Genomic DNA, 57,671 nt, shown 5'->3' with positions numbered 1-57,671 from the left:
TCCCATAAAACAGTGCTTTCTTTCGTTGACCTTTCGGTAATTTTTTTACCAATATTGCCAAAACAAGGGCGTTATCGGCAGAGAGTAACCCTTCAAGAATAACAAGTGTTCCTATAACTCCCCAGCTGGCAGGATTAGAAAATACTTTTTCTAGAGCTTCTAGTGAAAAAAATGAACTATAGCTATTGATCATTTCCTGTAGAAATCCCATTTCTTCTCCCTTTCCTACGCTTTTTTACACTCAAAATCTTTAATCATAGTTTTTGTCGTGCATTCTTATATAAATGTATGTACAACCTTTAAAATAATGAACCAAAACATACCTACCCTAGCAAGATAGTTTCGTTTCCGTTTGGTTATCAAAGGCATATATTAACTGTTCAAAACTTCGTCAAAACATTTCAAACAAAGTGTGAACTTATCACTATGCCCATGTTGTTTATCAAGAAAACGTAATATAGTGTAATCATAAAGAACAAACAAATCTTGAAGGGTGGAATCATTCATGTTTAATAAATTTTTAAGAGAAAATAAAATTGCAGCGGCTATTCTTACAGTCTTACGTTTATACCTCGGTTACTCTTGGTTTACAGCAGGTTATGGAAAATTAACTAGCGGCGGCTTCGATGCGGCAGGCTTCTTAAAAGGAGCGATCGCAAACCCTGTAAAAGGTCCGGACGGCGCGGTTGTATTTGGCTGGTATGTAGACTTCTTGAAACACTTTGCACTACCAAACGTAGATGTCTTCAATGTTCTTGTACCTTGGGGAGAAACTTTAATTGGCTTAGGCTTAATCTTAGGTTGCTTAACAACTACTGCCATGTTCTTTGGTTTAGTGATGAACTTCAGCTTCTTTTTAGCAGGAACAGTATCTCATAACCCTAGAGACATCTTCTTAGGATTTATCATCTTAACAGCTGGTTACAATGCAGGAAGAATCGGTTTAGACCGTTGGGTCGTTCCTTTCTTCAAAAAAATGAGCAAAAAAGGTACAGAGCACGAAAAAGCAAAAGTAACGGCATAAATTTAAGCTAATCAAAAAGACGATTCGGACTCGAATCGTCTTTTTCCATGTCTGGCACTGTGTAAATTATAGAAGTCCTTTGCGAAACTCAAATACAAAACTATGAATTATCGGTTTTTATGGTTGAATTTATTTTTTCGGCATTCTCGAAAGTTTAATGAAAACTCCCAAACCTGCGAAGAAAAAGCCAAGGCAAAGCAAACTCCCGGGACTGCCCCAGACAATATCGCTAATCATAAAAAATCGCCCCCTATGATTTGTAAATACTGTACTATTTTACCATATTTTTTGAATAATTTGGCTTTTTCTAGCTAATTTAACTGGGACCTACTTACGAACCTTATTAGAAGCAGCAACCTGGCTAAAGCCAACCTTTAATGGCACATGCAAATGTATTTTGTTCAATGTATTTACCTATGTGTCCTTTACGGGCTCGAATAAATTACATACACTAAAATAATTCATCAGTTTAGGAGTGGAAAAAATGTCATCTACTTTAGTTACGAATGTTCGAACAGCTTTGGGTTATACGGTACAAGCCATTCGATTTGCCGATAGTGCCTTAATCCTTTTCCTGGAACTATCCGCTTTTCCGTTGCCGCCAAACCCAATTAAAGTTCAATTCTACCAAGATGTCGTCGATCATCTTACAGAAGCATATCTTGCCATGAAGGCATTACCGTTCGATACTTATTTCCCAAGCGACCCTGTTTTTCCAAATACACCAATCGTTCCTCAAAGTGAAGATAACCAACACCTAATAAACCTATCTGACAACCGAATCTCGCTTGCATTAGACAAAATTGAACTTACCATTAATTATCTGGACCAAGCGATCGAGCAAATTGAAGAAAATGAAGCACTACATGGGCAGCTTTTCTTCATAAGATTTAGTTTATTAGCAGCTAGAGACGCACTAGTTTCAGGTTTAAATGAACCTGATTTTTCCGTCGGATAGATGTTTTCCCTCAAAAAAAACGTCTCCGCTAATAGCAGAAACGCTCTCTGTAGTTTTTTTAGTTTTTGTTATTAGCTGCAGTTTTGAAAATGAGTGCAGCTTCGCAATCAAACCCACTAGAGTGAATTTGTTTCCAGTCGAAATCCTTCGATGACTACATCTTCATCTACTTCCAACAATAGGCACCGTTTACCTTCGTATGTAATATATTTTAAATTTTTCAGCTCTTTTGGGTTGATGGATACGTCAGCTACCCTTGTACTAATTTTTATGGATTTAGGAACTAAACTGCTCGCTTTGAATTCATGATTCTCATCATCAATAACAGCTTTAAAGGCATGTTCCACTTTGGCGGTCTCAACATTTTCAACCCCGCTTACCGTTAAAATGCGTTCGATGTCGCGATGATCTAACTTAGGTGATTCACTTTCCTCATTTTCTATATTCTCCTGTATCACCTTATCGATTTCCTCATAGACATTAGCAATGACCCTGGAATCTACTTGATCTCCTACCACTTCCTTTACGATCAATTCGAAGATGTCCTTGTCTTCCTGTGCAGTAATGATCACTTCACAATTGAGGACTTCTTCAATAAAGGTTCCATCTGGTTGATTCGCTTTTCCGGCACAATAGAGAATATTGTTCACATCTGAAGCATTGTCATTGAAAGCAGGAAATAGAAATCCCGACAAAGGTGAATCCACATTAATAATCGGATCAACGATATGATAGGATTTAAATTCTTTCTCGATATAATCAAACATTAAGGCTTTTTTGGGCTGATCAGTTTTATTCAGACTGCTAAGGATAAACTTGCTGGAATAAACCTCATCATCCCCGCCTTCTTCAGAATCTGGATTCCGTTTCCGGGCCGCCTTTTTGTATTCCCCGCGGATAAATGTGACCACTGTATCAAATTCATATGCTGCATGCGTAAACATTTTCTCGACGATTTGGAGCATGTTTTCTTTCCAATCTTCCGATACGTCGGCTTGTAGGCCTTCGAAGAGGATCGTTTGTGTGCTGTCTTCCACATCACGCCTAAATTTCAGCTCAAATAGTTTGGTGTCTAGATTACCTGTCAAAACTTTTTTAAAGTTTGCCAAAAACAATTCTTGTGTTTCCAATTCTAACATTTGAAATGGTTGACTGACTTGATGGTAAATCTCACCTGATTCTTTCTTGACATAAACATTGAAGATTTCTTGAATTTGCATAAGATGATTGTCTAATTTAAATTGCTTCCGGATATTAGCGATGTCTTTTTTGTTCATTTGTGTCATCTCCCATTTCTGATTATACTGTTTAGAAAATAAAATAGTAATACAGAAATTAACTCTCATTATATTTTTGCAAACTCAATAAGGTCACCGCGTTGTCTAATAAACGATGTATTCTTATTTCTTTAAATGGTAAGGAACAGTAGTGATAATAACGTTTCTCCGAAACAGTAAGGAGGCACGAATCAGTAAACTTGATTGATTATGAAGAATATTGTGCCAGCCTTTCTTAGGAATAAATTGTGGAATGATTACTGTAACTCGGTAGTTCGCTTCACTAGCTTTATGTTCAATAGTATCAACAAATTTGGTAAGGGGATTAATGATACTTCTGTAATGCGAGTGAAGCGTCACCAGTCTTACATCTGGTTGCCACTTCTTCCATTTTTCTTCAAAGTTCTTCTCATCATCTCTTTCAAAAGAGACATATACTGCAATAATTTGATTTTGAGAAAGTGATTTAGCATAGTTTATCGAATTCGCTACCACATTCGTCATTCCAGCAACAGGAACAATTAGTACATTCCCTTCAATAGGCAGCAGAGGTTCACAAGTAGTGAGCCTAAGTTGGTCACCAACTGCTTCATAATGCTTTCTAATTCGGTAGAAAACAAAAAGAATAATAGGTAAAAAAACTATTACCGGCCATACTTGGCTGAATTTAGTTAAAAAGAACATCATAGTAACAATGAAGCTAATCATTGCCCCGATTGTATTTATTATTAGTTTTGGAAGCCATCCTTGAGGTTTCTCACGGATCCATTTAACGATCATTCCCGTTTGGGACAAGGTAAATGGAATAAACACTCCAATTGCATAAAGCGGGATTAGATGCTCTGTTTCAGCTTGAAAAGCAATAATTAAAATGATGGAAGTGACTGCAAGTATGATAATGCCATTTGAGTACCCCAATCTGTCTCCTCTTATAAGAAACATCCGCGGAATAAACTTATCTTTCGCAAGATTAACTGCCAGTAATGGGAAAGCAGAATAACCAGTGTTTGCAGCAAGGATTAAAATTAATGCTGTCGTTCCTTGAATAAAAAAGTACATGAAATTTCTTCCGAAAGTTTCCTCAGCAATCTGTGATACAACCGTTACCTCTGCCCTTGGAGTAATCCCATAATAGTAGGCTAAATAAATAATTCCTGAAAATAATATCGCCAGTAATGCACCCATCATCATTAATGTTTTGGAAGCATTATTAGGTGCGGGATCTTTGAAGTTAGGAATCGCATTGGATATAGCTTCAACCCCGGTTAAAGCAGAACTTCCCGAAGCAAACGCCCTTAATAGAATAAACAAACTTATTCCGGTAACAGGTGTACCAATTTTGGGATGCAGTTCAGGTGAAACTCCTCCTGTTAGAATATTATAAATACCCACGCCAATTAGAATGAACAACGCAAATACGAATAAGTACACGGGGTAGGCTAAAATGGATGCAGACTCCGTTACTCCTCTTAAGTTTAAAATTGTAATCAAAATGACGAATACTATCGCAATTTCGACGTTAAATTTATGTAAGGTCGGAAAGGCAGATGTTATAGCGTCAGTACCAGCAGACACACTTACAGCAACAGTTAGTATGTAGTCTACCAATAGAGAGCCTCCAGCTATTAAGCCGGGATTTACACCTAAGTTATTTTTTGAAACCACATATGCTCCCCCACCATGAGGGTACGCAAAGATGATTTGCCTATAAGACAGGATGAGAGCTGTTAAAAGTATTAATACACCAACTGCGATAGGAATTGAATACCAAAATGCTGCTGCACCTATTGTAAATAAAACTATCAGTATTTGTTCAGGTCCATATGCCACCGACGATAGAGCATCAGATGAAAGGATAGCTAATGCCTTGGTTTTGTTAAGTTTCTGTTCTCCTAATTCATTGGATTTCAAAGGTCGTCCAATTAAGAACCTTTTTAATGCTGAAATCATTAGTACTCACCACCTAATAGTTTAGTGTTTTAAAATTACCCTTTTCATTGTAAATTCCTCAAAAGTAAACGATATAAACGTAAATAAAAAAAAGTGCCTACAAGTCATAGTAAATAGACCTGTAGACACGTCATTTTTCTTGTGTCACAAGCTCCACCTTCCTTCTCATATAACGCTTACGAGGTTAGCTGTCGGATTCGGACCTTTGAGTAGCCCTACCTTGAAAGGATTCACCCCATGGATTAAATAACAACCCACAAAAATGGTTCCCCCGTACCAAATGGTTTAAGCGGCTTAAGAATTTGGAAACTGTGATAATAATACTCCTGTAAATAGCAAAAGTAAATGAAAATTATGTAAATGATTAAAACTATAGGTCAGTGGCAATGTTAGTAATAAACTTATTAGTCAATCCTAGTTGAATATTCTAAAATCCAACATGGAAAAGAGGAAATATATGTCCAAAGAAAATAGTCCTTTTTTATCGGATGACTTTTTAGACGAATTAGCAAAAGAGATTAACAAACAATTTGAAGGCCCTATAACGGAACAATTTGTTGAACCTACCAACAATGAAAGTGTTTAAATTGTATGCTAAGGTATTTTTTATTAATGAATCTTAAACCGCATTGAAGCGGTTTTTTTATCCTCTGCTTACTACACTAGCTGCCATTAGCTCAATGAGTAGTTTGTATGTATTTAATATTCACGGAGAAAATATAAAGGATAGAACTAATCCCTCATTAATTTGCTTAATGATAAAATTAGAGGTGCATAATGAAGAAACCAAAGCTGCTATTAATATTACTGTTGGTTCTACCCTGGCTTTCATTCCCTATATTAGGTCGGAGAACAATAATTAGATTTTTACCCGCCACTATTTTTATTAGTGTAATCTCAAAAATATTATACGCGATAGGTAAAAAGCGTAGGTGGTGGTCGTTTTATACAAAAGTAAATCCTATAATAAGCGGTGACACTGCATTTGTATTTGGTCCTTTTTTTCTTTCAGCACTCTGGATTCTTAAATTGACGTACGGTAGATTTCCTTTGTTTCTAATAGTAAATATCATAGTTCATATTTTATTTGATGTTTGGGGATTAAAACTTTTAAAACAAACACGAATAGTTAAATTAGTTAAATTAAATCCATTCCAGCATTTTTTGTTCCTTCAATTTAGAGCCTTGCTTTTATATAGTGTACAATTATTGATTGAGAAAATAAGAAAACATAAAAACCCTTTATTGAATAAAATCAGTCAATAAGGGTCTTTTTTTGCCACCTTCTTCTTCAACTATCCCGTTCGTTAATAAAACATCTATTAATTTTCGAATGTACTTCAGTAAAAAACAAAGGTGAAAAGGTAAAAATCTTCCCCTACCCAAAGAGGGAAGATGATGATAATTATTTCTTTATATATTGAAGCATAGCAAGTTGCCCTAATTTTTCTACTTTCGTTAATGTGTAGTTTTGAGTAATATCATCTCCGGTATAGAGGGAGATGCCCTTACCTAAAATAATCGGTGCAATGGCCAGTTGGAATTCATCAATTAAATTTTCTTTAAAAAATTCACGAGCTAAGTTTCCTCCACCAATTAACCATATATCCTTACCGGGCTTTTGTTTTATATTTTTAATGAACGTTTTGACCTCTTCATTAATAAATGTAGCGTATTCATCTGATCCACTAACAGATTTAGAAAATACATAATTTTTATAATCACTATAAGGATAGTCGATATCAAATCCACGAACGACATCATAAGTTCCTTTTCCCATTACAACCGTGTCAATTCTTTCAAGGAGTGATTTGTAGCCGGAATCTCCTTCTACTTCTGTTGATTCTAACCATTCTAATGTACCATCATCATTTGCAATATAACCATCAATAGATGTACCAATGTATAAAATAATGTTACGCTGTTTTTTCATTTGAATCTCCTTTACCTTGTTTCAGATGATCAAATCAGTATACTAATTAATTACGACAAAACCTGCTATTTTATTAAAATAAGAAGAATGCATGTCAAAAATATAAAGACTTTTAAGCATCTTAATGTAAATAAATATGTTATGTAACTTACACACCGAAAGTTTAAGTACAATTTTCACAAACTGGATAGTTTAATCTTTTATATCACAAACTAATTCAAAAAAGGAAGGATAATATGAATTCAGATTTATATGTGACGCTCATACTGTGGTTACTATTACCTTTCCTTCTTTGGAAACTTATCCCACGAAATCGACTTCGAGAAGCTATTGCTACCCTTTTGTTTTTTCAGATGTTAACTTGGTTGATTAGCATCTTCCTTACATATTTTGGATTTCTTGAACCTCCCTTTAGACTTTTCAAACATGCAACAAAAATCAATTGGACGATGGAATATTTAGTATTTCCTTTTTTTGCTGTTCTGTTTCAACTTAAATTTCCAAAAAATGAACTCTTTCTAAGACGTGTTTTCCATTATTTGAGTGGTGGAATTTTATGCGGAAGCAAATCGTCGAATTTATAAGCTTCGATCAGAATCCTTTAAGGCATTAAACATTTGGTTGGAACAGTATCGTGAAATATGGGAAGAAAAACTCGACAGCTTAGAACTTTATCTGAAGGAGCTACAAAATAAAAAACAATAATTGAAGGAAGAAAATGGTTACAAAAACCGAAATCATCCGTAGTTTCAACGCTCCTAGTGAGCTTGTATTTAAGGCATTTACCGAATCAGAACATCTGCAGAACTGGTGGGGCCCAAAAGGATGGGCTTTTGATATTTCTAAGTTTGAGCTTCGCCGGAATGGTGTCTTCCATTACAGCCAGACATCTCCAGAAGGTAATGTAATGTGGGTCAAATTTGTTTATCATGAAGTAAATGCTCCAGAGAAACTCGTTTACACCTCTTTCTTTTCTGATGAAAAGGGTAACATCGTACGAGCTCCTTTTAACGATAACTGGCCATTGGAAATTCTCAATACTTTTACATTCACCGAGCATGAAGGTAAAACAATACTTACGATGATTGGGGCTCCTGTATCCCCAACTGAAGAGGAAATGAAAACTTATGAGGAGTCACAAGAAATGGTTCAGGAGGGCTTTTCAGGAACCTTCGATCATCTGGCTGATTATCTCTCAAATATTTCAGAAAACTGATACATAGGTCTTTGACGAACAAAAGAACAATGAGAACACTGTGAACACTGTTAATAGCAGGGTTCTCAGTGTTTTTGGTAATTAAATTCAAAGATTCATACCCCCTGATACTTTCACTAACCTGCTTCTAAAATCCCCTCTCCTTCTTCAATACCTTGCTCTTTCATTTCCTTGTTGTAAAACTCAATCACTTTATTATACTAATCTGCCAATCCGTGAGAAATTTTTCTTAAGAATGCCCTAGGTGTATTTTTCATCACACCTTTTCTTCCCTACCGGATGTAAAATCAGAATGAATATATCTATGCAAAAGGAGGTTTTTGAATCAGCGGAGGTTAGAAGGACGATAAATGAAAGTTGATTAACATTCCTTTATAAAAACTTCCGGCAGTTTAGCAGTGTAGGAATCATACATATGTATCTAACCAAAAAACTTAGGAGGAAAATCAATTGTTCAACTTATTTATTTTCGTATTAATTGCAATTACATTGGTCTTGTTAAGTATCTTTGTTGATGGCCTGATGAGGTTACATAAGGAAGAAAAAGAAGCTGAAAAAAATAATGTCCGCGACGGAATGGAAGGTTATTTAGATCAAACCTTTGGATTTGGTTTTGTAAAAATATTTAAAACAATACACGATGCCGATGGTAATGTAAGATATTTGGTTTATTTGCCACAAAACGAGTGGTTCAAGGCACCTCAATACAAATGGTATGAAGTGTATGCGACCAAGAGCGGCTTTCAACATAATGAAATCATACGATAAAAAAATGGCTTGGAGTTTTCCTCCAAGCCATTTTTCCATTATTCACGCGATCCTATTTAACATTTTCGATAATGGTAGCTACACCTTGTCCTCCACCGACACATAACGTAGCTAGACCGTAGCGATTTTCTCTTTTCTTTAATTCATGGATTAAAGTAACCAAAATTCTCGCACCACTCGCACCGATTGGATGACCAAGAGCAATGGCCCCACCATTAACATTTAATTTTTCTTTATTGAATTGAAGCTCGCGATCTACTGCAATTGATTGTGCAGCAAATGCTTCGTTTGCTTCAATTAATTCAATGTCTTCTAATGATAAAGAAGCAGTTTTTAGTGCTTTTTTTACAGCTGGAACTGGACCGATTCCCATAATACTTGGATCCACACCTGCAGTAGCATTCGCTTTAATCGTAACTAAAGGTGTTACTCCTAATTCGTCTGCCTTTTTACGGCTCATCACAACAAATGCTGCCGCACCATCGTTAATTCCTGAAGCATTAGCAGCAGTAACAGTTCCATCCTTTTTAAATGCAGGACGAAGCTTACCTAATCCCTCTACTGTCGTTCCAAATCGTGGGAATTCATCTTGGCTGTATACTGTCACTTGTCCCTTACGCCCCGATACCTCTACAGGGACAATTTCATCAGCAAAACGATTAGATTCAATCGCTGCTTGAGCCTTTTGCTGACTCCACGCGGCAAACTCATCTTGTTCTGCACGTGAAATTTCATACTTCTCAGCAAGATTTTCCGCTGTTACACCCATGTGGTAGTTATTTTCCGCACATGTTAATCCATCCTGAAGCATGCTGTCTATAATTTTCTGATCGCCCATCTTAAATCCATTTCGTCCGCCTTTTAACAAATATGGTGCTTGACTCATATTTTCCATTCCACCAGCAATGACTACTTCTGCCTCCCCAGCAAGAATCGCTTGGGTAGCTAGGTGAACCGCTTTTAATCCTGAGCCACAAAGCATGTTAATCGTCATAGCTGTTGCCTCTTGAGGAATACCTACAGCAAGGGCAGCTTGTCTTGCCGGATTTTGACCTGCTCCTGCTTGTAATACATTCCCCATGATCACTTCATCCACATCATTAGCAGTAATTCCAGCTCTTTCAATGGCTGCTTTTATGACAGTGGAACCTAACTGAATGGCTGAAACATTTTCAAAACTTCCTAAAAAACTTCCAATTGGTGTTCTGACTGCACTTACAATGACAACTTCATTTACTGACATTAAGATCTCCTCCAAGTAATTTATGTATTCAAATATTAATCCCCCACAAATATTACTACATTTCGCAGAACTTTTCGTGACAAACTATTCGACAAATTCAGAGTTTTTTCTCTTTTGGTATTAATAATTAATTAGCTAAGCGCTTAGTTATTCACCTTATCAAACATGCAAATTGTCTACTCATGACAATGAAATAGCTGTATATAAATAAGAATCAACTATGCTTCCAAACAGCGAGAAGCTTTTTGATGGACTTCGTAGGAATATGACGGATTTTGTAGAAAAGTTTTTATTGTTTGTATTTTAATATAATTATAGGAATTATCGTAAAAATAAAACATGCATGAGTCTCAACTCGCAACCCATGCATGGAACTGAATTAAATATGAGTAGTACATCTTTTATATCACTAAGCCGCCATCCACGCTTAATATCGTTCCGTTTATATAATTGGCCGTATCTGAAGCCAAGAATAAATACGCTGCAGCAATATCCTCCGGTTTGCCTAACTTCCTAAGCGGAGTCTTTTCCTTCATGTATTGAAGCACCTTATCTGGAACTGCTGCAGTCATACCCGTTTCAATGAAGCCCGGGGCAACGGCATTGACTCGGATCCCCTTTGGTCCAAATTCTTTCGCCCAGCTTTTCGTTAGTCCAATCACACCTGCCTTTGTAGCAGCATAATTGGTTTGACCAATATTACCGTATAAACCAACGACAGATGATGCATTAAGAATAACTCCTGATCCCTGCTTTAACATAATCGGTGCGACAGCTTTCGTGCATTTAAAAACACCTGACAGGTTTACAGCAATGACCCTTTCCCAAGCGGATTCATCCATTTTTGTCAGAAAGCCATCAAGTGTGATCCCAGCATTGTTTATTAGGACATCAATTCTGTTATGCCTATCTACTGTTGACTGAACCATCTCTTCGATCTGCTTACTGTCTGTGACATCCACTTTAAAAAACGCTAACCTTTCATTATTTAATTCCTCTAATGCTGTTTTACCTGCCGACTCATCATAATCACATATGACGACACTTGCACCCTCTTGAAGAAATTGTTTTGCGGTTTCTTTGCCGATTCCCTGTGCTCCACCTGTAATTAACACCACTTTTTCATTATAGCCCAATAATATCACCTCGTTTTTTCTTTTCAGATTAGACAGTTGGCTACAACATCATCACTTGGCAAATGAGTTTAGAATCCCAAAATAAAAGTGTCAATACAACTAAGCATTGGAAACAGCAACAAGCCATTTTTATCCATATTATGATTGTTTCCCCTGTTTTATCACTCCTTTTAATTTCATGTGAAATTCGCAAAAAAATGAGAAATTTGTCGGAAAATGAAGAATTATTTTTAGATAATTTTCAATCTTTAATCTTTTAAAATTTCAATTATGTTAGTATGATGAATAGGTCAACAAAAGTATTCAAGGAGGAATAAAAATGAGTCAAGACTTTAATTTTTATGATGTTTGGAAGGATTTGTATTCACAATCCAGTAAGTTTTTCGATGAGAAAATAAGCCAGGATTTCCCTTCCCAAGGAATGGGTCAGGTTTTAGAAATGAATCTTCAATTTAAAAAAATGATCGATGAATCGACATTAAAGTATTTAGAATTTATAAATGTTCCAAGTCGAAATGATATTGCCGACATCTCTTCACTAATTGTTAATGTAGATGCTAAAGTAGATGATCTTGAAGAGAAATTGGAAGAAAAATTTGATAACCAAGACCAGGAATCATTGAAGACAGAATTGTCGAATTTAAAAAAGGATATGAAGAATTTAGATAATAAAATAAACCAAATCCTAACTTTATTAAAAGTGCCGGAAATTAAGAAATAGAATTACGTTACATACTTGCAAAAGTAAAACTTAGTAATTTAGTAAACTAACAACTACACAATCGGGAGTGGAAAACACATGACAGGATTAAAAGATAAAGTTGCAATAGTAACAGGTGGCAGCAGAGGTATTGGAGCAGCGATTGCATTGGAACTAGCTAAAAATGGCGCGAAAGTTGTCATTAACTATAATGTCCGCAAAGAACTAGCAGATAGAGTAGTCGCAGAAATCAATGAATTTGGCGGAGAAGCTTATGCAGTTCAAGCAGACGTCTCTGAAAGTAATGAAGCAACCTACCTAGTACAAGAAACAATCAATCATTATGGCAAATTAGATATCCTTATTAATAATGCAGGAATTACAAGAGATAGCACGTTCAAAAAGTTAAATGAAGAAGATTGGAGAAAGGTTATCGATGTTAATCTAAACAGTGTTTACAACAATACATCAGCCGCCCTCCCTTACCTTATGGATTCAGAAGCTGGCCGCATTATTAACATTTCATCAATCATCGGGCAAGCAGGCGGATTTGGTCAAACCAACTATGCTGCAGCAAAAGCAGGTCTAATTGGCTACACTAAATCATTGGCTCTTGAACTTGCAAGAAGCAAGGTTACCGTTAATGCGATTTGCCCTGGATTTATTGGAACTGAAATGGTTCAAGCTATTCCTGAAAAAGTTCTTGCAGGAATCGTTGAAAAAGTACCACAAAAACGCTTAGGTAAACCAGAAGAAATCGCTCGTGGAGTAGTTTTCTTATGTAAAGATGGCGACTATATTACTGGTCAGCAATTAAATATTAACGGTGGACTTTACATGTAATTGTCATGAAGGTACAAACTTCTCTATATATTATTAGAGTAAATAATTTAAGTAAGGAGTGAACTGTCATTAGCGTTCTTATACCAAAAGAATTGAATACGATACTTGATTATACCCCTCAAGAGTATAAAGACATGTATCAGCGTGTACAACGCGCAACTCAAGTATTAACGACAGATGCCGAACCGGAAGTAGCCCCTACACCGAAAGAAGTTGTTTGGACTAGAAATAAAACGAAGCTTTATCGGTATATTTCTGATCATCCAAAAAAACATAAAGTTCCACTTCTTTTTGTTTATGCTTTGATTAATAAACCCTATATTTTAGATTTAACAAAGGGTGGCAGTTTAATAGAGTTCTTGGTTGGACGAGGTTTTGATGTCTATCTTCTTGACTGGGGTACACCAGGTTACGAAGATAGAAATATGAAACTTGATGATTATGTTATGGACTATATTCCACGTGCTGTCCGTAAAGTTTTGCGTAAATCTAATGCAGATGAAGTATCGATTCTTGGTTACTGCATGGGCGGGACGATTACATCAATGTTTGCGGCTTTGCACCCTGAATTACCTATTCGGAATCTTATCTTTATGACAAGTCCGTTTGATTTTGAAAATAGCAGCACATATGGCGAGATGCTTGATGAACGATATTTTGATATTGATAAAGTAGTAGATACCCTTGGTTGTATTCCACCGGAAATGATTGACTATGGAAACAAAATGATTAATCCAATGGGAACCAATTTTGGACCATTTATTAGCCTTGTTGAGCGTGCTGACAATGAGAATTTCATCAAGAGCTTTAAACTACTGCAAAAATGGTTAAACGACGGAATCTTATTCCCTGGTGAGGCCTACCGTCAGTGGATTAGAGATTTTTATCAAAAGAACAAACTGATCAACGGCGAAATGGTTATTCGCGGACAAAAGGTCAAACTAGAAAATATCACGGCCAATGTGCTCAATTTAGCTGGGAAAAATGACCTCATTGCCCCACCCCATCAAGTGGAGGCATTGATGAATGCGATCTCAAGTGAGGATAAGGAATTTAAAGTTTTACCTGTTGGTCATACTTCCATTACTTATGGCAGTCAAGCAACAAAAATTACGTATCCAACCATTGCAGAATGGTTAGTAAAACGATCCAACTAATCAAAGAGAAAGTCTAATCAGTGAGGTATTTCTTTTACATCAGTGGAGTGTCCCGAAACATTTGGGGCACTCATTTTTGTTATTTCTAGAAGTTCACACTTTTACGAGGAAAACAAGTTGTTAGTAGTGGTAAAGTTAATTATATTTAATTTTCAGATAATAAGCAAGTGGTAACAGGATAAAAACTTCTCTGAAATGCGCTAATTATTTTGCATTAGTCTCCTCCACTAGTTACCGTTGCACCGATTTTTCACCCTGCACGGGCATTAGTCGCTTTCACTGGTTACCGTGGAACTGATTTTTCTCCCTTCACGAGCACCATTCACTTCCTATAAGTTGCTTTCCTTAACGAAAAAAATACCACAGTACCTCGGACTGTGGTAAAAAGTTATAGCCTAATACTCTAATAAAAAATTAGTCTTCTTCAAACCCAGAAAACCCAATAGATGCAGCAGAAAGCGCTTGGTCCCATTCTTGCTTTTGTTGTTTGTGCTGGAGTGATTTTAGGTCCGCACAGAGTTTCTTCACATCCACTTGCTGCTCATAATGCCATTCAAGGGCAATTGATGTATACAATTCATTGAGCTGCGCATAGGAGAAATCTTTTGTTGAATCAACGACTTGCTGAATCTCTTCGTCTGAAAGAATTCGAGCAATTTTTTTATTTATTAAATACTGATAACGAAGTTCCTTCGTCGGTACATGAATCTCATAAGCTCGGTCAAACCTGCCAGAGCGGTTCATTAGGGCAGGATCAATCTTTTCAGGATAATTTGTCGTCCCAATGATGAAGATCCCTTCCTTCGAAGTGGCACCGTCTAAAATATTTAGGAGTACGGACCTGACGCTTGCCGGCATGGAATCTATATCTTCAATGACAAGTACCAATGGGGTCAATTTTAAAACAGACGTAAAGACCTCTTTAATCGTATAGCTCGATGTAAATTCTGTAATCTGCCAATAAGCGACTGGAGCATTAATACTGCTAGCAATCGATTTCACAAGTGTAGTTTTTCCATTACCAGGTTTTCCGTAAAGGAGAATCCCCCGTTTGTATGGTATATCATACGTTTTGAAAAACTGGCCGCTTTCCAAAAAGAATTCATCAATCGAGCGGTAGATTTCCCTTTTTAAAGAATCCTCTAAAAATACATCTTCTCTTCTAACCAACGTTGTAATACTATCAATCTCTGTTTCTACGCCATCTTCTGTATCCGTAAAAACAGTCACATAGTTTTTAATATAATCTCTTTTTCTTTTGAGAACATATTTCAGAAATTCAACTAAGCAAGCATCATTTTTGGCAAAGATAAAGTCACGCGTCATTTCTCCATCACTTTGAAAAATAACCAATCTTGCCAGCGCAACCTGATAATTAGAATAGTAAAAAAGACTGTTCGTAATCCGTGGTTTAACGATGAGCTCCATCGCTTTATCGGTATGGTTAGAGGAGATGGTCTTTGTCTCCCCTTCTTTATAAATATGACAAATCAATTGAACTTCCAGAGACTCCTCTTTCAAATCTTCCTCAAGGATGTCCCAAATCTCATTTGAAGTATCTTCATCTGAGTTCATATGAAAGTCGATGCCCACTTCATCCATAAGCTTTTCCTGAAGTGAAGAAACAACTTTCCCATAATCATAATAATATGGCAATGCCTTACGATCTATCATATTTGTGTCAAACAGAACATTATTTTTCATCTAGTTCTCCTTAGGATTAGTCATTTCCTATATATCTATCATAATAGCATTTTTATCTTTCAATAGGTTAAGCAAATTTTGTTATTATGCTTCGTTTGTCCTCTATCCATTTAACCCCCCCCATCAAAATAATAAATGTTTAGGTGGAGACAAATGTAAAAATTTTATATACAATTCAGTTATTACATATCAGGGGGAGAAACATGTTAGCAGCAATGATACACGGAATGATCTTAGCTTTCGGCTTAATCCTGCCGTTAGGAGTCCAAAATGTTTTTGTGTTTAATCAAGGGGCAAGTCAACCCAAATTCGTGAGAGCTCTGCCAGTCATTATTACCGCAGCCATTTGTGATACTTTGCTTATTTCAATATCTGTCATCGGAGTGTCGGTAATTGTACTTGATTCCTATTGGATAAAAACACTACTTTATGTGATTGGTAGTTTATTTTTACTCTACATGGGTTTTGTTGTATGGAAGGCAAAACCCCAAAATGTACAGGAAGCAGGATTATCTTTTTCACCCAAAAAACAAATATCTTTTGCAATATCCGTGTCTTTACTAAACCCACATGCCATTTTGGATACCGTTGGGGTAATCGGAACAAGTTCCGTTAAATATATAGGCTCGGAGAAAGTAGCCTTTGCTGTTGCCTGTATACTAGTTTCGTGGATATGGTTTGCAGGATTGGGGATAACCGGTAGATTACTAGGAAAAATAGATAAATCGGGAATTTATCTAACTGTATTAAATAAAGTTTCAGCTATCGTCATGTGGGGCACAGCTATATATATTTGCTCTTCCCTTTTTTAATCAGTTCCAACCCTAATTAAACTAGAATACGAAAAGCAAATGAAGTGGTAAAAAAAACCGCCAATGTAAGCGGTTTGAATACTTATTCAAGATCGTTTACATTTTTTTCAATACTTCTTAAATAGATTGGGTATGACATTAGAAATAATTTTTAGTGGATCGCTTGAACTTTGGGTTAAACAAAGCATTATTCCACCTTCAAGAGAAGCTGTCATCATGAGAGCAATTGAATGAGCAGTTTCTTGGGGAAACCCCTCTGCTACTAACTTAGTCGAATAAATCCTTTGCATTTTAGAGTAAAGGTCCAAACAGACATTTCGGGCTGGGTCACTTAGAGAACCCATTTCGCTAACGATGCTGGTAAATGTAGCAGCAGCAATGGTACCCTCTCGTTCAAAGTCAGCTACTAATTTATCTATCATGGCATGTGTGGCTTCTTGAGTAGTTGGATAATGGTTGAAAAAAAATTCAATACTCGTAGTAATGGTTTCATTTATTGACTGAAGGCAAGTAATTAATAATTCTTCTTTTCCATTTGGAAAATGATGATAAAAAGAACCTTTTGAAATATTGCATGCATTTAAAATTTCGGTAATTCCTACACCCTTATATCCTTTTTGCTGGAAAAGCGATTTCGATATGTCGATTATTTGTAATTTTGTATCCATATCTGTTAAAAAACTCCTTTATGCCGAATCGTTAATAATAACTATAACAATAAAGTTTTCCATCTTTCAAGAAGAAATGTTGTTGCAATAATATCTCCAAACCCCTTTCTTCATTTCCTTATTAATTTTCCCTTGTAATTCAAGATAATCTAGAGTGCCAATAATTTCAGACATAATATTGAAAAACTGCTTTTCATACTTTTCTTTATATCGTATTTGGGCAATTCCACTTGCAGTTGAAATTCCTGTTTTAATAATGTTTATATATTTATTGGCTTTTTCATCAATCTCTATTATTCTTTCTTTCAATAAATCATGAGGATTTTCTATGATCATCCCGTGACCTGGAAAAACGTGGTCTACATCTAATAATAAACATTTCTCTAGTGACTTCTTTTGTTGTACCACGGATTTATTACGGGTTCCATCATAATCTGGTTCAATGAAAGCAATACTTGGTATATTTCCAATTAATAAATCGCCAGCAAACAGCCACTTACACTCTTTATGATAAAAGGCGACCTGATCAGGAGCGTGCCCTGGAATATCCAAAATATCGAAGCCCAAAAGCTGGTTATTGGCGATTACTTGGATTTCACTATCGATTTTTTTATTCTCACCTAGAATAATAGGATTATGTAAATCAGCTACTTGTTTCTCACCAATTTCCCCACATCCCATCTCTTGGTATAGCTTTCTGAAAAACTCAACCCTCATTTTCATATATTCTTTGTCTCTATTAAGTACAAGTTTGGCATAAGGATGGGCGTAAACAGGAATGGAATGGGTGGATACAATTCGGTTGACTAAGCCAATATGATCTGTATGATGATGCGTTAGTAAAATTCCTGTGATATCTGTTAGTGCGTAATCATGATCCTTTAAGGTCTTTTGTAAGGAATTCCAGCAACTATCCGTGTTCAATCCGGCATCAATTAACGTTAAGGAATTCTCCTGTTTAACTAAGAAAAAGTTAAAACTCTTCAATTTATTGGAAGCCGGAACTAAACAAGGAAATACTTCCCTATTGTTTTTTATAAACAACGAATCTCCCTCCTTATATCTCAAGATAGTAAATTTTTGAAAAAAACTTGTATCTTTGGTATAACAATTTATACTATAACAATAGGAAGATTATGAAAACTTATTTAAAATGTTAGTAGGTTTTCATAATGACAGGAAATTCAGAAGCGAGTACAAGCCTCCACACAATGCATCTAGAGTATTCGACTTTCTTGAATTGAAGGAGGACAAAAAATGCAGGACAAAAAACATACGATTGATCGCAACTCTGGGATTCCTATTTATAAACAAATCAAGCAAATCTTAATTGAGGAGCTCCAGATTTCAGTAGCGACGGATCGACCCTTCAGTACGGAGCAGGAGCTTGTTCAGCGCTTCCACGTAAGTCGGGCACCTGTACGCCAGGCATTAAAGGAGCTCACCAATGAGGGATATGTGTACCGGGAGCGCGCCAAGGGTACCTTCCCTGTTCATGGGTTACCCGTTCGCCCTCCAGGTCTTGAATTAGGCGGGCTGGTCGACTACTTTCGCAAACAAGGCATGGAGGTTACCTCGCAAGTCTTGGACGTCGCGCGCGTCCAGCCCCCGAAGAATCAGTGTTCCTTACTAGGCGCAGGTCCAAACAACGAGGTATTGCATATTTCTCGTCTGATCTGGTTCCAAGAGAAGCCGCTGGTATGGACGCAGACCTACCTTGAAGTCCCAGAAGATTTCCACCCAGACGCTCGGGAACTCGAGGAGGTTGGGAATGTCTTCTTGCTCCTCGAACGCGAATTAGGGATCTCCTTGTCCCGTGGTGAACATCAAATTTGGGCAACAAGCGCAAGCCTTGAGGAGGCCCAGATCCTGGGTGTTACACCAGGGGATCCGATCCTTGTAATCGAGACAACGATGTACACACGTAATGACCTCCTTATTGGCTGGAGAAAAGCTGTTCACAGGGCCGAAGAATACAAGTACGCCTTCAATGTCAATCGATAAACATTAAAAATCGCTCATTCATTATTAACCGACTTTATATTCAATTATTTGATTAATTTTCCTATAATACAACTTAGCCCGCGTCTTTCTATAAGAGGCGGGCTAAGTTGTTACTTACAAACTAAAACTATTTTGGATTAATTACAAGACCATCCTCCGCGGCTATAATTTCCCCTTTAAAACCTGCATCTGAAAATACTTTTGTAATACTTTCCATATCTTCCTTACCCAAACCAAGATGGGTTAAGACAACTTTTTTCACTCGTGAATCTGTCGCCATTTTAGCAAGATCTTCTGTAGTAGCATGAGATTGCTTTAAGCTCTTCTTTAAATTTTCCCGTGCTTGTTCGGGGACGAATGAAAAATCACTAGTCAACATTCCATCGATCACTAGAATATCTGCATTCTTTGCAAATGGTGCAAATTTATCAGTATATGTTAAATCACCTGATACAACTACACTTTTTCCCTTTGCATCAAAACGATAGGCATAGATTGGAATTGTATGTGGGACAGGGATTGAAGTAATTTTAACACCATCGAGTTTAAATTTATAATTATCCTTAGTTAAATCTTTAATATTCACATTTGTTAAAAGTCCATCTTTTGGCCAGCCCAAACTAGCACGATACTCTAAATCTGTCTTAAAAAAATTAACAGTAGTATCATAAAGTTCTTGGACTTGAGGTCCGATTAAATTAAGGGAACGCCTTCCTGTAGGTCCTTGCCAACCATCAATAAAGAAGGTCCAAAAGCCTCCATTATGATCAACATGTTGATGGGTAAACAACATATTTGTAATTCTTTCTGCAGGCAGACCAATCTTTAATAGTGTGCTTGTTGTATTTTCGCCACTGTCAACTAAGAAAAATTTATCCTTAAATTGAACTAATGTACTTGGTGCTCCGCGGCCAATCTCAGTTTTTGGATTACCTGATCCAACTGTCACGACTCGAAAACCATCAGGGGCTGTTTCAAATAGAGACTGTTTTTCATTACTGGAACTAGTTTTAGAACCACCACTTTTATTTTGTTGAGGTTTTTTATCAGCTAAAGCTGATTCACTAGTACCACAGCCACTAATTAACATAATCATTAATAAAAGAAAGAATAAAAGTTTTCGGGTCATTTATTTAAATCTCCTTCGATAAATTAAGTCTTTTATGAAAACAAACAATAGATTTATCAAACTAAAACTAAATTTGGACACTACTTTTGATTTCTGGTCCGTTGGTTGATTGTACTTTTGCTGGTGCTGTTTCTTTGAAGAAGAATGAGAAAATTAATGCCACTACAGCCGCACCTGCAGCTACGAATAATGGTGTTTGAATACCATAAATGTCTGCTAATGCACCGTTCACCATCGGATTTAAGAATCCACCGATTAACTCACCAATACCGATGGTTAAACCGATGGCCAGACCTGAGTATTGTAATGGAACAGACTCAACCGGAATAACTGACATCGACATCCCAATAACACCTGAGCCAGCCGAACCAATGAATAAAAGCAGCATCATTAATGGAATGGAATCCACGAAAACGATAGCTAATGGGATGAGAATCAACAACAAGCCAGAAACTATAGAAGCTGGTTTACGTCCAGTACGCTCTGAAATGGTTGGGATTAAGAAACCAAAGATTGCATATCCAACTCCGAAGGAAGCCATGACGAAACTCATGGTTGTTTCAGATAAACCTTTTGCTTTGACTAAATAGGTTGGCCCAAAAATTTGGAATGCCATAAGTGTAGTCATAACTAAACTGAAAACAACAACTGATAACCAAATATTACGGTGTTTAAGAACATCTTTCACTTTCACTTTTTCTGTCGATTTTGTAACATGCATAGAATGGAATTTCGCAGGGTCTGGATTTTTAACGGATTTGAGGATGACAAAACTTAAAATAAGCCCTGGAATAATCGTTAAATAGAAGGCGGTGTGCCAGTCAAAATTTGTTGCTAATGCAACGATTACTATAGGCGCTAAAATACTGCCGAATAATGCGTTACTAGTGTTCATGGTGAAACCTAAGTTAAATCCTTTACGACGCTCCGAAGATTCCATTGCTAAAATTGATTGTGTCTGGGGAATCAGTGGACCTTCTACAATACCCATTAATAGACGCAGGACGAATAACATCGCAAATGATTGTGCTAAACCATGCGCTAATGAAATAACTGAGAATGCGAGTACTAAAATGGATAACATTGATTTCTTACTCTTAACTTTATCTGAAATGAATCCACCTAATGGACCAGATACGGACCAAGTTAGTGCAAGAGCTGCCCCAAGTAAACCTAATTGCGTATAGTTTAGTCCTAAATCTGCAGAAATCATTGGGAATAGGTAATTAATTGCTAAGCGGTCGAAGAAGACAAATCCGATGGTGAAGAAGACGATAACCACTAACTTATTTTCATAAGTCCAAAACTTTTTATTTTTCATAAAATTAAACACCCCTTTTAAAAATTAACTATAGTTCTGAATATTGTGAATATTTTTGACAATTCTATTCCATTCACCCTAATGCTTAGATTTCCGGTCATACTATTAATCAGTCCATTTTCACCCCCTTAAGGCAAGGTACAACAGAGTTTAAAGACTTACAAGCTAAAAAGGAAGTGATCAAACGCTTTTGCCTTTGGACCTGTCGCGATGACCACTTCCTAGAAATGCTTGTTAACCTATCAATATCCTCTACTTAGACTTTAAAAAATCCGCTGTATGTTGATAAATGTCTTTATACTCTTCAAGATGAGTGAATTTACCTAAGAACCCATGTGTAGCGCCTTCATATCGTTTTGTTTCAACAGGGACACCACATTTTTTTAAATTCTTCGCAAATAGTTCCCCTTCATCTCTCATTGGATCATATTCGGCTGTAATGACTAGTGCGGCTGGAAGGTCTTCTAAACTTGCTTCTCGAATGGGTGAAACAAGCGGATGATTCGTATCAACATCTCCAATTAAATAGAAGGAATTATATTCCGCTAATTGATCACTTTCTACGAAATAGCCCTTTCCATTTTCCACCTGTGATGGGTAACGAAATTCACTAACATCAAGGTCCAAGGATGGATAATAAAGTACTTGCTTTGTAATGGCAAATTCCTTTTTGTCACGGGCCATGAGTGAGACAGCCGCAACTAAGTTACCGCCCGCACTATCACCTGCAAGAGCGAGATTCTCGCCATCCCATTGCAATTCTTCCTTATGTTCTGCTGCCCATTTTGTTACGTTATAGCAATCTTCTAATGGTGCTGGAAATGGGTGTTCAGGAGCAAGACGGTAACCTACCGAAATGACTTTGTAACCGGATTCCATGCAAATCGGGCGAACAATTTCATCATGACTTTCTAAATTTCCCGAGAAAAATGCGCCACCGTGGAAATACATGAGAATTGGATAAGAATCTGCTTCCTTCGGTGTATAAATTCTTACTGGGATATCAGCTTCAGCAGTCGGAATAGTTCTTTCTTCAACAGAATAAACTTGGACACGTTGTTCAACCGGTAAAATCGGTGCATCAAACATTTTTCTATGTTCTTCTGGTATAATTTTTGGTTTAGAATCGGATGATGGAATAAAATCCAATATTTTTTTTATCTCGGGATGTACAGGCATCTATTATCCTCCTTATTTACTCTTACTCTGAAACATTCTCAAGGAATTCTTTTTCAGGGAAAGCCGTTTCTTCCTTGTCACTATGGAACTGGCGAGATAAATTTTGAAATAAAGTTCCAAGTGGTTTTCTTAGAGACTCATATTTTTGTAGGGCACTTTCAACGCTGTCAGCTTCAAGTAAACATTCAGCCATTACCCCTGCATCTTGGATTGCCATGTTTGCACCTTGACCTTGGTTATGAAGCATAGAATGTGCAGCATCCCCAAGCAGGGCGATACAATTATTTGTCCACTGTTCGACAGGATCGATATCGTATAGTGCCCGAACATCAAAGTTATTGATATTTGCAGCAATCTTCTGAAGGTTAGGATGGAAATTCTTTAATTGGTTGAGCATATCTTCTTTCGGTACGTTCGGTCTGCCGGAGCGGTCTTGGTGTGGAACGGTAATATCAACTGAAACTTGTTTCCGATATTTTAACGGCAGTAAATAGTAATTGACTTTATCATCACAGAAAATTCTCAATGTATCTTCAGAAGCTAAACCATAGGTTTCATCCTCACTCACAAGAGCCCTATAAGCATGGTAACCGTGGAAAACCGGCTCAGCTTGACTGAAAAATAGCGAACGGGTAAGGGAACGAATACCATCGGCAGCAATAACTAAATCGGCTTCGACTTTGACACCATTTTCAAACTCAATTTCTGCATAATCTTCATGGCGAACGATATTTTTACATTTGTGATTCAAATGGATGAACTCAGAAGGTATGGCATTAATTAACGTGTCTAAACAGTCTGCACGATGAATTAATCTCGCCCATCTTTCATTTGGGTCATCTGTTAGCGCAGGCCATTTTTCCTCAAGTACTACTTCTGCTTTATCTGTAAGGATTTCCATTAAAACACTTTTATGGGTTACTCTTTCAATTTCATCCAAAAGCCCCCATTTCTTGAAATAACGGATCGATGGCGGACGCAAACCGATACCTGCCCCTACCTCAGTTATAGCTGATGCTTGCTCATAGACGTCGACATTGAATCCCGCATGCCGTAAAGCCACCGCCGTTGCTGCCCCGCCAATTCCACTACCGATAATAGCAATTCTTAAAGACTCTGATTTCATATACCTTTCCTCCTAAGCTATTAATTTGATCTCTACACCTAATATTTTCGAAGTCCACTTTATCCCTTGATCGCGAATGGAGCCAACTAGTCCTCCTAACTCTAACCCTGTAAGTCGTACGGGGGGTACCTGAACGGGGAAGGTCCCCTTCGCCCGCTCTCCGATGAGCTGCGATCAATGGCAGTTTTTTTTGCTAGCTTAATCATTGATGTGCAGAGTCTCTTCTTGCAAAATACTGTTCGCATGATTCTTAAGCGGAGCTGCCGTGCGTTCCTGCAGGTACTCAAACGTAACGCCCGGAGCGAGTTCTTGGACGACAAGCCCGTCATCTGTCACGTCAATCACCGCAAGGTCTGTATAGATACGATCTACACAGCGAGGCGCAGTCAATGGATACGTACATTCTTCCACGATTTTCGGCGTTCCCTTACTCGTATGCTGCATACAGAGGAAGATACGCTTGCTCCCAACTGTCAAATCCATGGCTCCTCCAACACGTCCAAGGGTTGTGTTAGGAAGCTTCCAACTAGCAAGATCACCGTACATCGAGACTTGGAATGCACCAAGTACTGCGGCATCAAGGTGACCGCCACGGATCATGGCAAAAGAGTCTGATTGTGAGAAGAAGCTCCCACCCGGCTTTAATGTGATTGGTTCCTTACCTGCATTTACAAGATCCATATCTTCTTCACCTGGTTCAGGTTTTGGCCCCAGCCCAAGAAGACCATTCTCACTATGGAGAATAATTTCTCTCCCTTCAGGAATCACATCGGCCACAAGAGTAGGAATACCAATACCTAGATTTACAAACCATCCATCTTCTAAGTCTTGTGCTACTCGAGTAGCTAACTCGATCTTTGACCATCCAACCTTCTGTTGATCTTTACTCATTTACTAACACCCTCCCTTCACGTTGCGGCTCTAATTGAACTAAACGATGTACGAATACGCTCGGTGTGACAATGATCTCTGGATCAATTTCTCCGACTTCGACGATTTCATCTACTTCGGCAATGGTTATTCTTGCGGCTGTCGCCATTACCGGGTTAAAATTGCGCTGCGTCTTATTGTATACAAGATTCCCCCAGCGATCTGCTCGATGTCCCTTGATGAAAGCATAGTCACCTGTGATGGCTTGCTCTAAGAGATGCAAACGATCATTGAACTCACGTGTTTCTTTGCCTTCTCCGAGTTCAGTATGCGCTGCCGTCGGTGTATAAAAGGCGGGAATGCCGGCACCGCCTGCACGGATACGCTCAGCTAACGTTCCTTGCGGGACGATTTCTAACTCGATCGTGCCGTTCTGCAGACGCTCAATCAGCTCGTCAGCGTGTGGACCGACAGGAAAAGAACAGATAATTCTTCGAACTTGATTGTTGCTGATCAGTGCGGCAACACCATCGCTTACTGCGCCAATATTATTTGATACAACCGTCAGATTCTTCGCACCTTGTTCAACTAAAGCAGCCACAAGATGGGACGGTAGTCCGCTTCCCCCAAATCCTCCAACAAGCAACGTTGCTCCATCCTTAATATCCGCAACAGCTTTTGCTGCATTTTCAAACTTCTTCTGTATCATTTAGAATTTCCTCCTCTCATTTAATCTTTTTACCATTAAGTTCTTCTTTATAAGCATGCATCGTCACAAAGAACGCACAAGGTAAGTTCCGTGGATCCCCTGTATAGCCAATTTCCTCAGCAACCTGGCCAAATGGTCCATACAGTTCATGCTGTTCAGCTGAAAGTTCATTCGTCAAATGGCGCCGCATGACATCACTCAATTGGGCATCCCGATCAAGACTTGCTTGTAACACAGCTGCAACCTGTTCACCCTCAAGTTGTGCATTTTGCATATCGCCATTACTATTGCGGAATGGATGACCTAAGTACAATCGTATAGGACGAACTTCTTCTATCAAGCGTTGTACACTTTTGCGATATAGTGATGAGTCTTCAATCGTAGGTAAGCCGCTTGCACCCCCATACATTTGAATGGCATCTGCTGCAAACGCCCAGTCCAGCCCATCCAATACAAAGGTTACAGAACCAATGGAATGTCCTGGAGTTTCAATCACTTTTAAAGTGATATCGCCGCCTAAATGGATCGAATCACCATCAACTACTTCAGAGTATGGTTCAATATTGCCGCCAATATCAGTTTTTAACATGTTGATATGTTTTTCTTGGATGGCGGGATCGGTGATGTATTTTCCTTGTAGTGCCTTGTAATCAACGATATGTTCATTCTTATCACGCAATAGTCGAGCTTCTTTTTTTGGAATAACTACTTTTGCCTGTCGTCCTGTTTTTTCCCATACTTCATATGCACCACCGAGATGATCCACATGACCATGTGTCAGTAAAATCCAGCGAATATCTTCAATCCTGATCCCATGTTCAGCTAAGGTTGGTTCAATGTCTTGCCTCGCCGAAACATTTACACCGGTATCAATAATGGCTGGTTCTGGCCCATCCAGATAATATGCAAATGCAGAAATGGGACCAAATTTACATTCAATCGGGATAACACGAACTGCATTTGCCATGTTGTTCACTCCTACAATCTAGTAATTTAGTACACTATTTATTTGTAACATCAAATTGTTTAGGAATTACTGGTAAAACTATACGTGATGGATGATCGGCATCACGATAGATTTTGTGTGTTGTTGCACGACCGCTTGGTAAGTGATAGCTATCCGGCGGCAATAATTTTGCATCTTCACCATCAAGTGGTTCGTTACATGCAAGTTCTAATTCAATCCGATTTCCCGTTTTAATTAAGAAGGAGAAAGGATATAAGCGAATTGCATACTCGTTGATTTCACCAGGTGTAACTGGTACGACGCGATTATGCGGGTGCCATGGCTCACCATATGTTGATTTCTCTTCATTTAATTCACGATGAGATGCTTTTAAATATCCAGATGTCATTAATGTGCGTTTGCCGCTTGGATCCACATCATAAAGCTTGGCAATGAAGTTTGTGTCATCCGTATCGATTTCTGCATGAATGTATAATGCTCCTGTACCTGTCATTTCTACAGCCTCTAGGAATTTATCACTCGTCCATTTGATCTTTTCTGATGTGGTTGTTACGGTTAATGGTGCCTGGTAAAAGCCATCTGGGTGAGCATATTCAGACGATAAAGGTTCAGGTTTCTCGCTAATTTTGTGGCGAGGACGTAAATAGAACGCCTTCTTTTCTTCAAATGGCAATGGCCAGTGATCTTCCCCGCGCCATTTGTAAGAACCTTCTACAGAGAACTGAACAGTTGGTTCATCCATAATGCCATTATCAATGCCTTTTAACCAGTAATCATACCAGCGGAACATTTCGTCATGACTTTCATGGAATGGACGCTCTAACATCGGCGGCAGCGCTTGGATATCAAGCTTTTTAATCCCTGATACTTTGTGGAAGCATTCGATTGTGCCTTCAACGTTCCAGCCGCGGCCCCATTTTGCTTGGAAGTACGTTGGGATTGTTACTTTATGTGCCACATCTATCGCACTATCTTTTTGCCAAAATGGGCCATCAAGTGGATTCAATAAGTAATCCATCCATAATTCGTGACGGTCTTGATAGTGTAAAAGGTGAACAAAGTCGGACCAATGGGCAATATCTGGGTCGTTTAAACGCTCTTGGGTCTTCTCTTTAAGCTCTCCAGGTGTAAATACTTTCGAGCTTTTACTTGCTACGTTATTGAAGGCGTTACCGCTATCGCCGCCGCGTCCTTCACGAGATGCACGTGGCATTAACCACATGATACCGCCGTGATAACAAAGTTCATAAAGATCGAAGTGCCCGCCATTTGCAAAGATTGCTTTTAAGTGTGGCGGCTGCTCCGCTGCACCTAAAATTTGAACCGATGCAAAGTACGAAATACCAATCATCCCGATGTTGCCATCACACCAATCTTGCTCAGCCATCCATTCAACGAGATCATAGATATCCTTTCCATCGCCATGACCGCCAGAGTTATAGTTACCGCACATTTGACCTTCAGAACCACCTGTACCGCGTACATCTGCGATAATATGAGCATACCCGCGAGATACTACTTCACGAATGTCACCTGCTTCAATCGCACCATTCCAAAGATGGCTTGGTCGGGCTTGTGGTGGTAATGTTAGCGCTTGTGCTTGCAATTCCTTTCCATACGGGCTAAGCGCAAGTAATGCTGGTCCTTTGACTGCTCCATCAGGAAGATAGATATCAGCAGCAATATGTACTCCATCACGCATTGGAATCCGTACGTCCTTAATGATTCTCATTTTTTTCGCTCCTCTCTTAAATCCTTCTAAGGGTATGTTAAATGTCCTTAATCACCATTAACAGGTGTAAAGCAAGGTATAAACGAACCTGGATTATCATGATCGCCGCTTTGCTTAAATACCACTTTTACTATTTGATCGATGTGCACTGCATCGAGATCACAATCAACGATATTTGTCATCATTCTCGGACCTTCATCGAGCGTGACAAACGCGATCGCATACGGGACACCTTTTCGCATGACACTATAAGTGTAGATACTTCCCGTGCCTTTTGCTTCTTTCCATGTCGTCTTATTGCTCATACAATATGGGCAGTGCTCACGCGGGTAATAATGATACTCACCACAGGAATCACACTGCTTAATCAGCAGCTTTCCTTCTGCAGCGGCCTGCCAAAACTCTAGATGTTCCGGATGAGTTTCAGGCATCGTCATCTTTCTAGATTGATACAGAGTTGCCATTATCTACACCCTCTCCAAGATCAATGTTGCACTGCCATGACGACTTGCCAGCCCGCCGCCGGTACCATGAACTAGTGCCAGATCACAATTTCCCACTTGTACCTGCGGTTGTGCCTCCCCGCGCAGTTGGCGTACAGCCTCTAACACTTTAATCATACCGCCTCGACTCGCGGGGTGATTATTATTCAACCCGCCGCCATCGGTATTGACTGGAAGTTTTCCAACTCCTGAAATCAAGTTTCCATCAGCAACGAACTTCCCGCCTTCGCCTTTCTTACAGAAACCTAAATCTTCGAGCTGCATTAATACCGTAATGGTAAAGCTATCATAGATTGATGCATATTTAATATCCTGTGGCGTAATCCCAGCTTCCTCATAGGCTGCTGCCCCGGACCATACCGCACCACTATAAGTAAGATCTACCTTCCCGCCCATTAAACCTTTAGGAGATTCTCCGACCCCCATGACTCGAACAAGCGGTCGTTTTAGAATTTTTGCAATTTCAGGGCTTACCACTACAAGAGCACCGCCCCCATCACTTACTACACAGCAATCCAAACGGTGTAAGGGATCGGCAATCATTGGAGACTCAAGTACATCCTGAACAGTCACTACATCACGCAGCATCGCGTTTGGATTGTACTGTGCATGTTGAGAAGCTGCGACTTTAATCCAAGCTAGTTGTTCACTTGTTGTCCCGTATTCATGCATATGACGCATCGCTGCCATTGCATATTCATTTACAGCAGTTGGACCATAAGGAAGTTCAAACGGTGTATCCGGAACATTGGCACCAACTAGCTTCTGTTTCACACCGCTTCTTCCTTCGGAACGCGGGCGGCCTCCCATGGTGATCAACGCTACATTACATTTCCCGGCTGCGATAGCCTGTGCGGCATGTGAAACGTGAGCAATGTAAGAAGAACCACCTGTATCAGTACCATCGATATGGCGTACATTAAGCCCTAAATAATCGACCATAGATAGTACGCCGCCCGGTGCGTCACCCGCACAGAAGTAGCCATCTACATCTTTAAATGAAAGGCCAGCGTCTGCCAATGCGCCCCTTGCACATTCAGCATGAATAACTGCAACCGACTTGTCTGGGGCCTTACGTGTTGGGTGCTCAAACGCACCCGCAATATAGGCCATTCCTTTAATACTCATCTTCCTTAACCTCCCGTTAACTTTTTTTAGAAGCAAAGCGATACGTTTTGGTATTAACGAGGTTCTTGCAATGTTAGGAATTTCGCCGGAGTATGCACTAAAAGTTGTTCAAATGCGTCTTCACTAACACCTGCTTTTCGAAGATCCGGTAAAAACTCTTCAAAGACATAATTTACTGAATGTCCTTTTAATCCTGGCCAACCTAGGGCACAACAATTGGCGTCAGCTGAAACAACGGCACGATCTAAAAATCCTTTATTTATGAAACGAAGGAATTGATCGACACGCTCTTTTCGTGGACGTGACCAATAGGGTGCATTTTCCACTTCTGTGTCATAGCCAAGGGTATCGAATCCTACATAACCGCCTTTTTTAGCAATCATCTCATCACGTTCATCATCCGCATCTTGTCCAACATCTGCATGCCCCATTAACACACGATTTAATGGTAGGCCTTCTTCGTCAAAAATATTAATGGCGGTCATTGGGTCTGTTGATAAGTGAGTAATAATTGGCGCACCCGTTTTTACGGCAGCCCTTGCGGCAGCACGATAAATACGTTTATCAAGTTCGCTTAGTTTACCGCCACGACTTACGCCTACTTTAATCGCACCTGCTTTTGCACCCGTATCTTCAATCCCAACTGTCACTTCATGAACAAATAAATCCGTAAGATATTCTACTGATTTGTTACGGAAATATGGCAGCGCTGAGTCACCAGCGACAAAACCTGTAACAGCTACAATATGAATGCCAGTTCTGCGTGAAAGAACTTGGAAGTATTCAACATCACGTCCGTTTCCAATTCCCGTACAGTCTACGAATGTTTTACCGCCATGTTCACGGAATCGATTTAATCTTTGAAGTGTAACGTCAAATGCTTCATCTGGTTTTTTCCACCATTGTGTATCTAAGTCACAACCAGGCAGACCGAACCCAATATGCTCATGCAATGCTGTGATTCCTAAATCTTCTGTAGCAATAGGTCCTAATACCGTATTTACCTTACCCATTCTTGTCACTCCTTACCTTGTTTTACTGTACCGAAGCTTAGTCAATTTTTTTATATTAAAATCCTAAATTGTCAGTTATCCACTATAATAAATCTACAGGCTGGAACAAATTTCTCCAATTAGTAACTGAATACTCAGTAATTTTTTGCTCTGCTGAAGCATCAACAGTCAGTACACGTTGTGGATTTTCTTCTAATAGAATGCGGATTTGTTCTTCCGTTGCACCAGCTTTACGTAATAATGGGACAAATGTTCCTAGCAAGTAATCGAACCCAAGATCTTTTGCTTGATGGCCTTTTGCTACTGCAACTGCATTGGATGAAATAAGTACACGCTTTCCAAGACCTTCTTCAAATAATTGTAATACTAATTGAGCACGTTGCTCATCGTTTATATAGCCTTCATTTGTCGACCATCCAATATGATCTAGTGCCACACAAGCACCCAGGCGCGCAATCGCAAATGCTTCTTTTCGTTCAACTGCGACTATACGGTCTAGTCCGCCTATAATCACTCGTTCCGGAGCAATACCCTCGCCTAATAGAATTTCTAAGTCATTTACAGCATCTTCACCGTATTGTACGGATGCAGCTACTCCTGATGCATTAGCAGCTTGCGCAACTCCGCGGAACAGGTTTGTTTCAATTTCAGTAATTCCATTTTGACTAGCAATTGACGTTACTAATCCAGCTGATGTTGAACGTTCAACGCGCGGTACAACGATACCTTCTACAACCTCTTTCGAGAACAAATTAGCAAATTTCTCCGCTGGCCATGGTGTAGGTGGATCTGTTTGCGGTGCAGTAAAATACCCACCTAACATCGGTTCAGGTCCTAAACCTGTTGAAGCGACAATGTGCACTCCTGTTGCTTTCGAAAGTGTCTGGTAAAGCCACACATCACGCCCATGGAACATCCCGCTGTGGTCTACAATAGTCTTACCACCAAGCCGGCGGAAATCAGTTAATTTTCTTTTTAATACCTCAAAGATCTCGCTCTTATCCAAATTCACCTCAGGTGCAAACTCCGCACCAGGCACTACAGAAAGTAGTGATTCATGAATAAGCACAACACCTAAATCTTGAGCTGGCACAGGTCCAAGAACAGTACGAACAACTGCTGAACTTTTTTCTTGTTTTTTATCTAGCATTGTAAAACCCCCTATCATTTAATAGTTCCTCATCAGTTAGATGTGGAAGACGCTGACTTGGTTAAATAGAGAATCGTCTAAACAGACCGGTTGGTTTAGTGATGGAAAAAAATAAATCAACTAAGCATTTCCCAATGTAATCGCTTACTCTTCGGATAAAAGCAGTGAGGCGATCTCTTTGTTGATAGTTTTATATTATAATATTGTTATACCAAAGTCAAACATTTCTTATTTTTCTAAATAAATATAATATTAATATTATAGATGAAAAAAAGAGCTGCCCACAAAGCCAGTTGTGAGGACTTTGTGACAGCTCTGCATTTAATGCAGAAAATATCCTCTGTTCATGTTATGATTAATTATTTTTTGCCTGTTTTCTAACTTCTGCTTCATCAAATTTGTTGATCTCATCGAGAAGTGAGTAATCAAAAAGTTTTGTCACGTCTGGAATTTTAGCTGTCAAACCATTATTAGCAACAAATTTCTTCCAGCGTTCTTCCGAAATATAGCCCCATTTGCCATCAGACGCTGGACTGAAATTACTTACTGTTACACCTAACGAAACTTTAGCTTCCTTTGTAGCCTGCTCTTCCGATTTATCGGTTGGCTTAGATGCAGGATACATCTCCCAGTTTACAGCAACTGCTTTAACGGGATTTTCTTGAGCGAAAATCGCTGATTTTAAAACAGCACGAATATATCGAGCAATCGCATCTTTTTTCGCCCCATCAGTATCCTTTCGCATAACAAATCCTGCTGCAAAGCCTTCTTGAATTTCCGAAGGGAAAGGTAAAATTTTTGTCTCTTTATCAGTCACAAGCGAGGCAATAGCTATGTCAGCTTGATTTCCTACATAAGCATCAATATCCCCTTTCCCTAACGCTTCCATTGCTGCGACACCACTGCCTATCGTAACAGAATCAATCATTGAAGGATCCCCTCCATCTGCCTTTACATTTGCCTTCAAGAAAGTTTCAAATGGTGCACCCAACGCGGTCATGGCAACTGTTTTCTTTTCAAGTTGTTTTGGAGACGAAATATCACTGGATTTTGGTACAGCAATACCAAACACCGGTTTTTGATAAGGGGTGAAAATATAACTTAGGCCTTGATCATTTCCCTGTGCCATAGGAAAAACAAGCGCATCAGGTTGAGAAATGGCGATATCAGCCTTGCCTGCAACAACAAGTCCAATCGCCTCCGCCGGTTTTCCAGCTAATGCGACAATTTCCACATCTAATCCTTCTTCTTTAAAAAAACCTAATCCTTCACCAAGCCACAAATATGCTCCACTCGGTGCTCCCGGAACAAACGGAATAGCTACAGTAACTTTATCTTTCGACTTACTTTCAGATCCTGATTTTTTATCTGATGATCCATTGCTAGAAGAACCATTACTACTTTCAGAACATCCACTAAAGACTAGTAACACAGCTAGCAACAAGGTAAATATAAATGTTTTTTTAAAATTCGGAATTTTCGTCATAACAACTGCCCCTTTTCCTTCATTAATATATAGATTCCCTTTTTTTAACTACAGCAAAGTTTTTTGTCTCGCTTATTTCCTGCTTCGCTCTGCATCAGACCAGAACACTAACTTTTTACGTATAAGGTTCAGGATCATGGTTAAAAGCCAGCCAAGGATAGCAAGAACAGTTAGTACACCGAAAATGCCGCCAGTATTCAACACTTGTTCCATTTGAATAATGAGAACGCCCAGCCCTTGTCGGCCAGCAAGAAATTCTGCAACAATGGCTGCTGTCATTGCTTGAACTAACGCAACTTCAAGACCTGCAAACAAGAATGGCAGCGACCCTGGCAATACCAGTTTGCTAAAAATTTTCCATTGTGAAGCACCAAGCGAACGCATGACCGCCAAACGCTCTGGTTCCACAGATTTGAAACCGCTTAAACCGTTTACTAGTACTGGGAAAAAGACAATTAATATAACAAGAGCAATTTTTGAACCTGCCCCAAAACCAAACCAAATGATAATTAGAGGCGCAATTGCAATTTTAGGAATACTTTGAAATGCCACAATAAACGGTTTAAATACACGTTCAAGTAGTGGAATTTGAGATAACATTAAAGCCAGGATGATTCCAACAATTGCACCAATGACGTATCCAGAAAGAACTTCATAAAGTGTACTAAGGATGTGAGCATAATAATTTAGAGGACTTTCTGGGTTTAAACCACTTATAAAATTTTGCCACACGGCTAGCGGTCTTGGAAGAATCACTGACCGTATGTCAAAGAACGTAATAAACAAGTCCCATACAACGATAAATGCAACAAAGACAGCAGGAATCAAAAAATAATCAGGACGCATACGACGCAATTTCATATCAGTAGATTTTTTCTGAGTAGTTACTACTAAGGGTTTTTCCAATGGTATCTCTCCTTTCATTTTCATGTTATTCCCCAATTGTTGCGCCAAGTAAATGACGAAGATGACCGGCAGCCTCGCTGAATCCCGGCGTTGACATGACGTCAAGATCTCGAGGACGGGGAAGATTAACTTTGAAGTCTTCTGCTACTCTTCCTGGGCGAGCTGACATCACTAACACACGATCTGCCAAGAAAAGGGCCTCAGTCACACTATGAGTTATGAACACAACTGTTTTGCGTTTCATCTCCCAAATACGCAAGAGCTCTAATCCCATGGTTTCTCGTGTTAAAGCATCCAAAGCGCCAAACGGTTCATCCATAAATAGAATCTCAGGGTCGTGCATGAGAGCCCGAGCGATACTAACACGTTGCTGCATCCCGCCAGATAATTCATACGGATATAGTTTTCCTGAATCACCCAATCCCACTAATTCAAGTAATTCTTGTGCACGGACCTTTGCTTGAGACCTTTCCATCCCTAGTACTTCAGCGCTCAACATGACATTATCTACTACCAATCTCCATGGAAATAGCGCCGGTCGTTGAAACACGATGCCAATATCACGGTTCGGACCTTTCACATTCTTCCCCTTTAATTGAACTTGTCCTGATGTCTGTTTAACCAATCCCGCCATAATCTGCATCAATGTACTTTTACCACAGCCACTAGGTCCGAGAACAGCCAGAAATTCGGTATCACCGATACTGACATTAACATTATCAAGAGCCACAACGGTGCTGCCGGAAGTAGTTTTAAATCTTTGGTCTAGATTACGTACTTCAATAATTGGTTCCCGTACTGACAACGTTTTTTCTAGAACATTGCTATTTAAAGCATAAGTAGTCAACGTCATTCCTCCCATCCATCTTTGAATGCCATTTTTTCCCTGTGTAATCGCTTTCTTCAAAAAAAGCGTGCAGTCTCTAAGTTGATAACAAAATACTATAATATTGTTATACCAAAGTCAAACACCTTTCTAATTCTTCTGAATAAATTGAAAATTAGATTTACAAGTTTCATATATTCATATTTACCTATTGCTATATTTCTTAATGATGATGATGTTCTGAAGCATTTTGATTGGTATTATTTTGGTTTGGTTGTGGCTTATAGAATGAACCCACCATAATAATTGAACACAAAGCTACAGTGACAAAGGCAATTAGAATGGATAGGCTTTTAATTCGCCCTCCATTAGACTCCATTTGTTTTAAGCTGCCAGTTTCTTGTTTAATAACTTTACTAAGTAGGCTAATAGAAAATAAAAAGAGAGCGATTAAAATTAAGATAACAACGAAATTGGGTTTTAACATTTCACCCAACATTGCTCCCATCACCCCTCCCAAAACCCCTGCCATCATACCTTCCAGAATAGTCAAAGGATTAAATGGTAATCCAATAATAATCCCTATACCGATCCCAATCATCATCGCACGATTGTAATGATAGAAAAGCTAAGATTAACAGCCAGAACAGTGCCGGTTAATAGACCTCCATAGACCCCAGCATCATGGCGGCCATCATAGCAGTTGTACAGGAAAGTTCTTTGCGTACGGTAAAGACTATATGATAGATTTTTACCGTACCAATGATGATGACGAAAAATACAATTGCTTGTGTAAGCAAAGAAACCATAATTCCCCCTTCTTTACTGATAAATAATGTAACATTTGTTGCAAGCTATGAAATAATTAGGCTGATTATTTTATCCATTCAGATCTTCAAATTCAAGCTTTTTCCAAATGATCTTTTTCCAGAAATGCAGGTTCAGCATCTTGTGTTGGTGCCATCCGAGATAATGCTTGATATCTATCGGTTATTGGTTTTCTGATTGCCTGATAGTTTTGTAACGCTTCCGAAATCGAATCAGCATCACGTAAAGTCTCAGCCAAGACTCCTGCATCTTGGATAGCACTATTTGCTCCCTGACCTGTATGATGTTGCATGGCATGGGCCGCATCGCCTAGCAGAGTTATACAATTTGAATGCCAACGATCGATTGGATCGATATCATATATGGCTCGGCAAGTGTACTCTTCGACACTTTCTGCCGTCTTTATGATTTTAGAGTCAAAGTTTACTAAGTGTTTTAGAATATCTTTTTTCTCTACAATTGGCCTCCATGATGAGTCTTCTGATAGTAACGTAACATCAAATGAAACTTCCTTTCTATGGTGTAGCGGTAATACATATATTTGGGTACTTCCATCAACGAAAACTTTAAATGCGTCATCAGGAACCAAATCAAATGCCTCTTTGTTATTCACAACCGCTCGGTAAGCATGTGTTCCAGAATATATAGGCCCTTTATCACTAAATAACTGCGATCGAATCATAGAACGAATACCATCTGCTCCAATAACTAAATCTGCTTCAATCGAATGACCGTTCTCAAAATGAACTTCAGCATAATTCCCATGATCGATTATCTTCTCCAACCTGTGACTTAAATGGATCGAATCGGGTGGCAATTGATTTAGAAAAGTCTCGATTAAGTCTGCTCGATGAATTAATCTCGCCCATGTTTCATCTAGGTTATCAGTTAAAAGCGGCCATTTTTCATTAACTAAAACATGCCCATCAGCTGTTACCACTTGCATCATATTACTCTGCAAACTCTTTCTCTTTAATTCTTCAAAAATTCCCCAATCTTCGAAAAAGTGTACCGATGTTGGTCGCATACCAACTCCTGCACCAACCTCTTTTATAACTGGGGCTTGCTCATAAAGGTCTGCACGAATGCCTACACGCCGTAAAGCAACCGCAGCTGCAGCACCACCAATACCTCCACCAATTATAGCCACTCTTAATTCAGATTTTGATTTCATAAATATTTCCCCCTTATTTTTTGGTGATAGTTTCTTTTTTTAATTGCTTAAGGCGACGATAATTAAAAGTGAATGGTCTTACTACTAAAGCCCTGTACATAATAGATAAAATGGGGTAGCTGCTTTTAGAAGCTACCCTATTAAAAACTATTTTATTACTTTAGGTCTATTTAAATGTGGTGGCCTCCGCATGAACATGAATCATGAGAACTTGGTACCTTCCAGAGCGGGTTATTACAATACTTTGGATCTGCTCCCACCATACTCATAAACATAGGATGTTAAGTCCCACCCTGCATGTAAGCCATGATTATAAGGTCGTTAAGCTACTGCATCTAAATACGGGATTAATTCATCCGCACTTTTAATATCAACTATTGGCGGGCAGCGTGGTGTTTGTTTTTCGATTAACGGCGGACTTGTAAAGTTAGGTTTTTGTGGTATTGTAATGTTTTTTTCTACCTGAGTCATGTTTGTTACTCCTTTTTAAACATATTTAAGATTTCAATGTCCTAATGACTCAATATTATTAATATTATGACATTTTGTAAAATATATATTTCGTTACTTATTTATATCCATTTCATATAAATCATCACAAGACAACTCGATGCTGCATTAAACTTTGTTCTATTCATTTAACCGAACCTGTAATGTACTAATAAAAAAAAGTGTACGGTTACTAGGTGTACCGCACACTTTTAAGTTTCATATTTTTTTATACGTGGTAAATTTGTTCAAGATCTTTTTGCAGCTCCCTATTAAACAAGAGAATAAAACATCGCTGGAATAGGGCCAAACTGTCTTCGATGATATAACATAGGATCTTTTTCGTCGATTTTGATGTTTGTCACTTCACCAATTAGGATGGTATGATCTCCTGCTTCTACTATCTTAAATGTTTTACACTCAAGTACAGCAAATACCCCTTCAATAATTGGTAATTCATTCTCGGAAAAATCCCAATGGCATGTGCTAAATCTGTCTACATTTTTGTTTGCAAAAGTCTTACAAAGCTCTTGTTGATCACCAGCGAGAATATGAACGGCAAATTTCCCCTGTTCTGTAAATGTTTTAATGGTTGATACTTTATGGTCAATTGACCAAAGAACCATAAGAGGATCCAAGGATACAGACGCGAATGAGTTAACCGTTAATCCTACTGGGTTACCATCCATATCTGTAGATGTTACGATCGTAACGCCAGTCGGATAATTGCCCATAGCCTCTTTAAATAATTGTTTAGTTTCTTCTTTAGTCATGATGACATCCCCTTTTCAAATCATTTGATATTATAATAGGCCGACCTTTAACACCGCCTCACTAAAAAGGACAATTAATTAATCTTTCGATGAAGCAAAAACCATGAATTGCACTTATTATAGACCTTGTTATGTTTCTTTAAAACTCGAAGCTTTTTACTAACAATTGAATGTAACGTTCCCTCTTTTCTCTGAGATGTTTGATAGAACTGATTGCAATCAGTTATAATTTGTTTAGCACTAGCTCCGGGATGCTTCTCTAAAAAATCAATGACAAACCTTTCAATACTCATTTTTCTGTCACCTCATTGCGTGTTTTTGTGAATTGAGGAAGACTTGCTTAACTTATTGAGCAAACCTAATTGAAAAGGTGTGGGATGGCAATTGAACTTCGGGGAAATTTAAAGTATTTTTATCCAAAGAATGAGATTAAAAACCCCTCGCTTGAACCAAGTGAGGGGTTGAACTTCCTTACCTTCCCCGGAACGCTATTAATTTAATGTAGGCACTTTCTCTTATGCAAAAACAGTGATGTAATCTTTAAGTTTGGAATATCAGATGGTAATATTGTTATTTTCATAGGCTTCGGCCGTTATTTTATCCAACTCAGGCTTGATGTGCTTCATAAACTTTTCAAGATACTCAATGACAAGCTCTTTGGGCTGCTGTGCATAGTGGCAGACAATCACGCAATACTCAGCCGGAAAGGCCTTCCACTGCTCAACAAACTGCTGCTTAACATCCTCAAGTGTGCCGATGCAATACAGCCCGGTCTTGAGCGTGAAGTCAATCCACTCCTCATCCGTTCCGTTGCGGTAGAAGTCCGCCAGATTCTTGCTCTGGGTCGTCCCCGGTGGAAGGAGTAGTGTAAGGGCCTTGAAGACGTCTAGGTCATATTTGACCATGCGCTGACGGGCATCCTCCATCGTTTCACCGAACTCCATCCAGCGAACGAGTGCCTGCCGTTCCCCATAGCCAACTGAATGGCCGGAAGCGCGGGCAACCTCAGTGTAGACCTTTCCATTCTCGATCGCCTTCTCTAATCTGGAAAAATGGGTGGGCACAAACCCCTTGCGGGCACCGAACTCGATCGTCGCCCTGCTGGCACTGCTAGCCATAAAGACCTGCGGATGAGGCTTCTGATACGGTGAAGGAACTACGCTGACTCGTTTGACCTTACCGTTCTCAATCTCTCCGGGAGCCCCCATTTTTTCTGTTACGGGCGACATCTGCCATTCCACACCCTCCTCATATGGATTGGGAATCTGCCACGTCTTACCATTGTGCCGGACACTTTCCTGAGTCCATGCCTTCTGCAACAGTTCAACCCCTTCCTCGAAGATACGGCGATTGGCTTCATCGTCGGCGCTATTATCGGAAAGGGTGGCCTTGGTCCCAAGGTGCTGCCCGATGATATTGGTCCATCTCGCCTGGTACCCCCGGGCGACACCAACAAAGTACCGCCCCCGTGACAGATGGTCGACGATAGCAGTCTCTTCAGCCACTTTTAGAGGGTCCTGAGTCGACATTACGTAACCGAGCGCACCAACATTGATGTTCTTAGTAATCGAGGCCCAGTGAGCATTTAGGATCCCGGGATTCGGCCCTACTTCGTATCCCTCCGACCAGAAGTGGTGCTCAATGGAGGCAACGCCCCATAGTCCGAGTTCATCAGCGGCCTTGACAATATCGTCCATCCCATGCAATGTCTCGTTATAAAGATCTGCGTTCCTGCCAAGCGGACGAAGACGTTCGCGTTCAGCCTCATTCTCTGCAGGAAGAACCGGATACATTTGTAAAATTACTTTAACCAATATGAATAACCCCCTAAATAAATTTCGATCCATTCGAGTCACCTGACATCGCGTTCAATGGATGGCTTGATTTAATAGTAAGAGAATTCTAATTATTTGTAAAATACATAATTATTTAACTATTTATAATTTATATATATAAATACCCGGTTCTTTCATTGGATTCCTATCTATTAAAGTGAATTTGAAGGTGGTTAATTCCCAAAATTATGAATTTTTAAAATTGATTCAGTGGTGATATATCTATATAATCAGGTTACAGATAGCTAATACAATACAATCAGATATGGAAGGACGATTTATACTTTTGGATATTCGACACTTAAAATATTTCATTACGATCGTAGAGGAAGGGAAAATCTCTCAAGCAGCGAAACGCTTGAATATATCCCAACCGCCTTTAAGTCTCCATCTTAAACAATTGGAAATTGAATTAGGTGTAACCTTATTTGAGAGACATACTCGGAAATTAATTGTGACAGAGGAAGGAATTCTCTTTTATAAACGTGCCAAAGAATTAATCGAGTTATTAACTGGGACGATTGAAGAAGTAAAAGAACTTTCAGAGGGAACGAAAGGAACATTATCTATAGGCACAATCTCCTCACTTGGGGCCGAGCTGTTGCCGGAGAGAATACGTGAATTTCAAATATATTATCCGGATGTTCAATTTCAAGTGTGGGAAGGTGATACTAATCGTATTATGGAGTTACTAGAAAATCGTATTATAGATTTGGGGATCGTTAGATTACCCATTGATAATAGTATTTTCGATATGATTCATTTACCTGAAGAATCCATTTTCGTTGCAATGAGCAGTAAATGGAATAGTTACGGCGATGGACCTACTATATCGTTATCTGTACTTGAGGAAAAACCATTGATGTTACTTCGAAGACAGCAAGGAACCTCGATGTATAACCAAGATATGTATACCGTTGACTCTGTTAAGACAGCATTCATAAACAGTGGATTTGAACCTAGAATCATTTGTGAAAGCAGTGATATTATGACGCTCTTAACATGGGCTCATCATGATATAGGGATTGCCTTAGTCCCAAAATCTGCAATTAATCTAATCCCGAACACTCAGCTTATTTTTAAAGAAATAAGTAGTCCTTCTATCATAGCAAGTCCGTCAGCATTAATTTGGTTGAGGGGTAGATATCTTTCATCTATATCAAGAAAGTTTATGGAATCTTTCCCGATGGAAAATCCAATGATTAAAAGTTGACTTCGTTTAATCTGACTTCCATAATATTGCTATTATAAAGGGGGCATTCATAATCAAGAATGGCTCCCTTTCTGTTTTTGGAAAACTATTTAATTTTTCTAAACTTATATATACTATTAAAATATATAATTATTTACGATAGGTTTGTATATTAAAATACTAATGAAAAGGATGTTCATTGATGGATATTCGACACTTAAAATATTTTATTACGATTGTAGAAGAAGGAACAATCTCTCAAGCGGCCAAACGTTTAAATATGGCCCAACCCCCTTTAAGTCAACAGCTAAAGCAATTGGAAGATGAATTAGGTGTTACCCTCTTTGAAAGACATACCCGAAAAATGATAATAACGGAAGAGGGAATTCTCTTTTATCAACGCGCAAAAGAAATAATGGAATTAATAACAGGAACGATAGAAGAAGTGAAAGAACTTTCAGAGGGTACAAAAGGGACATTATCGATTGGGACAATCGCTGCACTTGGTGCCCAAATTTTGCCGGAGAAGATACGTGATTTTCAAATCCACTATCCCGATGTTCAATTCCAAGTATGGGAAGGAGATCCCATTCGGATTATGGAGTTAGTAGCAAATCGAAATATAGAATTGGGGATTGTTAGATTACCAATTGATAACAGTATTTTCGATATGATTCATTTACCTGATGAACCAATTGTTGTTGCGATGAGTAATAAGCGGAATCGTGATGATGATAGGCCTTTTATTAGGCTATCTGAACTTAAGGAGAAGCCATTGATGTTACTTCGAAGACAGCAAGGAACCTCGATGTATAACCAAGATATGTATACAGTCGACGTCGTGAAGACCGCATGCTTAAACGCTGGGTTCGAGCCTAAAATTGTTTGTGAAAGCAGTGATATCATGACTCTATTAACATGGGCTGATCATGACATTGGGATTGCCTTAGTCCCAAAATCTGCTTTAAATCTGATTCCGAACACTCAGCTCATAATTAAAGAAATTATCCAACCTTCCATTATGGCGAGACCGTCAGCCTTAATATGGTTGAAGGGTAGATATCTTTCTTCTATATCTAGAAAGTTTATGGAATATTTCTCGGATGAAGGCACACCTATTAAAAATTAATTTCGTGTTATTCGCCAATACACTAAGCCCAATTTGAAGCAACTATACACTTAAATTGGATGCATATGAATAGGAGCTGTATTTATTATCACAGCTCCTTTTTAAGTAAATCTATAAGTCTACAACACTACAGTATTTAAGGTTAACAAGGATCTTGCATCGTTAAGATTTTTGCAGGATTGTGTATTAAAAGTTGTTCAAATACTTCTTCCTGTACACCGGCTTTACGAAGGTCCGGTAAGAATTCTTCAAACACATAATTTACAGAATGACCTTTTAATCCTGGCCAACCCAGAGCACAACAGTTCGCATCCGCTGAAATCAGTGCACGATGGGCAAAACCTTTATTAAGAAAATGAAGGAAATGATCCACGCGTTCTTGACGAGGACGTGACCAATAGGGTGCACCTTCCATCTCACTGTCATAGCCAATTGTATCAAAGCCTACCCATCCGCCTAATTCTGCAATCATCGAATCGCGGTCTTCATCAAGAGAAAAGCCATCATCAGCATGACCCATCAGTACTCGATCAAGTGGTAACCCCTCTTCGTTGAAAATGTCAATCGCCGTTTTTGCATCGATAGATAAATGGGTAATAATTGGAACACCCGTTTTTACTGCAGCTCGTGCAGCTGCGCGATAGATACGTTTATCAAGTTCGCTAAGTTTCCCACCGCGACTAACGCCTACTTTAAGTGCACCTGCTTTTGTGCTCGTACCGTCAATTCCAACCGTTACTTCATGAAAGAATAGATCGGTAAGATACTCGACTGGTTTATTACGGAAATATGGAAGAGCGGAATCACCTGCTACAAAGCCTGAAACAGCTACAATTTGAACACCTGTTTTTCGTGAAAGTACCTGGAAGTACTCGACATCCCGACCGTTCCCGATTCCTGTACAGTCTACAAATGTTTTCCCGCCATGTTCGCGGAAGCGGCGCAACTTTTGAACGGTTACTTCAAAGGCTTCTTCTGGTTTTTTCCACCAATGTGTATCTAGGTCGCAACCCGGAAGACCGAATCCGATATGCTCATGCATGGCTACGATTCCTAAGTCTTCTGTTGCGATCGGACCTAATACCGTATTTACCTTACCCATAAAAATATGCACTCCTCACCTTTAATTTTGCTCTGTTGGCATAACTGTAAGTACACGTTGTGGATTTTCTTCCAGAAGAATCCGAATTTGTTCATCTGTTATACCTGCTTTAAGCAAGATTGGTAAGAATGTTGATAATAAGTATTCGTATGAAAGATCTTTCGTATCATGGCCCTTCATTTTAACATTATTTATATTCAGACTATTTGTAAGATATATATTACATTACTTATTTATATCAACTGCATATAAATCGTTACTCAACGCGATGCTTCATTAAACTTGATTCAATCCATTTGACCGAACTAGTGATTAAGATCCCCATAATAACAATGACAATGATGCCTACAAAAACACGGTCAACATTAAAATTGGCTGATGATTGTGCCACAAAATAACCAATTCCTCCGGTAGAAACAAACATTTCAGCCGCAATGACCCCAACAAGGGATTGCCCTATTCCGACGCGGAGTCCCGAGACAATTTGTGGTAAAGATCCAGGTAAAGCAACCGTGATAAAGGTCTGAATAGCGGAGGCTCCAAAACTCTTTGAAACCCGTGTTAAATTGGGATCCAAATTTCGAACCCCTGTCATTGTATTAAGAATAATTGGAAAAACTCCGGCAAGAAATACAATGAGAATCTTACTTGAAAACCCTACCCCTACCCATAGAGTGATTAATGGCAATAATACAATCCTGGGTGTACCAAGCATGGCAGTCAAAAATGGATCAAAGGCTTTTCCTATTGGTCGGTACCAGCCTGTAATTAAACCCACCAAGATTCCGGTGATGGCTGCAACGCCAAATCCAACAGAGAAATTACCGAGCGTAAAAAGTAGATTTTCAGTTAGCAAGCCATTCTGAAATAAATCATACCCAACGGTTACGATTTTAGACGGAGCACTCACGAATATTGGATTAATTACACCTGTTTGATAAAGTGCCTCCCATATTGCCAGAACGAGTATAACAGTAATGGGACCGATATAATTTATTAAAATGTTTGCTAATGTTTTCTGTTTCTTTTTTCCTGTTTTGCTTCTTGGAAAGGCCAAATTTGATTGATCATTATTCGACTGTGTGGGATTGTAGACCTGCTCTTTCACCTTTACGCTATTCAAAATTATTTTGCCCCCTTTTATACCGTTTGCTTTTCTTTTTCTTTCTCTTTTACAATCAGTCCCCATATATATTTTTCATATTCCATAAATTCAGGACTTCTTTTCAGTTCTAGTGGTCGAGGTCGCGGAAGTTCGATCTTCACCTCTTCACAAATCATCCCTGGTCTTGCGGTCATGACAATAACCTTATCCGCTAAGTAAACAGACTCAGCTATATCATGGGTTACAAAAATAATCGTTTGCTTGGTTTCCTCCCAAATACGTAAAAGCTCCAGCTGCATAAATTCTCTTGTTTGAGCATCTAATGCTCCAAATGGTTCATCTAAAAGCATTAGACTAGGTTCGATGGCTAGTGCTCTAGCTACATTCACTCTTTGTTGCATCCCGCCCGATAACTGATTGGGATAATGATTTTCAAATGCTTCCAAGCCCACTAGCTTTAATAATTCCCTGCCTTTGGATTGACGATCTTGTTTAGGAAAACCAGCTAATTCTAATCCATAAATAACATTATTAAGGGCTGTCCGCCAAGGGAATAGAGAGGCTTGCTGAAATACTACTCCACGATCCCTTCCAGCCCCTTTGATCGGTTTTCCATTTAAATGAAGATTTCCGCCGCTAATATCCTGAAAGCCAGCAACGGCACCAAGCATCGTTGACTTTCCGCAGCCACTTGGTCCGACGATACAGACAAATTCTTTTTCTTTGACTGTCATATTAAAATCTTTGACGGCAATAACCTCTTCGCCATTTTTAAGTGGATAACTAATTGAAACATTATCTGAGTGAAGCTTAGCTGCAGTCATCTGTTCCCCTCCTCGTTTTGTATAAACGGAGATTTACTTTTTATATAGTCCCTCAATAAAGCCAGACTCATCTAATTTCTTGACAATACTCATATCGACAATATCGGATGGTTTCATTTTTCTAACTTCTTCATTGTTTGAGTTATCTAAGAAAAATTGAGCAGAGTTATCGGTAACATACGGTTTTTGTGGAATTGTATCAACATTGACATCATATGTTTTTTCAGCTAGCTTCGGATCGTCGATTCCTGTCCACTTGGAAATAATCTTAATTGTTTCTTCTTTATTGTTAAGAATGTACGCGTTAGCCTCGATGAGAGATGCCACAAGGATTTCTGCTAACTCTGGATTCTTTTTATAAAAGTCTTTCTTCATCCCAATCCCTGAGCTAAGAATCTCTTTTTGTTTGAAATCGTAGAGTTGCTGAAAACCCATATCATCCATTTTGAATGAGGTTGGGGGGGCCACAACATAGAAATCACCGTCACCTTTTATGAAGGCACCTGTTCTATCACCTTCTCCAGTCATATAAATCAGTTTTACATCCTTTTTAGGAGTTAAGCCATTATCTTTAATAAAGGATAGTGTTAAATAATCATAAAGTGAACCTTCTGCACCAGTAATAATGGTTTTCCCTTTTAATTCATTCGCCAGATCTTTCTTATCGGCACCCTTTTGTCCATATACGTACATGGCATTTCGGTCAGCAACTGCCGATATAATTACGGTGTCTATACCAGCGGCCTTGGCTTTCCCTACAGGGTCAATACCTGTTAAACCCACTTCAATTGCCCCACTGTTTAAAGTTTCTTGAACTTTTGGTGTACTAGCAATATAAATAAGTTCCGCATTGACACCATATTTCTCAAAAATCCCCTTATCTTTTGCTACCCATAAAGGCAGCATCGAGGCACCTTGTGTAGGATATCCAAACTTAATATCAACAGGCTTATCCAATGGTTTTGGTGCATTTTTTGCTTGCGTGGCAGGAGTTGACTTTGCTGACTGGCTTGAAGTATTATAAGATCCACATCCGGCTAAAACCATACTAAAAGCAAACATCAAGGTTAATAGATATTTCATTTTTTTCATAACCACACCTCTTTTAATAGTTTTAAGGTAAAAGAAACCGTTTACATAACATAAGATACCGGCGCCTCAGTATCTACTTAGATAACGATTGTAACTTTACCATTTTTCCAAGTTTAATACAGTATTAATTTAACATAGTCTAAAAATTCTGAAAAATATCTATTTTATTGTCTATTTATATTTAATAGATATATATAGTCCTTTACAATTAGGTTTAATAGATTTATTACATATAAAACGGTGTCCAATATTGGATATAACAAGGGCGCCATCCTTAATCTAGGATTTAGGGCACTGCTATGGTAATATATGAATTAGGTCTATAGGAGGTACAATATGGAAGTGATTAAAAAAGGAACGACCATTCAATCATTACAAATAGGGATGGGCATTTTAGATACCATTGCCGAGCAGAACAGCCCATTAAAATTTTCCGATATTCAAGATTTAACCCAGATTACAAAAAGTAATCTTTATAAATATTTAAATACATTTATACAATTAGGTATCCTCTATCGTAACAAGGATACAGGAGAATATGTATTGGGAAGCAAATTGATTGAATACGGGATGGCTGCGGTCGATCAAGAAAATGTGATCGACCGCATCTCCCCTTTTCTGCTTGAAATTAACAAAAAAAGTTCAAGTACCGTTCTTTTTTCCAGCTGGACACAAAATGGTCCAATGATCGTTAAAGATATAAACAACAATCGAGGGATTAATATTGGTGCTCAAATAGGAACCTTCCTTCCTATTCGATCCGCAGCAGGTAAAGTGTTTTTGACCTTCATGGATGAGCATACCATTCACGAATGGAAAGCGAAGGAATTTATGCAAATTCCGCAAGAAATGGCTCGTCAACTGGAAGATGAATGCAGGTTGATAAGAGAGAAAGAAATTGCCTTTGCAAGGGAACCGCTGATATCATCCGTTTCATCCGTAGCTATACCAGTTTTAAACTATCAGAAAAAACTCCTTGGGTCAGTCATAGTTGTAGGCTTTTCTGAGTTTATCCCTGTCAATGAAAATAATGAACTATCTCAATATCTGATCCAAATCAGCAAAGAAATTTCAGGAAGTTTCGGCTATCGGTAAAAAAAGGCTTAGAGATGCAAATATCTCTAAGCCTTTTTTAAAATTTTCTTTTTTTCACTAAAGCACACGTAAGTTGTACAAGTTCATTAGACGCTAAATCGAGTTTGTTAAATAAGCGGAGAAATTCCTCTTAATTAAGAAATAGCACTGAAAATAGCTTAAATAGACGGAAGTATTCCGACTATTTACTCGAAAAACGTGAAAATGGGTCATTTTTCTTTGCGTAATCGGAAAACCTCCGCTTATATACCTCGAACCGAGCTCAATTCTGCAGTCTAACCGGAAAATCTCCGCTTATCTTGATTTTTTTGTATTAAATCTTCTACAAACTAGTCTTGAAATTCTTTACCCGGAATATCTTGATATTTAAGGATCTTTAGAGATTACTAGTTAAGGTGAAATTAGGAGGAATTTATATGAAAGCGATTGTTTCTAATAAATATGGTTCACCTGATCTTCTTAAATTAACAGAGGTAGAAAAACCTATCCCTGAGGATAATCAAGTCCTTGTAAAAATCCATGCGGCATCATTGAATTTTGGGAATTTGGTTCTTTTGAAAGGAGAACCATTTTTAGCTCGATTTGCTTTCGGTCTCTTTAAACCAAAATACCCCATACCTGGTGGTGACATTGCGGGTCAGGTGGAAGCAGTTGGAAAGGGTGTAACGCAGTTTCAACCAGGTGATGATGTGTTCGGTGATTTATCGGGCTCTGGTTGGAGTGGTTTTGCCGAATATGTATCTGTTCCCGAACAGGCATTAGTATTAAAACCAGCCAATCTATCTTATGAAGAGGCTGCTGCTGTCCCGATGGCGGGCGTTACAGCTTTACAAGGTTTACGAGATAAAGGCAAGATTCAGTCAGGACAAAAGGTACTAATCAATGGTGCCTCGGGTGGTGTCGGGACTTTTGCGGTACAGATTGCCAAATCTTTCGGGGCTGAGGTTACAGGTGTATGCAGTACAAGAAATTTAGATATTCTAGAATCACTCGGAGCAGACTTTTGTTTGGACTATGCGAAAGAAGATTTCACCCAAAGCGCGCAAAAATATGACTTAATTCTGGGAGTGAACGGACATAATCCCCTATCAGCTTATAAGCGATCATTAAATCCGAATGGAATCTTTGTTCACGTCGGCGGTTCTGGTGCTCAAATGTTTCAAGCCATGTTTCTAGGGCCATGGATTTCTATGACCGGAAATAAGAAAATGGGTACCTTTTTACAAAGACCCAACCGAAAAGATTTAATTTATATGAAAGAACTTATTGAGGAGGGCAAAGTGCATCCGGTGATTGATAGAAGCTATAAATTAAGTGAAGTCCCTGAAGCATTCCGGTATTTTGAAGAAGGTCACGCACAAGGAAAAGTGGTCATCAGGATTTGAGTGAATTATAAAGTAGCTGAAAACGGTAATAGTTTAATAAATTATTAAAAAAAGAGCTGTTTTAAACAGCTCTCCGGTACTAAACAAAGGCACTACTTTTCTATATTATTTACTTTGAATCGTTGCAATATATTTTTTAACAACTTCGTAAACATAATCTTGATTTGCAGCTGCTGTATTCGGGTCATATTTTCCACCGTTTGTTTTATTATTAGATAGGATTCGAATTCCCAAAAATGCTACATCATAAGCTTCAGCAATTTGTGCTGCGGCAGCACCCTCCATCTCCTCAACAGATGTACCGTAATTTGTATGGAACCATTTAATTCGATCCACTTCATTATTCCAAACATCTGCAGATCCGATTGTTCCCTCAACCACTCTACCGTTAGTGTATTTATCTTTTACTGCATTAGCAGCTTCTAGTAAACCTTGATCTCCCTCGTAGTATCGGATCTGTTCCGCATTCGGATCTGACCCGCTTCCTTCAGAAGCCATTAAATCCATGGGTTTCCAAATCGTTGGATCCATTCCATGGTTTTCTTCGATATTTCCTGTTTTTAATGAACCAATATTTGTCGTTCTTTTACCTAAAACAATATCATGTACGCTCAAAGCGGGGTCGTGTCCGCCTGATGTTCCCTGGTTGATAATTGCAATTGGGTTATATTTTTCAATGGCCACTGCCGTTGCAGCTGCAGTATTTTCCATCCCCTTACCTGTTTTTACCACGATAACCGGATAATTGTTCACTTTTCCTTTGTAAAAAATAAAAGTTCCAGATTTTTCAATTTTAACTTTTTCTAATTTTTGTGCAAATTTTTCAGCTTCAATAGGCATTGGACCTTGGATGAGGATCGGCCTGCCAGCCCCTTCAACTTTTGTTTCATTTAGAAAAGTAGAATTACGTAATGTCAACGACATTATGAGCAGTACTGCAATAGCTGCTAATGGAGCGAATTTCTTTACGATTTTGTTTTTCATTTAAAACCTCTCCCTTTTCTTTTGATGTTTGATACACTCGATGATTCTTACCAAATTGAAAAAGGTCTGGAAATGTAGAATGATTTCTACCTTCTAGACCAACGGGAGTCAAAGTATTGATAATTAAGCAAAAAATGAGTTCATGCAATATTATCAAATGGCAGCTACAAAAAAGAAGCCCTATACTTTAACTCGTAGTCTAGTTCTTTCATTGGGAACCAGGTAGAGACACTCAGACCGTATTTCCGAGTATATACGAGTATTGATATGTAATATTATTACTATGTTAATATATCAAACTCAAAATAGAATTTCAACAAAAAGGTGAATAATATTAATAAAAATTTATTTAATGTTCGTGTTTGATAGATACCTAACGCAGAAAGTTGAAGTTTAACCAAATTAATTACCTTTTTAACAAACATTCTATAAAATTACCTGTTTGAGAATAGCCACCTATTTTCAGTGGCTATTCAAATCCTGCGAAAAGAATAAAGTGCCTTCATGAGGACAGAAATTCAACAATATTTGCTTTACATGTCCTCATGGAAGTTTTGTTTAACGCCTAGATGCTTGTATTTCTTGCATTCTCCGTGACACAAGCGGATAAAAATTGTTTATGGCGTCAGATGTGGAATTTCCCCCAAAAAATCCGGTTCCGGGGCAAGTTTTTACATTATAATCTGGACCTCTATCCAGCATCCTTTGCTTCGTCCTTAAATTCCACCAATGATGATAAGTAATACTGTCAATGGACGGAGTTAACCCGAATTTCACCGAAAGCGCAGCAGTTATATATACAATCGTTTCCTTTTGTTCCGCTGTCATAACATCATGGCCTTTATCGAAATTCCCCACATTTTCGATAGCAATCCCAGTTGTGTTCGCCTTTGGCCCAATTGTACCTTCGGGGGCAATGTTAAATGGCCTTGAAACCGCTATTTTCCCATCCGGAAACGTGGTAATATTTTGAGCGATATTACTCCAGCCCATCTTTCTCTTATGGAAATTCTCCATCCCCATCAGCATTTTAAAATGGTTGGACCCATTAAAATGCTTATAAGACGGTAACCAGGTATGATGTTGTTGAATAATATTTACTTTCCTATTAACATGACTGTTAAACAGCCAATCCCTAAATTCTTCCCTCGTCATCAAGATATGCTGCCCTTGCATCGACAGTTTTTTAGGAGGAATCTTGAATACCTGCCCAATATAAAGTTGGTCAGGTTTAGCTCCAACTGCCTGAGCAGGAACAATAGCAATGAGTATCGATAATAACAAACCAAATACAATCGCAAACGTCTTATTCATATAAAAAAACCCTTTCAACGTGAAACTGTGCTATTAATCAAACTCGTTCATACTATTATTTTGTCCTAACGTTTAGTGATTATGTTACTAATTTCATTATGTTGGCGCACCTATAGATTTTAGTGTAAAAAAATAACTTGGCATCGATGCCAAGTTATTTCTGCTGGTTCGTATTTAATTTTAAATATTGATAGTAATCCTGTGAATGATAGCTTCTAAATCCACATGTTTCATAAAGCCTTAGGGCATGGGCATTTTTAGCCTCTACCTCCAGGAAAATCGGAAGCCCTTTTTGATGCTCCATTTTCACCACTCTTGATAAGGCTTTTCTCCCAATCCCTTTTCCCTGAAGTTCAGGAAAAACAGTAAACCCATATATCCATGCTTCTCCATTCGATTCAGCTAAGCGTATCTTCCCTGCAGTTTTTCCTTGGAATTCAATCAGTAGCCGTTGATCACTACTTCTCTCCTTAATCAATTGATTAAACTCGCGCGCATCATTTTCATTCAATCCAAATCCCAAGACTTCGAGTTGTATTTCTGCCTCCCAATCCTCATTCGAAAAAGACGGCCTCAAGGTAACATTAGGATCGACAGATAATTCCGTTTCCTGCCACTTCATTTGATATTCCGCAAACGAAAATTCACACGGCAAATTCCTTAAAAATTGCTTAGCAGTTTGAGAGTCTGTTGGAGCATTTAACAAAACCAGCGGATAACGTGTTTTTAATTCCCCTAGTCCCATTTCCAGCAACTTAGAAAATATCCCTTTTCTGCGGAAATCCGGATGCACCATGCCGCAAATCTCCACTTTATCTCCAAAACCATAACAACCAAGGAAACCGACAAGCCTGCCATCTTCATAATGGAAAAAGTCTTCCTGTTTATTTCCGGTCCGATTTTCAAGCATATCAAAATTCAACTTCAGTTGAAATCCGCCCTCATTTTCACAAATCTTCTGAAGTGTTTTAATTTCAAACAATTCTTCCTTTGTTAACATTCCATCCACCCCTGTTCATATTCACCTATTACTATTCTTGATAGAGTCTATTCATTCCTTCTTTTCTAAGAGTAAAGATTAGGTGATGGAAGACTTGCTTCTATTATTGAATACTAGTATATTCAGATTTAGACTAAAAAGAAAACGGTGAATCAAATGATTACTTCCCAACAAAAAAATGAATCTAGTAAATCATCTAGGCGTACGATGAGGATTGGTTATCTGATAGGTATAATTCTTACCATCCTAATTGGCCTATCCTCGAGAAAATTCTCTCAACAACTTCCTGTTTTTCTTGCGGAAAATGCCGGGGATGTACTGTGGGCGATGATGGTTTATTTCGGTTTCCGTTTCTTACTCGTGCGAAAGAGCTTCCCTACAGCCATCCCTCTTAGTCTTTTGTTCAGCTATGGCATTGAATTCAGTCAACTGTATCAGGCCTTCTGGATCAATCACCTGCGAAGTACCTTGCTTGGGTCATTGATCCTGGGTAAAGGATTTCTTGCTTTGGATTTGTTTCGCTATGCTGCAGGGATTATTTTCGCTACTATCTTGGATCAAGTGATGCTGAGGTATACTCACCGTAAATAAGGATAAAAAACTAATGCTTTGAAATCGGGATTTTTAACGTATCTATTTTAGATCCATCTTTTGCTGAGTAGACAAATAATTCGAATGTAGCATTACCTGTAGTTATTAACCCCTTATCAAACGTGATTTCAAACTCTCCCCATGCAGGTGCACCGCTTGTTTGGTAATTACTTTCTTTCACCACTTTATCGCCATCGTACAGGGCATATTGAAACACCCCTTCAAAAACTTGTGCTTTCCCAGTTATGGTTATTTTATCTGATGTTTTAGTGACAACGACATCTTTAAACACTTCATTATGATATACTTTTTTCTCAGGTTTCTGTTTATCGGGCTCATTAGGTGTTGATGGATTTTCTCCCTTTGGTTCCTGTACATCAGGTTCGTTTGGTGTTGATGGATTTTCTCCCTTTGGTTCCTTTGTAACCGGCCCATTAGGACTTGATGGATTTTCACCCTTTGGTTTTGATACAGGTGGTTTTTCTTTGACCACTTCTTTTTGTTGATTACAAGCCACTAAACCAATGGAAGCAATTAATATAGCGAACAAATATACAATTTTCTTCATTCGTCATCCCCGCCTATTCAGCTTTTAATTTATTATATTAGACATCTTTTTCAATAAACCTTCTTTACGAAATCAAATAAAAAAAAGTCGTGAGCAACTAAGAAAGGACGGAGCCTGTTCCTCCACCAGCGGAAGCGCAGGCCCGTCCTTTATTTGCACAGAATCCATTAACTAAGTTTTGCTTCGCTTCGGTTTAAAGGTTTTACAACAGGTTTCAGCTGAATGACCTGCCTGATCCACATGATTCTTTTCACCTAATTCGGAAGACATTTCCGTATCATATCTTGCATGATTATCTAGTTCAACCATGATTTTTTCCGCAGTACAAACATTTCCTTGTCCATAAAAGGAACAATTGGAGATCGCACAAGATACTTCAACTTTCGGCATTGTCCTACCTCCTAGTTAATGACCTGTTGCTTTATTATATTTTGTAAAAATAACTTTTTCATTCATTGGATCATTACTTATTCGTTTAAGACGAAAAGGCATCGATCCCAATTGGGTTCGTTGCCTCATTTTTATAGTGCACTATTAACTTGCCCTTGTCTCGGGTGAAAGGCTGTGAACCTTTCGTTGATTTCTTTTTTCTTTCGCTTTCGGACCATCATTAGATGGTGCCTTAATCGTCATCGCGATAAGTAGTGAGACAATGCTCAGTACCGCAATAAGCTTAAAGGTAGGTAAGAAACCGCATAAAGCAGAAGCAATAAATGATCCTGAAATAGCTCCAATTCCAAATCCCTGATAAATGATTCCGTAGTTTTTGCTTTGATTTTTTAAACCGAAGAAATCTGCTATTATTGCTGGGAAGATGGTAATATTTCCGCCAAAACAGAAGGCAATCCCGGCAACACAGGTAAAGAACAAGGCATAATTTAGTTGAACAAAGCTTAATACAGTCACTGCTGCTGCGGTAACAAGAAGTGCACCTGAAACCACTTTTAAGCGGCCGACTTTATCTGATAATGCCCCGAGAATGATGCGCCCGCTTGTATTAAAGATGGCAACCAGTGCTACTGCATTACTAGCTGCTTCAATATCAAGTCCGACCAATCGAACACCAATATCTTTCACGACGCCAATTAAGAATAATCCACTCATACACGCGGTGAAGAAAATAATAAATAATAGATAAGCTTGCTTCGTTTTAAGCATTTCTTTCACAGTAAATTCTTTTTGAATGGTAGCCCCAGGGGTTTGCGTCGCTTGGCTGACTTTTGCTTCCCGAACAAGGAATGAACCACCCACTACCAAAATCATAACGATTAATCCCCAATAAAAGAAAGTTTGAGACACACCAACTGATTGGATCAGTGAACCATTAATGAACTTGAATAATAAGCTTCCCGTACCATAGGCACCCACAGAAATTCCTGAAATAAGTCCTTTTCGCTCTGGAAACCACTTAATAAGATTGGATAAGGAAGTAATATAAGCTGTACCGTCTGCAGCCCCAACGACTACTCCTGCCAAAATATAAAGCATCCACAGTGACGATACCTGGGAACTAAGGATTAAGCCTGCTCCCAACACAACACCTGCAAATCCAATGAGACGGCGAAGTCCCCATTTATCCTGCAGCTTCCCGGCAAATAACGTTGAAAAGGCCAAGGCGAAGCTAGTAATTGAAAAAGTAATACCAACTGAATTTAACTTCCAATGAAAAAATTTCTACTAATGGCTGATTAAACAGACTCCAAGTATAGATAGTACCTAATCCCATCTGTACAATAATCGTTCCTAACACAATCAGCCATCAAATTTTAAGTGTTCCCGTCACCTCTCCATTTTCCTCAAACGGGACAATGAGCAGGGAGTGAATTTGGGGTGTATGGTGGTCGGCCACTTGATTCCGAATAATAAACTTCCCGCTGTGAATCACCTCTTTCGTAAAATCACTGATGATTTCCTGACCGATGATATAGCGTTCTTCTCCAAAGCCCACATAGGCGAGCACATTTTGTGTATCTGTAATCGCAACCGCATCGGCCTTGATATCCTCTTTGATAATCCGGCAAATTTCCTTCAGGGAATCATAATTGATAGACCGAAAATAAGGCAAGGTTTTATTTGCGATATCCAATGCCATCTTTGCCTGTCTGGCTGCAATCAATTCCTTTTCGCCTTCGACACTCATCACAAGCAAAACAATCAGCCCGATGTTCACCTCCCCTACAATCATCGGCAAGGCGATTTTCGAAACAATATCCAAACCAAGTTCATATGGATTCGCCATCACAAGGATCAGTAACATCGTCAACATTTCGGACAACATTCCTGCCGCAATTCCATAAATCCAGCGCAAGGACCGCTTCACTCTTCGGTTAATATAACCCGATACAACCCCCGCTAAAATACTTGTAATTAGACAAGGAATCGAAGTGGGTCCGCCAATATCAATTAAATATCGATGGACACCTGACACAATACCAGTAATAATTCCTACCCAGGGTCCAAATAAGATCCCGCCGGAAACAACTGCAATAATCCTGACATTTACCAGTGAACCCTCCACATTAATCCCTGAATACGTTCCAAAAATGGCAAATAAGCAAAACACAATGATAATGACAACTCGCTCTGTTACAGAGTGGCGGTCTTTTTGAAGCGATTCCTTAAATCTCGGGATCCGTATCATAAAAAACAGGCAAATCAAAAGCAGGGCAGCTCGTTCAAATAAATGGATTAGCATTTCTAATGTTGTGTTCATCTAACGTTCCTTTCTATATTTCTAATCCCTCCACAATTAATGGTCTTTAGAGTCGTAATCTTTTTCAATACAATATTTAATATTATCCCCAAAAACAGGCAGAATTTTTTCAGTTTATGTTTTCAAAAACTCTTCTATTTTAGAGAAATCCATCAAGTATTTCCACCTATTTGCTCTAAAGCTTGGATTAAAACAGGCTATATTATTAGGACAACATCCTCCCGAGATACATATACATGCAGTGTAAATATAATTCATTCATTTAAAGGGGAGAATTTTTATGGACAAAGAGATCATGAAATGTTTTATAGGGAAAGTCATTAAAGTTGATAGAGGAGGTCCAGAATCCAAAATCGGGATGTTAATGGATGCAAGTGACGATCTTATGGTCCTTCTCACGGAAGATGATGGTCTTGTTTACTACAATATGAAACATATTAAAAGTTTTACAGATAACATAAAGGGACAGATGAAATTAAACATTCAAGTTCCTAAAGATTTCAAATTTATTAAAGCTGCTAATTTCAAAGAATTGCTGGACTCATTGAAATTGAAATGGATTAAAATAAATCGTGGTGGCCCGGAGAAGTTAGAGGGAGTTCTCACAGAAGTAGAGAATGATTCTGTTTTTTTAATCAATAATCAGGAAATCATTCGCATTTCTCTATTACACATTAGGAGTATTAGTTATGGATTAATAGTTGAAAAAGCTAAAGAAGAAAAATCAAATGATAGCAATAAAAACAAAAACAATAAGACCAATAGCAAAAACAATAAAACCAATAGGAAAAAGAGAACTTCACAAAAGAAATCTACTGACAATTCTGAAATGGCTCTAGCGTATCCAATATCATCACAAGAATCAATGGTTGAAGATGTTGAAAGTGATTTATCCATTCCTTTAGAAACAGTTGAAACATTGCAAGAAACTACTGATGAAGATGTTGAAAGTGATCTATCTATTCCTTTAGCCACAATGGAAACTGCGCAAGAAACAGCTGGTGAAGATGTTGAAAGTGATCTATCCATTCCTTCAGCCA

59 protein-coding genes, 2 pseudogenes and 2 riboswitches (1 of these 63 running past the window's edge) are annotated in these 57,671 nt (G+C 38.6%); of the genes and pseudogenes, 18 read left to right on the top strand and 43 right to left on the bottom strand.

Annotation, left to right across the window (positions count from 1 at the left end):
• Positions 1 to 211, bottom strand: partial view of a TerC family protein gene (locus tag BDR01S_RS10920; protein ID WP_066254558.1) — the 5' end (the start) only. It extends 521 nt beyond the left edge of the window; the window shows 211 of its 732 coding nt (coding positions 1-211); the start codon lies at positions 209 to 211; its stop codon lies beyond the left edge, outside the window.
• A gap of 294 nt (positions 212 to 505) precedes the next feature.
• On the opposite strand from BDR01S_RS10920, the gene BDR01S_RS10915 reads away from it, so the two are divergent.
• Positions 506 to 1,024 (top strand): DoxX family membrane protein, encoded by a 519-nt coding sequence (locus BDR01S_RS10915; RefSeq protein ID WP_066254556.1) that lies wholly within the window; start codon positions 506 to 508, stop codon positions 1,022 to 1,024.
• Between the two features lie 484 nt (positions 1,025 to 1,508).
• Positions 1,509 to 1,982 (top strand): plant Invertase/pectin methylesterase inhibitor family protein, encoded by a 474-nt coding sequence (locus tag BDR01S_RS10910; protein WP_066254553.1) that lies wholly within the window; start codon positions 1,509 to 1,511, stop codon positions 1,980 to 1,982.
• A gap of 116 nt (positions 1,983 to 2,098) precedes the next feature.
• Here the strand turns inward: BDR01S_RS10910 and BDR01S_RS10905 are convergent, their stop codons facing one another.
• Both BDR01S_RS10905 and kimA read right to left on the bottom strand, forming a co-directional pair.
• Complete coding sequence (locus tag BDR01S_RS10905) at positions 2,099 to 3,259, bottom strand: DUF4317 domain-containing protein (protein WP_066254551.1); 1,161 nt, start codon at positions 3,257 to 3,259, stop codon at positions 2,099 to 2,101.
• Between the two features lie 123 nt (positions 3,260 to 3,382).
• Positions 3,383 to 5,209 (bottom strand): potassium transporter KimA, encoded by a 1,827-nt coding sequence (gene kimA / locus BDR01S_RS10900; protein ID WP_066254548.1) that lies wholly within the window; start codon positions 5,207 to 5,209, stop codon positions 3,383 to 3,385.
• A gap of 157 nt (positions 5,210 to 5,366) precedes the next feature.
• Positions 5,367 to 5,511, bottom strand: a riboswitch (cyclic di-AMP (ydaO/yuaA leader).
• A 155-nt stretch (positions 5,512 to 5,666) separates the two neighbouring features.
• Here kimA and BDR01S_RS25345 point away from each other — a divergent pair.
• Positions 5,667 to 5,795: a hypothetical protein gene (locus tag BDR01S_RS25345; protein WP_157406150.1), complete on the top strand. Its 129-nt coding sequence runs from the start codon at positions 5,667 to 5,669 to the stop codon at positions 5,793 to 5,795.
• A gap of 819 nt (positions 5,796 to 6,614) precedes the next feature.
• Here the strand turns inward: BDR01S_RS25345 and BDR01S_RS10890 are convergent.
• Positions 6,615 to 7,142 carry a dihydrofolate reductase family protein gene (locus BDR01S_RS10890; RefSeq protein ID WP_066254541.1) on the bottom strand — a complete coding sequence of 176 codons (528 nt, stop codon included), beginning with the start codon at positions 7,140 to 7,142 and terminating at the stop codon, positions 6,615 to 6,617.
• 236 nt (positions 7,143 to 7,378) lie between these two features.
• On the opposite strand from BDR01S_RS10890, the gene BDR01S_RS26655 reads away from it, so the two are divergent.
• The 3 genes from BDR01S_RS26655 (at position 7,379) to BDR01S_RS10875 (ending at position 9,126) form a co-directional block, all read left to right on the top strand.
• Entirely contained in the window at positions 7,379 to 7,726 is a 348-nt protein-coding gene (locus tag BDR01S_RS26655; RefSeq protein ID WP_066254537.1) for a CBO0543 family protein, read from the top strand.
• A 134-nt stretch (positions 7,727 to 7,860) separates the two neighbouring features.
• Positions 7,861 to 8,358: an SRPBCC family protein gene (locus BDR01S_RS10880; protein ID WP_066254534.1), complete on the top strand. Its 498-nt coding sequence runs from the start codon at positions 7,861 to 7,863 to the stop codon at positions 8,356 to 8,358.
• A 450-nt stretch (positions 8,359 to 8,808) separates the two neighbouring features.
• Positions 8,809 to 9,126 (top strand): hypothetical protein, encoded by a 318-nt coding sequence (locus tag BDR01S_RS10875; RefSeq protein WP_066254530.1) that lies wholly within the window; start codon positions 8,809 to 8,811, stop codon positions 9,124 to 9,126.
• Between the two features lie 52 nt (positions 9,127 to 9,178).
• Here BDR01S_RS10875 and BDR01S_RS10870 read toward each other — a convergent pair whose 3' ends face one another.
• The gene (locus tag BDR01S_RS10870; RefSeq protein WP_066254528.1) at positions 9,179 to 10,369 is read right to left on the bottom strand and encodes an acetyl-CoA C-acetyltransferase; all 1,191 of its coding nucleotides are present in this window, start codon (positions 10,367 to 10,369) and stop codon (positions 9,179 to 9,181) included.
• Between the two features lie 401 nt (positions 10,370 to 10,770).
• A complete protein-coding gene (gene fabG, locus BDR01S_RS10865; protein WP_157406149.1) occupies positions 10,771 to 11,505 on the bottom strand; it encodes a 3-oxoacyl-ACP reductase FabG in 735 nt (244 codons plus the stop codon).
• Between the two features lie 62 nt (positions 11,506 to 11,567).
• Here fabG and BDR01S_RS26065 point away from each other — a divergent pair, with 62 nt between their 5' ends.
• The 4 genes from BDR01S_RS26065 to phaC all read left to right on the top strand — a co-directional run bounded on the left by BDR01S_RS26065 (position 11,568) and on the right by phaC (position 14,205).
• Positions 11,568 to 11,765 carry a hypothetical protein gene (locus BDR01S_RS26065; protein WP_066254522.1) on the top strand — a complete coding sequence of 66 codons (198 nt, stop codon included), beginning with the start codon at positions 11,568 to 11,570 and terminating at the stop codon, positions 11,763 to 11,765.
• Between the two features lie 59 nt (positions 11,766 to 11,824).
• Positions 11,825 to 12,226 (top strand): hypothetical protein, encoded by a 402-nt coding sequence (locus BDR01S_RS10855; protein WP_066254520.1) that lies wholly within the window; start codon positions 11,825 to 11,827, stop codon positions 12,224 to 12,226.
• A 78-nt stretch (positions 12,227 to 12,304) separates the two neighbouring features.
• Complete coding sequence (locus BDR01S_RS10850; protein ID WP_066254517.1) at positions 12,305 to 13,048, top strand: 3-oxoacyl-ACP reductase; 744 nt, start codon at positions 12,305 to 12,307, stop codon at positions 13,046 to 13,048.
• 68 nt (positions 13,049 to 13,116) lie between these two features.
• Positions 13,117 to 14,205, top strand: coding sequence for a class III poly(R)-hydroxyalkanoic acid synthase subunit PhaC (phaC, locus tag BDR01S_RS10845; RefSeq protein WP_066254514.1), 1,089 nt, complete (start codon positions 13,117 to 13,119; stop codon positions 14,203 to 14,205).
• 414 nt (positions 14,206 to 14,619) lie between these two features.
• Here the strand turns inward: phaC and BDR01S_RS10840 are convergent, their stop codons facing one another.
• Complete coding sequence (locus BDR01S_RS10840) at positions 14,620 to 15,909, bottom strand: AAA family ATPase (protein ID WP_066254513.1); 1,290 nt, start codon at positions 15,907 to 15,909, stop codon at positions 14,620 to 14,622.
• Positions 15,910 to 16,112: 203 nt separating this feature from the next.
• Between BDR01S_RS10840 and BDR01S_RS10835 the strand changes: the two genes are divergently transcribed.
• The gene (locus tag BDR01S_RS10835) at positions 16,113 to 16,721 is read left to right on the top strand and encodes a LysE/ArgO family amino acid transporter (protein ID WP_066254510.1); all 609 of its coding nucleotides are present in this window, start codon (positions 16,113 to 16,115) and stop codon (positions 16,719 to 16,721) included.
• Positions 16,722 to 16,828: 107 nt separating this feature from the next.
• On the opposite strand, the gene BDR01S_RS10830 is transcribed toward BDR01S_RS10835, so the two are convergent.
• Positions 16,829 to 17,389: a TetR/AcrR family transcriptional regulator gene (locus BDR01S_RS10830; protein ID WP_066254505.1), complete on the bottom strand. Its 561-nt coding sequence runs from the start codon at positions 17,387 to 17,389 to the stop codon at positions 16,829 to 16,831.
• A gap of 66 nt (positions 17,390 to 17,455) precedes the next feature.
• A complete protein-coding gene (locus tag BDR01S_RS10825; RefSeq protein ID WP_066254502.1) occupies positions 17,456 to 18,433 on the bottom strand; it encodes an MBL fold metallo-hydrolase in 978 nt (325 codons plus the stop codon).
• Between the two features lie 213 nt (positions 18,434 to 18,646).
• Between BDR01S_RS10825 and BDR01S_RS10820 the strand changes: the two genes are divergently transcribed.
• Complete coding sequence (locus tag BDR01S_RS10820; RefSeq protein ID WP_066254501.1) at positions 18,647 to 19,393, top strand: GntR family transcriptional regulator; 747 nt, start codon at positions 18,647 to 18,649, stop codon at positions 19,391 to 19,393.
• Between the two features lie 127 nt (positions 19,394 to 19,520).
• Here BDR01S_RS10820 and BDR01S_RS10815 read toward each other — a convergent pair whose 3' ends face one another.
• The 22 genes from BDR01S_RS10815 to BDR01S_RS10720 form a co-directional block, all read right to left on the bottom strand.
• Complete coding sequence (locus tag BDR01S_RS10815; RefSeq protein ID WP_066254500.1) at positions 19,521 to 20,522, bottom strand: MBL fold metallo-hydrolase; 1,002 nt, start codon at positions 20,520 to 20,522, stop codon at positions 19,521 to 19,523.
• 67 nt (positions 20,523 to 20,589) lie between these two features.
• Entirely contained in the window at positions 20,590 to 21,843 is a 1,254-nt protein-coding gene (locus BDR01S_RS10810; protein WP_066254497.1) for an MFS transporter, read from the bottom strand.
• 252 nt (positions 21,844 to 22,095) lie between these two features.
• The gene (locus BDR01S_RS10805) at positions 22,096 to 23,022 is read right to left on the bottom strand and encodes an alpha/beta hydrolase (RefSeq protein WP_066254494.1); all 927 of its coding nucleotides are present in this window, start codon (positions 23,020 to 23,022) and stop codon (positions 22,096 to 22,098) included.
• A 22-nt stretch (positions 23,023 to 23,044) separates the two neighbouring features.
• The gene (locus BDR01S_RS10800) at positions 23,045 to 24,148 is read right to left on the bottom strand and encodes an FAD-dependent oxidoreductase (RefSeq protein ID WP_066254491.1); all 1,104 of its coding nucleotides are present in this window, start codon (positions 24,146 to 24,148) and stop codon (positions 23,045 to 23,047) included.
• Positions 24,149 to 24,346: 198 nt separating this feature from the next.
• A complete protein-coding gene (locus tag BDR01S_RS10795; protein ID WP_066254486.1) occupies positions 24,347 to 25,039 on the bottom strand; it encodes a 3-oxoacid CoA-transferase subunit B in 693 nt (230 codons plus the stop codon).
• Positions 25,032 to 25,727, bottom strand: a complete 696-nt coding sequence (locus BDR01S_RS10790) for a 3-oxoacid CoA-transferase subunit A (RefSeq protein ID WP_066254485.1) — start codon at positions 25,725 to 25,727, stop codon at positions 25,032 to 25,034. Before BDR01S_RS10790 ends, BDR01S_RS10795 begins: the two co-directional genes overlap by 8 nt.
• Before the next feature lie 16 nt (positions 25,728 to 25,743).
• On the bottom strand, positions 25,744 to 26,694 hold the full coding sequence (locus BDR01S_RS10785; protein ID WP_066254483.1) for an MBL fold metallo-hydrolase: 951 nt from the start codon (positions 26,692 to 26,694) through the stop codon (positions 25,744 to 25,746).
• Between the two features lie 34 nt (positions 26,695 to 26,728).
• Complete coding sequence (locus BDR01S_RS10780; protein WP_066254481.1) at positions 26,729 to 28,426, bottom strand: CocE/NonD family hydrolase; 1,698 nt, start codon at positions 28,424 to 28,426, stop codon at positions 26,729 to 26,731.
• Positions 28,427 to 28,473: 47 nt separating this feature from the next.
• Positions 28,474 to 28,890: a Zn-ribbon domain-containing OB-fold protein gene (locus tag BDR01S_RS10775; protein WP_157406147.1), complete on the bottom strand. Its 417-nt coding sequence runs from the start codon at positions 28,888 to 28,890 to the stop codon at positions 28,474 to 28,476.
• Positions 28,891 to 28,893: 3 nt separating this feature from the next.
• Positions 28,894 to 30,057, bottom strand: coding sequence for a thiolase family protein (locus BDR01S_RS10770; protein ID WP_066254478.1), 1,164 nt, complete (start codon positions 30,055 to 30,057; stop codon positions 28,894 to 28,896).
• Between the two features lie 53 nt (positions 30,058 to 30,110).
• Positions 30,111 to 31,070, bottom strand: a complete 960-nt coding sequence (locus tag BDR01S_RS10765) for a phosphotriesterase family protein (RefSeq protein WP_066254476.1) — start codon at positions 31,068 to 31,070, stop codon at positions 30,111 to 30,113.
• An 82-nt stretch (positions 31,071 to 31,152) separates the two neighbouring features.
• Positions 31,153 to 32,220, bottom strand: coding sequence for a phosphotriesterase family protein (locus tag BDR01S_RS10760; RefSeq protein ID WP_066254474.1), 1,068 nt, complete (start codon positions 32,218 to 32,220; stop codon positions 31,153 to 31,155).
• Positions 32,221 to 32,575: 355 nt separating this feature from the next.
• Complete coding sequence (locus BDR01S_RS10755; protein ID WP_066254469.1) at positions 32,576 to 33,706, bottom strand: ABC transporter substrate-binding protein; 1,131 nt, start codon at positions 33,704 to 33,706, stop codon at positions 32,576 to 32,578.
• Positions 33,707 to 33,778: 72 nt separating this feature from the next.
• On the bottom strand, positions 33,779 to 34,660 hold the full coding sequence (locus BDR01S_RS10750) for an ABC transporter permease (RefSeq protein WP_169801435.1): 882 nt from the start codon (positions 34,658 to 34,660) through the stop codon (positions 33,779 to 33,781).
• Positions 34,638 to 35,459 (bottom strand): ABC transporter ATP-binding protein, encoded by an 822-nt coding sequence (locus BDR01S_RS10745; RefSeq protein ID WP_235846542.1) that lies wholly within the window; start codon positions 35,457 to 35,459, stop codon positions 34,638 to 34,640. Before BDR01S_RS10745 ends, BDR01S_RS10750 begins: the two co-directional genes overlap by 23 nt.
• A 202-nt stretch (positions 35,460 to 35,661) precedes the next feature.
• Positions 35,662 to 36,042: a hypothetical protein gene (locus BDR01S_RS10740; RefSeq protein WP_157412991.1), complete on the bottom strand. Its 381-nt coding sequence runs from the start codon at positions 36,040 to 36,042 to the stop codon at positions 35,662 to 35,664.
• A gap of 52 nt (positions 36,043 to 36,094) precedes the next feature.
• Positions 36,095 to 36,247: a hypothetical protein gene (locus BDR01S_RS25340; RefSeq protein WP_157406145.1), complete on the bottom strand. Its 153-nt coding sequence runs from the start codon at positions 36,245 to 36,247 to the stop codon at positions 36,095 to 36,097.
• Positions 36,248 to 36,339: 92 nt separating this feature from the next.
• Positions 36,340 to 37,440, bottom strand: coding sequence for an FAD-dependent oxidoreductase (locus BDR01S_RS10735; protein ID WP_066254463.1), 1,101 nt, complete (start codon positions 37,438 to 37,440; stop codon positions 36,340 to 36,342).
• A gap of 321 nt (positions 37,441 to 37,761) precedes the next feature.
• Positions 37,762 to 37,911, bottom strand: a complete 150-nt coding sequence (locus tag BDR01S_RS25335) for a hypothetical protein (protein WP_157406144.1) — start codon at positions 37,909 to 37,911, stop codon at positions 37,762 to 37,764.
• 290 nt (positions 37,912 to 38,201) lie between these two features.
• A complete protein-coding gene (locus BDR01S_RS10730) occupies positions 38,202 to 38,702 on the bottom strand; it encodes a flavin reductase family protein (RefSeq protein ID WP_066254459.1) in 501 nt (166 codons plus the stop codon).
• A gap of 74 nt (positions 38,703 to 38,776) precedes the next feature.
• On the bottom strand, positions 38,777 to 38,995 hold the full coding sequence (locus tag BDR01S_RS26060) for a hypothetical protein (protein ID WP_066254456.1): 219 nt from the start codon (positions 38,993 to 38,995) through the stop codon (positions 38,777 to 38,779).
• A 261-nt stretch (positions 38,996 to 39,256) separates the two neighbouring features.
• On the bottom strand, positions 39,257 to 40,516 hold the full coding sequence (locus BDR01S_RS10720; RefSeq protein ID WP_066254454.1) for an LLM class flavin-dependent oxidoreductase: 1,260 nt from the start codon (positions 40,514 to 40,516) through the stop codon (positions 39,257 to 39,259).
• A 307-nt stretch (positions 40,517 to 40,823) separates the two neighbouring features.
• Between BDR01S_RS10720 and BDR01S_RS10715 the strand changes: the two genes are divergently transcribed.
• Both BDR01S_RS10715 and BDR01S_RS10710 read left to right on the top strand, forming a co-directional pair.
• Positions 40,824 to 41,750: a LysR family transcriptional regulator gene (locus BDR01S_RS10715; protein ID WP_066254451.1), complete on the top strand. Its 927-nt coding sequence runs from the start codon at positions 40,824 to 40,826 to the stop codon at positions 41,748 to 41,750.
• A 181-nt stretch (positions 41,751 to 41,931) separates the two neighbouring features.
• On the top strand, positions 41,932 to 42,858 hold the full coding sequence (locus BDR01S_RS10710; RefSeq protein ID WP_066254448.1) for a LysR family transcriptional regulator: 927 nt from the start codon (positions 41,932 to 41,934) through the stop codon (positions 42,856 to 42,858).
• A 142-nt stretch (positions 42,859 to 43,000) separates the two neighbouring features.
• Here the strand turns inward: BDR01S_RS10710 and BDR01S_RS10705 are convergent, their stop codons facing one another.
• From BDR01S_RS10705 to BDR01S_RS10690, 5 genes are all read right to left on the bottom strand, one after another.
• Positions 43,001 to 43,960, bottom strand: a complete 960-nt coding sequence (locus BDR01S_RS10705; protein WP_066254446.1) for a phosphotriesterase family protein — start codon at positions 43,958 to 43,960, stop codon at positions 43,001 to 43,003.
• Between the two features lie 21 nt (positions 43,961 to 43,981).
• Entirely contained in the window at positions 43,982 to 44,140 is a 159-nt protein-coding gene (locus BDR01S_RS25330; RefSeq protein WP_157406143.1) for a phosphotriesterase family protein, read from the bottom strand.
• Positions 44,141 to 44,216: 76 nt separating this feature from the next.
• Positions 44,217 to 45,083 (bottom strand): ABC transporter permease, encoded by an 867-nt coding sequence (locus tag BDR01S_RS10700; RefSeq protein WP_066254444.1) that lies wholly within the window; start codon positions 45,081 to 45,083, stop codon positions 44,217 to 44,219.
• Positions 45,084 to 45,100: 17 nt separating this feature from the next.
• Positions 45,101 to 45,889, bottom strand: coding sequence for an ABC transporter ATP-binding protein (locus BDR01S_RS10695; protein ID WP_066254441.1), 789 nt, complete (start codon positions 45,887 to 45,889; stop codon positions 45,101 to 45,103).
• 33 nt (positions 45,890 to 45,922) lie between these two features.
• A complete protein-coding gene (locus BDR01S_RS10690; protein ID WP_066254439.1) occupies positions 45,923 to 46,981 on the bottom strand; it encodes an ABC transporter substrate-binding protein in 1,059 nt (352 codons plus the stop codon).
• A gap of 336 nt (positions 46,982 to 47,317) precedes the next feature.
• On the opposite strand from BDR01S_RS10690, the gene BDR01S_RS10685 reads away from it, so the two are divergent.
• Both BDR01S_RS10685 and BDR01S_RS10680 read left to right on the top strand, forming a co-directional pair.
• Entirely contained in the window at positions 47,318 to 48,076 is a 759-nt protein-coding gene (locus BDR01S_RS10685) for an IclR family transcriptional regulator (RefSeq protein WP_066254436.1), read from the top strand.
• A 416-nt stretch (positions 48,077 to 48,492) separates the two neighbouring features.
• Positions 48,493 to 49,461, top strand: a complete 969-nt coding sequence (locus BDR01S_RS10680; protein ID WP_066254433.1) for an NAD(P)-dependent alcohol dehydrogenase — start codon at positions 48,493 to 48,495, stop codon at positions 49,459 to 49,461.
• Between the two features lie 105 nt (positions 49,462 to 49,566).
• On the opposite strand, the gene BDR01S_RS10675 is transcribed toward BDR01S_RS10680, so the two are convergent.
• From BDR01S_RS10675 to BDR01S_RS10665, 3 genes are all read right to left on the bottom strand, one after another.
• Complete coding sequence (locus tag BDR01S_RS10675) at positions 49,567 to 50,385, bottom strand: 5'-methylthioadenosine/S-adenosylhomocysteine nucleosidase (RefSeq protein WP_418303040.1); 819 nt, start codon at positions 50,383 to 50,385, stop codon at positions 49,567 to 49,569.
• 235 nt (positions 50,386 to 50,620) lie between these two features.
• Positions 50,621 to 50,724: riboswitch (purine riboswitch) on the bottom strand.
• A 279-nt stretch (positions 50,725 to 51,003) separates the two neighbouring features.
• Positions 51,004 to 51,759, bottom strand: a complete 756-nt coding sequence (locus BDR01S_RS10670) for a peptidoglycan recognition protein family protein (RefSeq protein ID WP_082797390.1) — start codon at positions 51,757 to 51,759, stop codon at positions 51,004 to 51,006.
• Positions 51,760 to 51,913: 154 nt separating this feature from the next.
• Positions 51,914 to 52,759: a GNAT family N-acetyltransferase gene (locus BDR01S_RS10665; protein ID WP_066254427.1), complete on the bottom strand. Its 846-nt coding sequence runs from the start codon at positions 52,757 to 52,759 to the stop codon at positions 51,914 to 51,916.
• Positions 52,760 to 52,915: 156 nt separating this feature from the next.
• Here BDR01S_RS10665 and BDR01S_RS10660 point away from each other — a divergent pair, with 156 nt between their 5' ends.
• The gene (locus BDR01S_RS10660; protein WP_066254424.1) at positions 52,916 to 53,350 is read left to right on the top strand and encodes a ribosomal maturation YjgA family protein; all 435 of its coding nucleotides are present in this window, start codon (positions 52,916 to 52,918) and stop codon (positions 53,348 to 53,350) included.
• 10 nt (positions 53,351 to 53,360) lie between these two features.
• Here the strand turns inward: BDR01S_RS10660 and BDR01S_RS10655 are convergent, their stop codons facing one another.
• The 4 genes and pseudogenes from BDR01S_RS10655 to BDR01S_RS10640 all read right to left on the bottom strand — a co-directional run.
• Positions 53,361 to 53,918 (bottom strand): Gmad2 immunoglobulin-like domain-containing protein, encoded by a 558-nt coding sequence (locus tag BDR01S_RS10655; protein WP_066363151.1) that lies wholly within the window; start codon positions 53,916 to 53,918, stop codon positions 53,361 to 53,363.
• A gap of 171 nt (positions 53,919 to 54,089) precedes the next feature.
• Entirely contained in the window at positions 54,090 to 54,308 is a 219-nt protein-coding gene (locus tag BDR01S_RS10650) for a DUF1540 domain-containing protein (RefSeq protein ID WP_066254420.1), read from the bottom strand.
• A gap of 144 nt (positions 54,309 to 54,452) precedes the next feature.
• Positions 54,453 to 55,644, bottom strand: a pseudogene (locus BDR01S_RS10645) (L-lactate MFS transporter).
• A 36-nt stretch (positions 55,645 to 55,680) separates the two neighbouring features.
• Positions 55,681 to 56,631: pseudogene (locus BDR01S_RS10640) on the bottom strand (LytS/YhcK type 5TM receptor domain-containing protein); the annotation flags it as partial.
• Between the two features lie 280 nt (positions 56,632 to 56,911).
• On the opposite strand from BDR01S_RS10640, the gene BDR01S_RS10635 reads away from it, so the two are divergent.
• Positions 56,912 to 57,671: YwrJ family protein (locus BDR01S_RS10635; protein WP_066363149.1), on the top strand; the 760-nt coding region annotated here is incomplete at its 3' end.

It is taken from the genome of Neobacillus drentensis NBRC 102427, from assembly GCF_001591445.1.
GTDB classification, from domain to species: domain Bacteria; phylum Bacillota; class Bacilli; order Bacillales; family Cytobacillaceae; genus Neobacillus; species Neobacillus drentensis.
The sequence above is the reverse complement of the archived record's forward strand: the minus strand, read 5'-3'. Positions and strand labels throughout refer to the sequence as shown.

What these genes read in the sequence shown, in the direction of transcription:
- BDR01S_RS10915 (WP_066254556.1), top strand. Translation starts at nt 506, where the DNA reads ATGTTTAATAAATTTTTAAGAGAAAATAAAATTGCAGCGGCTATTCTT.
- BDR01S_RS10910 (WP_066254553.1), top strand. Translation starts at nt 1,509, where the DNA reads ATGTCATCTACTTTAGTTACGAATGTTCGAACAGCTTTGGGTTATACG.
- BDR01S_RS10905 (WP_066254551.1), bottom strand. Translation starts at nt 3,259, where the DNA reads ATGAACAAAAAAGACATCGCTAATATCCGGAAGCAATTTAAATTAGAC.
- kimA (WP_066254548.1), bottom strand. Translation starts at nt 5,209, where the DNA reads ATGATTTCAGCATTAAAAAGGTTCTTAATTGGACGACCTTTGAAATCC.
- BDR01S_RS25345 (WP_157406150.1), top strand. Translation starts at nt 5,667, where the DNA reads ATGTCCAAAGAAAATAGTCCTTTTTTATCGGATGACTTTTTAGACGAA.
- BDR01S_RS10890 (WP_066254541.1), bottom strand. Translation starts at nt 7,142, where the DNA reads ATGAAAAAACAGCGTAACATTATTTTATACATTGGTACATCTATTGAT.
- BDR01S_RS26655 (WP_066254537.1), top strand. Translation starts at nt 7,379, where the DNA reads ATGAATTCAGATTTATATGTGACGCTCATACTGTGGTTACTATTACCT.
- BDR01S_RS10880 (WP_066254534.1), top strand. Translation starts at nt 7,861, where the DNA reads ATGGTTACAAAAACCGAAATCATCCGTAGTTTCAACGCTCCTAGTGAG.
- BDR01S_RS10870 (WP_066254528.1), bottom strand. Translation starts at nt 10,369, where the DNA reads ATGTCAGTAAATGAAGTTGTCATTGTAAGTGCAGTCAGAACACCAATT.
- BDR01S_RS26065 (WP_066254522.1), top strand. Translation starts at nt 11,568, where the DNA reads ATGAGTTTAGAATCCCAAAATAAAAGTGTCAATACAACTAAGCATTGG.
- BDR01S_RS10855 (WP_066254520.1), top strand. Translation starts at nt 11,825, where the DNA reads ATGAGTCAAGACTTTAATTTTTATGATGTTTGGAAGGATTTGTATTCA.
- BDR01S_RS10850 (WP_066254517.1), top strand. Translation starts at nt 12,305, where the DNA reads ATGACAGGATTAAAAGATAAAGTTGCAATAGTAACAGGTGGCAGCAGA.
- BDR01S_RS10840 (WP_066254513.1), bottom strand. Translation starts at nt 15,909, where the DNA reads ATGAAAAATAATGTTCTGTTTGACACAAATATGATAGATCGTAAGGCA.
- BDR01S_RS10835 (WP_066254510.1), top strand. Translation starts at nt 16,113, where the DNA reads ATGTTAGCAGCAATGATACACGGAATGATCTTAGCTTTCGGCTTAATC.
- BDR01S_RS10830 (WP_066254505.1), bottom strand. Translation starts at nt 17,389, where the DNA reads ATGGATACAAAATTACAAATAATCGACATATCGAAATCGCTTTTCCAG.
- BDR01S_RS10820 (WP_066254501.1), top strand. Translation starts at nt 18,647, where the DNA reads ATGCAGGACAAAAAACATACGATTGATCGCAACTCTGGGATTCCTATT.
- BDR01S_RS10815 (WP_066254500.1), bottom strand. Translation starts at nt 20,522, where the DNA reads ATGACCCGAAAACTTTTATTCTTTCTTTTATTAATGATTATGTTAATT.
- BDR01S_RS10810 (WP_066254497.1), bottom strand. Translation starts at nt 21,843, where the DNA reads ATGAAAAATAAAAAGTTTTGGACTTATGAAAATAAGTTAGTGGTTATC.
- BDR01S_RS10805 (WP_066254494.1), bottom strand. Translation starts at nt 23,022, where the DNA reads ATGCCTGTACATCCCGAGATAAAAAAAATATTGGATTTTATTCCATCA.
- BDR01S_RS10800 (WP_066254491.1), bottom strand. Translation starts at nt 24,148, where the DNA reads ATGAAATCAGAGTCTTTAAGAATTGCTATTATCGGTAGTGGAATTGGC.
- BDR01S_RS10795 (WP_066254486.1), bottom strand. Translation starts at nt 25,039, where the DNA reads ATGAGTAAAGATCAACAGAAGGTTGGATGGTCAAAGATCGAGTTAGCT.
- BDR01S_RS10790 (WP_066254485.1), bottom strand. Translation starts at nt 25,727, where the DNA reads ATGATACAGAAGAAGTTTGAAAATGCAGCAAAAGCTGTTGCGGATATT.
- BDR01S_RS10785 (WP_066254483.1), bottom strand. Translation starts at nt 26,694, where the DNA reads ATGGCAAATGCAGTTCGTGTTATCCCGATTGAATGTAAATTTGGTCCC.
- BDR01S_RS10780 (WP_066254481.1), bottom strand. Translation starts at nt 28,426, where the DNA reads ATGAGAATCATTAAGGACGTACGGATTCCAATGCGTGATGGAGTACAT.
- BDR01S_RS10775 (WP_157406147.1), bottom strand. Translation starts at nt 28,890, where the DNA reads ATGGCAACTCTGTATCAATCTAGAAAGATGACGATGCCTGAAACTCAT.
- BDR01S_RS10770 (WP_066254478.1), bottom strand. Translation starts at nt 30,057, where the DNA reads ATGAGTATTAAAGGAATGGCCTATATTGCGGGTGCGTTTGAGCACCCA.
- BDR01S_RS10765 (WP_066254476.1), bottom strand. Translation starts at nt 31,070, where the DNA reads ATGGGTAAGGTAAATACGGTATTAGGACCTATTGCTACAGAAGATTTA.
- BDR01S_RS10760 (WP_066254474.1), bottom strand. Translation starts at nt 32,220, where the DNA reads ATGCTAGATAAAAAACAAGAAAAAAGTTCAGCAGTTGTTCGTACTGTT.
- BDR01S_RS10755 (WP_066254469.1), bottom strand. Translation starts at nt 33,706, where the DNA reads ATGACGAAAATTCCGAATTTTAAAAAAACATTTATATTTACCTTGTTG.
- BDR01S_RS10740 (WP_157412991.1), bottom strand. Translation starts at nt 36,042, where the DNA reads ATGATGATTGGGATCGGTATAGGGATTATTATTGGATTACCATTTAAT.
- BDR01S_RS25340 (WP_157406145.1), bottom strand. Translation starts at nt 36,247, where the DNA reads ATGGTTTCTTTGCTTACACAAGCAATTGTATTTTTCGTCATCATCATT.
- BDR01S_RS10735 (WP_066254463.1), bottom strand. Translation starts at nt 37,440, where the DNA reads ATGAAATCAAAATCTGAATTAAGAGTGGCTATAATTGGTGGAGGTATT.
- BDR01S_RS25335 (WP_157406144.1), bottom strand. Translation starts at nt 37,911, where the DNA reads ATGACTCAGGTAGAAAAAAACATTACAATACCACAAAAACCTAACTTT.
- BDR01S_RS10730 (WP_066254459.1), bottom strand. Translation starts at nt 38,702, where the DNA reads ATGACTAAAGAAGAAACTAAACAATTATTTAAAGAGGCTATGGGCAAT.
- BDR01S_RS26060 (WP_066254456.1), bottom strand. Translation starts at nt 38,995, where the DNA reads ATGAGTATTGAAAGGTTTGTCATTGATTTTTTAGAGAAGCATCCCGGA.
- BDR01S_RS10710 (WP_066254448.1), top strand. Translation starts at nt 41,932, where the DNA reads ATGGATATTCGACACTTAAAATATTTTATTACGATTGTAGAAGAAGGA.
- BDR01S_RS10705 (WP_066254446.1), bottom strand. Translation starts at nt 43,960, where the DNA reads ATGGGTAAGGTAAATACGGTATTAGGTCCGATCGCAACAGAAGACTTA.
- BDR01S_RS25330 (WP_157406143.1), bottom strand. Translation starts at nt 44,140, where the DNA reads ATGAAGGGCCATGATACGAAAGATCTTTCATACGAATACTTATTATCA.
- BDR01S_RS10695 (WP_066254441.1), bottom strand. Translation starts at nt 45,889, where the DNA reads ATGACTGCAGCTAAGCTTCACTCAGATAATGTTTCAATTAGTTATCCA.
- BDR01S_RS10690 (WP_066254439.1), bottom strand. Translation starts at nt 46,981, where the DNA reads ATGAAAAAAATGAAATATCTATTAACCTTGATGTTTGCTTTTAGTATG.
- BDR01S_RS10685 (WP_066254436.1), top strand. Translation starts at nt 47,318, where the DNA reads ATGGAAGTGATTAAAAAAGGAACGACCATTCAATCATTACAAATAGGG.
- BDR01S_RS10680 (WP_066254433.1), top strand. Translation starts at nt 48,493, where the DNA reads ATGAAAGCGATTGTTTCTAATAAATATGGTTCACCTGATCTTCTTAAA.
- BDR01S_RS10675 (WP_418303040.1), bottom strand. Translation starts at nt 50,385, where the DNA reads ATGTCGTTGACATTACGTAATTCTACTTTTCTAAATGAAACAAAAGTT.
- BDR01S_RS10670 (WP_082797390.1), bottom strand. Translation starts at nt 51,759, where the DNA reads ATGAATAAGACGTTTGCGATTGTATTTGGTTTGTTATTATCGATACTC.
- BDR01S_RS10665 (WP_066254427.1), bottom strand. Translation starts at nt 52,759, where the DNA reads ATGTTAACAAAGGAAGAATTGTTTGAAATTAAAACACTTCAGAAGATT.
- BDR01S_RS10660 (WP_066254424.1), top strand. Translation starts at nt 52,916, where the DNA reads ATGATTACTTCCCAACAAAAAAATGAATCTAGTAAATCATCTAGGCGT.
- BDR01S_RS10655 (WP_066363151.1), bottom strand. Translation starts at nt 53,918, where the DNA reads ATGAAGAAAATTGTATATTTGTTCGCTATATTAATTGCTTCCATTGGT.
- BDR01S_RS10650 (WP_066254420.1), bottom strand. Translation starts at nt 54,308, where the DNA reads ATGCCGAAAGTTGAAGTATCTTGTGCGATCTCCAATTGTTCCTTTTAT.